General features: G+C 49.2%; 20 protein-coding genes and 1 rRNA gene. 20 read left to right on the plus strand and 1 reads right to left on the minus strand.

The genetic code is table 11. The annotated features are described in order from the left end of the window. The 19 genes from WG8_RS27570 to WG8_RS00370 all read left to right on the plus strand — a co-directional run. The coding region (locus tag WG8_RS27570) for an anthranilate synthase component I family protein (protein WP_007428047.1) at positions 1-538 on the plus strand (538 nt) is incomplete at its 5' end. A gap of 5 nt (positions 539-543) precedes the next feature. Further along, the gene (pabA, locus tag WG8_RS00280) at positions 544-1,119 is read left to right on the plus strand and encodes an aminodeoxychorismate/anthranilate synthase component II (RefSeq protein ID WP_007428048.1); all 576 of its coding nucleotides are present in this window, start codon (positions 544-546) and stop codon (positions 1,117-1,119) included. A gap of 3 nt (positions 1,120-1,122) precedes the next feature. After that, the gene (locus WG8_RS00285; protein WP_007428049.1) at positions 1,123-2,019 is read left to right on the plus strand and encodes an aminotransferase class IV; all 897 of its coding nucleotides are present in this window, start codon (positions 1,123-1,125) and stop codon (positions 2,017-2,019) included. Further along, entirely contained in the window at positions 2,016-2,882 is an 867-nt protein-coding gene (gene folP / locus WG8_RS00290; RefSeq protein ID WP_007428050.1) for a dihydropteroate synthase, read from the plus strand. The genes WG8_RS00285 and folP overlap by 4 nt, the downstream gene beginning before the upstream one ends. A gap of 410 nt (positions 2,883-3,292) precedes the next feature. Next, entirely contained in the window at positions 3,293-3,655 is a 363-nt protein-coding gene (gene folB / locus WG8_RS00295; protein WP_007428051.1) for a dihydroneopterin aldolase, read from the plus strand. Positions 3,656-3,663: 8 nt separating this feature from the next. Further along, a complete protein-coding gene (gene folK, locus WG8_RS00300; RefSeq protein WP_007428052.1) occupies positions 3,664-4,221 on the plus strand; it encodes a 2-amino-4-hydroxy-6-hydroxymethyldihydropteridine diphosphokinase in 558 nt (185 codons plus the stop codon). Further along, a complete protein-coding gene (locus WG8_RS00305) occupies positions 4,164-4,364 on the plus strand; it encodes a helix-turn-helix domain-containing protein (protein WP_179031160.1) in 201 nt (66 codons plus the stop codon). The genes folK and WG8_RS00305 overlap by 58 nt, the downstream gene beginning before the upstream one ends. A gap of 46 nt (positions 4,365-4,410) precedes the next feature. Next, positions 4,411-5,439, plus strand: coding sequence for a tRNA dihydrouridine synthase DusB (gene dusB / locus WG8_RS00310; protein WP_007428054.1), 1,029 nt, complete (start codon positions 4,411-4,413; stop codon positions 5,437-5,439). 214 nt (positions 5,440-5,653) lie between these two features. Then, positions 5,654-6,130, plus strand: a complete 477-nt coding sequence (greA, locus tag WG8_RS00315; RefSeq protein ID WP_007428055.1) for a transcription elongation factor GreA — start codon at positions 5,654-5,656, stop codon at positions 6,128-6,130. Between the two features lie 110 nt (positions 6,131-6,240). Then, entirely contained in the window at positions 6,241-7,761 is a 1,521-nt protein-coding gene (gene lysS / locus WG8_RS00320; protein WP_007428056.1) for a lysine--tRNA ligase, read from the plus strand. Positions 7,762-7,856: 95 nt separating this feature from the next. Continuing rightward, positions 7,857-9,194 (plus strand): TrkH family potassium uptake protein, encoded by a 1,338-nt coding sequence (locus WG8_RS00325; protein WP_007428057.1) that lies wholly within the window; start codon positions 7,857-7,859, stop codon positions 9,192-9,194. A 287-nt stretch (positions 9,195-9,481) separates the two neighbouring features. Continuing rightward, complete coding sequence (locus WG8_RS00330) at positions 9,482-10,009, plus strand: hypothetical protein (protein ID WP_007428058.1); 528 nt, start codon at positions 9,482-9,484, stop codon at positions 10,007-10,009. A 549-nt stretch (positions 10,010-10,558) separates the two neighbouring features. Further along, positions 10,559-11,329 carry an enoyl-ACP reductase FabI gene (gene fabI / locus WG8_RS00340; RefSeq protein WP_007428059.1) on the plus strand — a complete coding sequence of 257 codons (771 nt, stop codon included), beginning with the start codon at positions 10,559-10,561 and terminating at the stop codon, positions 11,327-11,329. Positions 11,330-11,341: 12 nt separating this feature from the next. After that, a complete protein-coding gene (locus WG8_RS00345) occupies positions 11,342-12,802 on the plus strand; it encodes a class I adenylate-forming enzyme family protein (protein ID WP_007428060.1) in 1,461 nt (486 codons plus the stop codon). A 57-nt stretch (positions 12,803-12,859) separates the two neighbouring features. Further along, on the plus strand, positions 12,860-14,083 hold the full coding sequence (locus WG8_RS00350) for an aldehyde dehydrogenase family protein (RefSeq protein WP_007428061.1): 1,224 nt from the start codon (positions 12,860-12,862) through the stop codon (positions 14,081-14,083). Further along, positions 14,080-15,780, plus strand: a complete 1,701-nt coding sequence (locus WG8_RS00355; RefSeq protein WP_007428062.1) for a thiamine pyrophosphate-binding protein — start codon at positions 14,080-14,082, stop codon at positions 15,778-15,780. The genes WG8_RS00350 and WG8_RS00355 overlap by 4 nt, the downstream gene beginning before the upstream one ends. A 23-nt stretch (positions 15,781-15,803) precedes the next feature. Beyond that, positions 15,804-17,045, plus strand: a complete 1,242-nt coding sequence (gene fabF / locus WG8_RS00360) for a beta-ketoacyl-ACP synthase II (RefSeq protein ID WP_007428063.1) — start codon at positions 15,804-15,806, stop codon at positions 17,043-17,045. 4 nt (positions 17,046-17,049) lie between these two features. Continuing rightward, positions 17,050-17,457: a 3-hydroxyacyl-ACP dehydratase FabZ family protein gene (locus WG8_RS00365; protein ID WP_007428064.1), complete on the plus strand. Its 408-nt coding sequence runs from the start codon at positions 17,050-17,052 to the stop codon at positions 17,455-17,457. Between the two features lie 89 nt (positions 17,458-17,546). Further along, positions 17,547-40,385: a non-ribosomal peptide synthase/polyketide synthase gene (locus WG8_RS00370; RefSeq protein WP_007428065.1), complete on the plus strand. Its 22,839-nt coding sequence runs from the start codon at positions 17,547-17,549 to the stop codon at positions 40,383-40,385. Positions 40,386-40,493: 108 nt separating this feature from the next. Here WG8_RS00370 and WG8_RS00375 read toward each other — a convergent pair whose 3' ends face one another. Next, positions 40,494-41,528 carry an alpha/beta fold hydrolase gene (locus tag WG8_RS00375; protein ID WP_007428066.1) on the minus strand — a complete coding sequence of 345 codons (1,035 nt, stop codon included), beginning with the start codon at positions 41,526-41,528 and terminating at the stop codon, positions 40,494-40,496. A gap of 532 nt (positions 41,529-42,060) precedes the next feature. Between WG8_RS00375 and WG8_RS00380 the strand changes: the two genes are divergently transcribed. Then, positions 42,061-42,250 (plus strand): 16S ribosomal RNA (locus tag WG8_RS00380); the annotation flags it as partial.

The raw sequence follows: 42,250 nt of genomic DNA on the forward strand, positions 1-42,250 counted from the left end.
TGCCGAATTGTTGTCGAGTGAAAAAGAACGTGCCGAGCACATTATGCTCGTTGATTTGGAACGTAACGATATCGGACGGATTGCCGAATATGGCTCGGTACATGTACCTGAGCTGCTGACTGTCGAATATTATTCGCATGTGATGCACCTGGTTTCTCAGGTTGAAGGCAAATTAGCCCCCGGTCGTACGGCCATAGATGTGATTGCCGCTACCTTCCCGGGCGGGACCATTACCGGAGCACCCAAGGTGCGCACGATGGAAATCATTGAAGAATTAGAGCCTGTCCGTCGAGGTCCTTATACAGGATCGCTTGGATGGATTGACTATAACGGGAATATGGAATTAAATATTATAATAAGAACGCTAGCTGTCAAAGGCAGCACTGCCTATTTACAGACAGGCGCGGGTATTGTTATTGATTCAGACCCGTACAGGGAATATCGGGAATGTCGGAACAAGGCCAGAGCTGTCATGAAGGCGGTACAATGTGGTGAAGAAGAAGCTGCTTTGAACAAGAGCGGTATCCTAGGAGGGTGAGTCGTATGATTTTGGTGATTGATAATTATGATTCGTTTACGTACAATCTTGTTCAATATTTGGGTGAGCTTGGCGAAGAAGTAACCGTAAAGCGGAATGATGAGATTGATGTGAAAGGCATAGAAGAGCTGGCACCAGAGCATATTTTGATCTCGCCGGGTCCATGCACACCGAACGAGGCGGGAATATCATTGGATGTGATCCGTCATTTTAAAGGTCGTATCCCGATTTTCGGCGTATGCCTCGGCCACCAGGCCATCGGACAGGCTTTTGGCGGTAAGGTGATCCGGGCTGAACGGCTCATGCACGGTAAAACATCACCAATTCTCCATCACAATAATTCGGTATTCGAAGGCTTGCCATCACCGTTCACAGCGACCCGGTATCATTCGCTGCTGGTGGAGCGCGAGAGCCTGCCTGAATGTCTAGAAATTACCGCTGAAACCGCAGAAGGTGAAATTATGGGTTTGCGGCATAAAGAATTCGCCGTAGAAGGAGTCCAGTTCCATCCCGAATCCATTATTACCGACTACGGGCATCAATTGTTGCGCAATTTCCTAAAACGTAAGGTAGGCGTCTGATTCATGAAATATATCGGAGTCAACGGCGTCCTCACGGAAGCCGCAAAAGCCGTGATTCACGTAAGTGATCACGGCTTTTTATACGGGATGGGCTTGTTTGAAACGTTTCGCACCTACAAAGGTGTTCCATTTTTACTGGATCGGCACCTGCATAGACTGGCGGAAGGCTGCCGCATGCTCGGCATTCCTTTTCAACCGGACGAGGAGCGGCTTACGAGACAAATCCAGGGTCTGATGGTGGCAAATGGACTGGACGAAGCCTATATCCGCTACACCGTATCGGCGGGTGAAGAGGTGCTAGGCTTGCCATCCGGTGACTACACGCGGCCCAACCATATTTTGTTCGCCAAGCCATTGCCTTCTGCAAATACACAGGTCGGGGGATCGGCCCCCCCATCGGCGCTTCAACTGCTGCGAACCCCGAGAAACACACCAGAGGGTGAGATTCGTTTAAAATCACTCCATTATATGAACAATATTCTTGCAAAACGTGAGCTTCAGCAGTACGCCGCAGCCGTCCAGTATAAGGCCGAAGGCATGATGCTTGCAGCCAATGGTTTTCTGGCAGAGGGGATGGTCAGCAACCTGTTTTTTGTGCGACATGGTACGCTGTATACGCCGGACCTGTCTACAGGCATTCTGCCAGGCATTACACGCGAGCTTATTTTGGAGCTGGCAGAAGCACAAGGCATTCCCTATGAGCAAGGGCTGTACCGTTGGGATGAGCTGCAGCAGGCTGATGAAATTTTTATGACCAACTCGATACAAGAAATACGGCCTGTCCATCTGCTGCTGGAGCCGGACGGAACGATGCACCACGTACCGGATTCCTTGGCACAGAGCGGGTCCATAACAGGCTTGCTGTTGCGCGATTATAGACAGAAAGCAGGGATCAAGTGAACATACCAACTCTTTATCAACGCAGCTATCGCATGGGGGATGCTGAGCTTACGCTCGGACAAGCCACACAGATCATGGGTATACTGAACGTGACTCCGGATTCATTTTCCGATGGGGGAAAGTATCATAGTCCGGAGCTGGCTGTTTCACATGCCTTAAAGCTGGTGGAGGATGGAGCCGATGTGATTGACATTGGCGGAGAATCTACACGCCCGGGTCACGAACCAGTAGATGTGGAAGAGGAGCTGGCCCGGGTCATTCCGGTCATCCAGGCAATCCACCGCACCGCACCGCACATTCCGTTGTCTGTGGATACTTACAAAGCCGAGGTCGCCCGGCAGGCACTTGAAGCGGGGGCCCATATCATTAATGATGTGTGGGGGTTTAAGGCAGACCCCGACATGGCGCGTGTCGCTGCAGAGTTCGATTGTCCAGTCATTTTGATGCATAATCGTCGTGATCGCAACTATAGCGATTTGGTATCCGATATGCTGGCTGATTTAAAAGAAAGCATCAGCTTGGCACTGGATGCAGGTGTACGCGAGGAACAGATCATCTTGGACCCAGGCATCGGCTTTGCCAAGGATTACGATGAAAATATTCATGCCATGACTTCTCTCGACGCATTGAGTCAGCTAGGCTTTCCGCTATTGTTGGCTACGTCGCGCAAAAGATTTATCCGTACAGCACTCGATTTGCCTGTAGATGATGTGGTGGAGGGTACAGCGGCTACGGTTGCCTTTGGCATTGCTCAAGGGTGCCAGATGGTGCGTGTACACGATGTGGCGCAAATCAAGCGCACGGTACGTATGTGTGATGCGATGGTGTACGGGTCTAAAAATCCACTGAATTATGGTGGGTAAAGCCCGCTTCATGAATGATTTGATCCTGCGATCGCTGTTGCAACGGGATTCTTTGGATTATTAAACCATGTAGAGGTAAGAATCCCGTTGCAAAGGCGAGCGCTCCGCTTCTCCGGATTCAAATCCTTCATTACGCTACTACCAGCATAAAGTCACTGTATTTTCAGAAAATAATTTATTATATATAAGTTAAACTCGAAAAATGCACATTAAAACGGAGTAGGCGGAATGGTGCTGTACAAGCGAAGCGGTCGCTTTTGTCCCCGGATTTCCACCTTGATAGGCTTTATTCAAGAAATCCGGGGGCGGTGGCGATGGGAAGCACCATCCGACTGCGCAGTGGCACGATATGAAACTTTTAAGTTGAGCTTATATAGAAAAAATCAAATAAAAGCAGGGGGCTATCCACGATGGATAAAATGGTCTTGCATCGCATGGAGTATTACGGGTATCACGGCGTTTTTCCCGAGGAACGTAAGCTGGGACAGCGTTTCTACATTGATTTGGAATTGGAGCTTGATCTGCGTGAGGCGGGCGAGCAGGACGCATTGGACAAAACGGTAAATTACGCTGAGGTACATTACACCGTTAAAGATATTGTAGAAAAGGAATCTTACCAATTGATTGAAGCTTTGGGCGAACGTATTGCATCTTCTCTACTGGACACTTATACTAGTGTAAATGCACTGACTGTCAAAGTCACAAAGCCGCATCCGCCGTTTGATATTCATTTTGAGGGCGTGACGGTTGAGCTTTATCGCGCAAGAAAGTAGGAACGTACATGAACGCACATTCGACCTCTGAGGCATCAGAGGCTTATATTGCTTTAGGGGCTAATTTGGGGGAGCGTGAGCATACCCTGTATGAAGCTATCACGGCGCTGGACGAACATCCGGGTATACGGGTGCTGCGTTGCTCCAGCCTGTACGAGACAGAACCTGTCGGGTATCTGGATCAGCCTTCTTTTTTGAATATGGCGCCAGCCGTAGCTACAACACTTGCGCCTGAGGAGCTTCTGGCTTTTATGCTGGAGGTGGAAAGTCGTCTGGGTAGAGTAAGGCATATTCCTAACGGTCCGCGTACGATTGATCTGGACTTGTTATGGATGGAAGCCGCACAGCTGGTTACACCGGATTTGGAACTTCCTCATCCCCGCATGTTGGAGCGTGCTTTTGTGCTTGTGCCATTGGCTGACATCGTTCCGAACCAAGATCCATCCGGTCTGTACAGTATCGTGCATACTGCATTGAATTCATTGGGTGGAAAGGATGGCATACAGTTTTGGAAAACATGCAGCTGGCGCAACGGCTCCGCGCCTTCCGAAAGCTTAAAGGATTGACACAGCAGGAGTTGGCTAAACGAACCGGCATATCCTTGGCCGTATTGGGTGCTGTGGAGCGAGGCAATCGTTCGTTGGAGCCTGACATGTTGAGCATTATTGCCCAAACGCTAGAAATTGAAGTCCGGGAACTGACGGAATAACGATAAGTGTACGATATATATAGAAGGCATAAAGGAGTGAACAGGTATGTTGAAAATCGGCGGTATTGAAATGAAAAACCAAGTTGTGCTGGCTCCGATGGCGGGCGTGTGCAACCCTGCCTTTCGCCTGATTGCCAAGGAATTCGGTACAGGTCTGGTATGTGCAGAAATGGTTAGTGATAAGGCGATTATTCACGGGAATAAACGTACGCGCGAGATGCTGTTTGTGGATGAGCGTGAGAAGCCGCTTAGCCTGCAAATTTTCGGGGGAGACCGTGAGTCCTTGGTGGAGGCGGCGAAGGTCGTAGATCAGGAGACGAACGCGGATATTATTGACATTAATATGGGCTGCCCGGTTCCCAAGGTGACCAAATGTGATGCAGGTGCTCGTTGGCTGCTTGATCCAAATAAGATTTATGAAATGGTATCTGCTGTAGTGGAGTCCGTAAGCAAGCCGGTGACGGTGAAAATGCGCATCGGTTGGGATAGCGAGCATATTTATGCCGTAGAGAACGCCCGCGCCGTAGAACGGGCTGGAGGTCAGGCCGTCAGCGTACATGGCCGCACACGGGAGCAGCTGTATACGGGGCATGCGAACTGGGATATTATAAAAGAGGTTAAAGAAGCAGTTTCTATCCCTGTAATTGGGAATGGCGACGTGGCATCACCGGAAGATGCCCGCCGCATGCTGGATTTGACCAATTGTGATGGCGTGATGATCGGACGCGGCGCTCTGGGTAACCCGTGGATGCTGTACCGTACGATTGAATATTTGCAAACAGGTAAGCTTTTGCCTGATCCATCACCGGAAGAAAAAATCCGTATTGCCATTCTGCATATGGACCGTCTGGTGTCACTGAAAGGTGAAGCCGTGGCCGTCCGCGAAATGCGCAAGCATCTGGCGTGGTACCTTAAAGGACTAAAAGGCTCTGCGCGCATTAAAGACGTCATTATGGAAGAAACCAAACGTGATGATATGGTGCGTATTTTGGATCAATTTGTATCTCAATTGCACATGGTAGAAAACGATGAGCCTTCTGCCGGCGCTGCTTCTCCTGCCGCTGTTGCGCAATAATGAAGTCGTTTCTCCCTTTGTGAACGATTGACTTTTCCAATTGCTTGCCCTATAATCGTTCAGTATAAAATCTTGATGTATGCTACTAATCGTATGCAGCTTTTAAGACAACAGCAGGAAATGTTCTCATTCCCTCAGAGTGGCATATGATGTTTTGAAAGCGTGCATTCCGATGCACTTTTAAACTTTTCCCATGACAGGAGAATCGGTTAAGATGAGCGATAAAGAAGTCATTCTGACACAGGAAGGCCTTAGAAAGCTCGAAGATGAGCTTGAGAACTTAAAGTCTGTCAAACGCCGCGAAGTGGCGGAACGGATTAAGGTAGCCATCGGATACGGGGATATCAGTGAGAACTCCGAGTATGAGGATGCAAAGAACGAGCAGGCTTTTATTGAAGGCCGTATCATTACACTGGAAAAAATGCTACGCAATGCCCGCATTATCAATAGTGATGAAATTGACACCGATGTTGTGGGAGTAGGCGCAACTGTAACCGTTGAAGATTTGGAATTTGGAGATATAACAGAATATGCGATCGTCGGTTCCGCTGAATCGGATCCGCTTCAGAACAAAATTTCCAATGAAAGTCCGGTTGGCAAGGCAATTCTTGGCAAGAAAAAAGGAACTGTTGTGGATGTAACCGTTCCAGCAGGTGTTATTCAATATAAAATTGTGGATATCAAGAAATAAGAAACGGACCTTGGAATTAAATGCAAAAGCTTCCACAAGGAAGCTTTTTTTCTCTACACCCGGACGGACCCCGGCCCGTTTACTCATAATGAAGGAGCTGATTTAGCACCATGTCGGATGAAACTACGAATCAGGAATCACAGGAAAATCGCGAGGAATTAAGTGAATTGTTGCAAATTCGCCGCGCCAAATTGGACGAGCTTCGCTCATTGGGCATTGATCCCTTTGGACGTAAATACATACGCACGGCTGAAGCGGGCGTACTGCTAAGCAAGTATGACAGTCTGACCAAGGAAGAGCTGGAAGAAAAGAATCTTGAAGTTAGCATTGCAGGCCGTATCATGGCCAAACGGGTGATGGGTAAAGCCAGCTTTGCTCATATACAGGATCTCAGCGGACGTATTCAAATTTATGTTCGTCAAGACAGTGTACCAGAAGAGCAGTATAAAGCATTCAGTATTTTGGATCTGGGCGATATTGTCGGTATTAAGGGTGTGCTGTTCAAAACCAAAACGGGAGAAACTACGATCAAGGCGCTGGATATTGTGGTCTTGTCCAAGTCCCTGTATCCATTACCGGAAAAATATCATGGTCTGAAGGATGTTGAGCTGCGATACCGTCAGCGTTATGTTGATCTGGTTATGAACCCGGAAGTACAAAAAACATTTATTACGCGGTCTCGCATTATTCAATCCATGCGCCGTTATTTGGACTCGCTCGGTTATTTGGAAGTTGAGACTCCCACGTTGCATTCCATTGCCGGCGGGGCGGCGGCGAAGCCATTTATTACGCACCATAATGCATTGGACATGCAGCTTTATATGCGTATTGCCATTGAGCTTCATCTGAAACGACTGATTGTCGGCGGAATGGAGAAAGTATATGAGATCGGACGCGTATACCGTAATGAAGGTGTTTCCACACGCCACAACCCTGAGTTTACAATGATTGAGCTGTATGAAGCGTATGCCGACTACAAGGATATCATGCAATTAACGGAAAACATGGTCGCTCATATTGCGCAGGAAGTGCTTGGCACACAACACATTCAGTATCAAGGTCATGAAGTGGATTTGACACCGCAATGGCGCAGAGTGTCGATGGTGGATGCTGTTAAAGAAGTAACAGGCGTGGATTTTGGAGCACACCTGAGTAATGAAGAAGCTCATCGCCTTGCGAAGGAGCATAACGTAAAGGTAGAGCCGCATATGACCTTTGGCCATATCCTGAACGCTTTCTTTGAAGAATTCGTAGAAGAAACGCTCATTCAGCCGACCTTTATTACAGGTCATCCGGTTGAAATCTCGCCGCTGGCGAAGAGAAATGAGCAAGATCCGCGCTTTACGGATCGTTTTGAGCTGTTCGTGGTAGCTCGTGAGCATGCAAATGCATTCACCGAGCTGAATGACCCGATTGACCAACGCCAGCGTTTTGAAGCACAATTGCTGGAACGTGAGCATGGCAATGATGAGGCTCATGAAATGGATGATGATTTTATCCGTGCATTGGAATATGGTATGCCGCCGACAGGCGGGCTGGGTATCGGCATCGACCGTTTGGTTATGTTGCTGACAGATGCGCCGTCCATTCGCGACGTGCTGCTTTTCCCGCATATGCGTAACGTACAGTAGAATAACATAACATTATGAATATAGAGGATCAGCCGGGCTTCTTTCCCGTGTCTTGTTCCTCTTTTTCATAAGAATGGATGGAGAGAGTATTTCTAATGAAACGCAGCGTCAAGCTTGCCCGGTTTGCATCGCCTCCTTTTATATTGGTCATCGGATATTTGCTGATTATTGCATTAGGCACTTTGCTGCTGATGCTTCCTATTTCCAATCATAGTGGACATGCTCCGCATTGGATTGATTCGCTGTTTACGTCTGTTTCGGCTGCTTGTGTTACCGGATTGGTCGTGGTGGACGTGAATTCAACCTATACGATGTTTGGAGAAACCGTCATTATGGTGCTGATGCAGTTGGGTGGGCTGGGTTTTATGACCCTGGCGACCTTGTTTGCATTGTTGCTGGGGCGACGATTGTCGCTGAAGGATCGGCTGCTGCTAAAGGAAGCGATTAATGCCGACAGCATGGAAGGAATTGTGCGCATTATTCGCAAGGTGCTGATCTTCTCTTTTACCATTGAGGCGATAGCTGCCATAGTTATGGCTTTGCGGTGGATGAGGGAGATGCCTGTCGGACAAGCGATATACTACGGAATATTCCACTCGGTATCTCTTTTTAATAACGGGGGCTTTGATTTGTTTGGGAGCAGCTTCCAACAGTATGCTGGAGATTTTGTATTCAATATGATTGCATCTGTGCTTGTCATTTCAGGGGGATTGGGTTTCCTTGTACTGAGTGATCTGTTCGATTTTCGCCGCACCCGGAGACTGAGTCTTCATTCCAAAATGGTGCTAAGTGTGTCGGGTGCGCTTATTGTGATCGGAGCACTTGTTATATTCATTTTTGAGTTTACCAATGCTCGTACCCTGGGCTCGTTGAATTGGGAGGGGAAATTGTACGCTTCTGTCTTTCAATCCGTATCTACACGATCCTCAGGAACAAGCACAGTAGATATCAGTGGCTTGAGGCAGGCCAGTCAGTTCTTTATCATGCTGCTGATGATTATCGGAGCTTCGCCGGGCTCTACGGGGGGCGGAATCAAAACAACCACATTCCTACTGATGATTGGTGCATTGTTGGCCGTCATGCGAGGTCAGAAGGAAATTGTGTTCTTCCGCCATAGGGTTCCCAACGATATCATGATGCGGGCGCTGACCATTATTATACTGGCGCTTTTTATATTCTCGATTGTCGTTATGCTGCTCTTAATGACAGAGGATGCACCTTTTCTCTCCCTCGCATTCGAAGCAGCTTCCGCCATCGGAACGGTAGGGTTGTCCGTAGGAGTGACGCCGGGACTGTCTGACGCAGGCAAGCTGATCATTTGTGTGACCATGTTTATTGGTCGAATTGGTCCTCTCACGATTGCTTATGCTCTTCGTCCACGTTCGACCAAGACGCTGTACCGTCGTCCCGAAGGGCATATCGTAATTGGATAGCTTAATAGCAAGAAAAGATGCATCCGTGCTGATTGGCACGGGTGCATCTTTTTTTTTCATTAACATCATCTATTGTGCAGCATATCATGAAAAGTGTCCTACTTGAGCATAAGAGACAACAACGGCCTGAACAGATAGATTTTTGCAGAAAAATGGCTATTTGTTTCCTTTTATGTAATTATAGACAAGATACTAGGAATATTATGTATAATATTGTATGATAGTGGGCGTGAAAGGGGGGTAGCTGAGGGGAATACCAACTTCTAATTTGAAAGGAATCATCTATTATGTATTTATTTATTATTAGTGCTGAAGTTTTATTCTGGGTGTTTGTTGTTGCAGGGCTGATCGCAAGATATATGTTCGGCTTAAAGAAATTAGGCGGTCTTTTTTTACTGTGTACTCCTATTATTGATATCCTGTTACTGATAGCGGTGTTCATCACGGTGAACAGCGGTATGGAGATCACGACTGCTACTGGCCTGGCGGCCTGCTATCTTGGCATTACGGTAGCGTTTGGTCACAGGATGATTAAATGGGCGGATTTGCGGTTCTCACATTGGTTCGGCAAGGGGCCGAAGCCCGAACGCAAGTATGGCGCTGCTCATGCCAAAGAAGAAATCACGGGTTGGTTGCTTCACCTCCTGGGCTGGGCCATCGGCAACGCTTTGCTGTTCGCCATCATTGTGTATGTAGATGATCCACAGCGCACGGCTTCCTTGGAGGGTATTATGAGCACATGGGCAATCGTTCTGGTCATCGACTTTATTGTCTCCTTTAGCTATGTCCTGGCTCCAAGGAAAAAGAAGGCATAGGCTCAGAAGCAATAAGCTTCACAATTGGATGAAATAAGACAGGTCACTCAGGATGTTCAAATCGGGAGGGGCGATGATGGCAAAAAATGAAGTTGTCACTTCCGGTAGTTTGATGAGTTCGCCTTGCCTTGACAGTCACCTCATTTTTGTCTTCCACCTTTGTACTCGCATATAGATTCCTTCCGATTTGAACATCAACAAACAGAATCAGCACAGTTTTCATAAGCTGACAGACAGCATGGATTATGTGCTCTCCAGACCTTTTTAAGTAGGACCACAAGCCGACTGTTCTGGTCAAGGCTTGGGGTTTGTTTAGTCTTTTGGATGCGAATGGGGGGGCGTGGTCATAGCCAAATTCATTCACAAAATAGAATTCTCCAACTTTCATGAAGTTTCGATGAATTGTTCTATTTGCCTAAAAGGTTGCTTGTTTAACTTTGGCAACTAATATGATAATGATCCAGGAAAGATTACATATGTCTATAAATGTAGACATACCAAATTAAATTGTTCTTATGTAGAAAAATGTAAAAAAGAAAGGTGGTTTCTGTGGCAGCACTGCTGAGTGGTAAGAACATTTTGATTATGGGCGTGGCTAATAACAGGAGTATTGCCTGGGGGACAGCCCAATCTTTAGCTGCTGAAGGAGCAAGGCTCATTTTTACTTACGAAAATGAGAGGGTTGCAGATCGGGTGCAAAAGCTCGTTGCAACGATTCCGGGGTCCATGATCTGTCCCTGTAATGTACAAAGCGATGAAGAATTGGATGCACTGGCGGATTTTCTAAAGGAGAAAGTAGGCGTCCTGCATGGTTATTTTCACAGTGTTGCCTACGCTAAGGCTGAGGATTTGGATGGCCTGTTCGTCGACACTTCTCGCGAGGGATTCGCCATTGCTCAAGAAATCAGTGCCTACTCTCTGGCTGCTGTTTCCCGACGAATTTACCCACTGATGACAGAGGGTGGAAGTATCGTCAGCATGACGTATATTGGCGCAGAACGAGCGATCAAGAATTACAACGTTATGGGTGTGGCAAAGGCTTCACTGGAAGCCAGCATGCGCTATCTGTCGAACGATCTGGGTACTTATGGCATTCGTGTCAATGCGATTTCAGCAGGTCCCATACGGACTTTGGCCGCTTATGGGATTAAGGATTTTAGCACGATGCTAAAGCATATTGAAGAGACGACACCCCTGCGCAAGACGGTCGATACGTCCGAGGTTGGAGATACCGCGTTATTCCTATTTTCCCATTTATCGAGAGGCATTACGGGAGAAGTTATCCATGTTGATGCAGGATACCATATTACGGGGATGTAAGGAGGGAACGCTGTGCTTGTTACGCATACGGATTGCCGAATTATCTCACCTGAAGGGATTATGACAAGGGAGCGTCTGGAGCGAGACGTTACGATCTTCTCCCGGATGTTGGCTCTCCGAGGAGTTCCTGAAGAAGGCAGAGTGATTCTGAAAGCGGCCAATTCTTATTATTTTGTTGTGTCTCTGTTCTCCCTGTGCAACATTGCTGTTTCGGTGACTGTAGTGGACGAGCAGACTGTACTTGATGAAATAGCTCAAATTTACGACGAAGCAGGTGCCTGCTGCATCCTGACCGATTGCGATCCAGGACTTTCTCATGCATCTGTTATTTTGATTCAAGATCTAATCCAAGAAGAAGCAGTACACCCACATTGGGTTGGAGAACCGGAGATCCATGGCATCGACTTTAACAGGTGGTGCGAGAGATCGGATGCCCTCATTTTGTATTCTTCAGGTACGACGGGAAAACCCAAGGGCATCGTGAAAGCTGGATCAGCCTTCATGGACAATATCAGGCATTCCATACACGCCATGAACTACCTACCGTCTGACCATATGCTCCCTGTTGTACCGTTTTCTCACTTCTATGGTATTTCACTTATATTCTCCTGGTGGTTGACTTCATGTTCTCTCATCATCTGCAATCATAAAAACCTCTGGAGCGTCATTGCAAGTATTACGAAAGACCGGGCGACGGTCGTAGACGCTAACCCCTCTGCTTTTTACACCTTGTTGCGTATGTTAAACCGAAAACCCGAACAACTGGAAATGGTCAAGGAATCTCCAGTGCGCATGTGGTGCGTAGGCGGTTCCCCACTTACTCAAGACCTCGAAGAGAAATTTAACAATATATTTGGACAGCCTCTGCTGAATGGTTACGGCCTTTCTGAACTAGGCAACGTTACACTAGGGACGCTGGAATGTCCGAAGGGTTGCGGCAAACCGTTGCCTGGTGTAAACCTGAAAATACTGGATACTGCTGGCAACCAGCAGGCGGACGGCAACGTAGGCGAAGTGTGGATACACAGTGCCGGATGCATGGAAGGTTACCTGAATCGTCCAGACCTGACGAAGTCCGTTCTACAAGACGGCTGGTTCAAGACGGGCGATCTGGGCTATCTGGATGACGAAATGCTGTATGTCATTGGCCGCAACGGCAAGACGGTCAACCGGATGGGCTATATGGTATCTCCAGTCTATATCGAGGACCGGATGGGTTCGCTAGGTTACCGATCCTGCGTGATCACCTTGGAAGACGAGGCTAAAGGAACGCTGCTTATTGCATTCATCGAAGGCGAATCCCCACAGTCCTTGTCTATACTCCGCAAAGAGATGAATCGGGTACTTCCTTCATACATGTTTCCCGATCTTTTGCTTCCGCTCGCCCATTTTCCTTTAAATCGCAATGGAAAAGTAGATCGGCTGGAGATGGAGCGCATTGCCCTGGAGAAAGTTGCTTCTCGCAAAGTGTAAGTGTTGAAGAAACAAAATATTTACCAAAAATCGCATAAAGGAAAGGGAGAATGCATCATGAGTATGAATCCGGAACTAGCAAAAAACACGCTTTTTTTGGAAAGGCATGAAGCAATTCTGAAGTGCCTCAATTATTTGATTGAGAATCGGCAGGAAGTAATGGACATTCTCACGCAATTTTCATCTTATCGGGCCGCCAATGCAGAAATTGATTCTACGATCCTCACGCTCCAAGGTGCTTTGCAGGAAGTGCAGACCTATCAGCCGAGCTGGCAGCATTCTATGGCTGTGTTTATGCCTTCCAACGTTATTTTGTACTCCTATGCATTATACCTCTTGATTCCGTCCCTGTACGTTGAGCAAATAGACTTTCGTCCTTCCTCTCACGTAAACGAGTACGTCAGCATGCTGCACGAAAAGCTCCAGGCTGTACATGGATTACCCATCTATATTCGTAAGGTCAGCCAGAGAGTTTTCATGGAAAATTCGGTTATGCCGGCTGATATTGTGGTGTTCACCGGGAGCTATGTCAATGCGGAGAAGATCAAAAAACAAATCCGAAAAGACCAGCTCTACATCTTCTATGGACAAGGCATCAACCCTTTCGTCATCGGACCCGATGCCGATCTGGAACTGGCGGTTACCGATGTGATCCGAATGAGACTGTTCAACTCTGGACAGGACTGCCTGGGGCCCGACATCATTCTGGTACACCAAGATGTGACGGAAAATTTCAAAAACCTGCTGATTATGCGGCTTGACCAACTTGTGTTTGGAGCCAACGATGATCCGAATGCGAACTATTCCCCTATTTTCTATAAAGACGCGCTGAACTCTGTTTCTGAATATTTTAATACGAACGATAAGTTTATTATTTACGGCGGCGGCATTGATTTCCGTACGAAAAAGATGGAGCCAACGGTTGTATATAGCGAATTAGATCAGGATTTGGAGATTATTGAGTATTTTTCACCGGTCTTCAATGTGGTTAGCTACCGGGATGACGAGCAACTGATCAAGCGTATTTCATCCAGTTATTTCAGTGAACGTGCGATGGGCTGCAGCTTGTACGGATCTAATCACCTGGCGGACGTACTTCGAAAGAAGCACACGCTGACTATTAATCAGACGCTTGAGGATGTGGACCAGGGCAATAAGCCATTTGGCGGCTACGGCACGATGTCGAATTATATTTTTCACGATTTTAAGCTTGTCTCAAAGCCCATTTTGATCTCCGAAATTGTTGCAGAATACTTGTCGGAAAAGAGGAGTTTGGTATGACTGCGAGCTTATTCCCCTGGGATGCCATCATTGACTACTTAAAATCGGCCGGTGTTCGTCATCTCTTTGGATTACCTAGTGATGATCTCAAAATTGTATCGTCACTCCCTTCGTCCGGGATGGATTTCATTTTGTGCAAAGATCAGCGTAATGCTGTGTTCATGGCAGCAGGCTATGCGCTCACAACCAACCAGATGTCTGTATGTGTTGTGGGTAAAGGGCCTGCGCTCAGTAATACACTTACGGGGCTGCTGGAAGCGAAGAACCTTGGTGCTCCGCTTTTGCTTTTGGCGCTTGGCACCGGAGGAGACAAGCTGGGTACCCGGTCCTTTCAGGAAGCCGATCAAATCTCACTCGTGAAGCCGCTCGTCAAATGGGCTTACCGTGTCGAGCATGTGGATCGGCTTGTATGGGCGATGGAGCGGGCAGCTTTCTTGGCCATCAATGGAGCCCCAGGTCCTGTCTATATTGAACTGCCCGAAAATCTGATGGACCAGCCTGTGCCGACAGGGCTTCCGTTTGCCCCACCAGAAAAACTTACGTGCTCTCCGTCTCTTCGGGAGCTGGATGCGGCATGGAAGATTATAAAGACGGCGCGCAGGCCCCTCATTCTAGTCGGAGGCGGAATGAAGTCAGGGACAAGCGATGTCATCGAACGGTTCGCTAACCAACATGGAGCGGCCTTGTTCGCAACCGCCTCGGGACGGAGCGTAGTGGATGAAGATCACGAACTCTTCTGTGGTGTCGCTGGACTCTACACGGATATCAACTTGAGGCAAATCTGGGAGAAATCTGATGTAGTGATCACGCTGGGCAGCCGATTGGAAGAAACGGCTACGTTCGAGTGGGATATTCTGCTGCAGGATACGCCTTTAATTCAAGTCAATGTAGAGCTAGAGGATTTTGCACACGAATACAGGGGTGTCAAAGTGCTTGGGGATGGATATGCCGCAGTGGAGCAATGGCATGATCGGCTAGGGCAGAAGCCTGATGGAGAATGGCTTGAAATGATCAAGAGCTGTAAAGAGAAGGCTTTTTCTCAACGGGCCATTTATCTGGAAAAGTTGAAAAAGGCTCCTGGAATCCACGTGCCAGAGCTGTTGGAAATGATTCAGACGGAGTTCCCTGAAAACCTGGTGCTTCTTCAAGAGAATGGATTGCAGGATATGTGGTCCTACTTTTATCCATATTTTCGCTTTACGTACGGTTCTCTTTCGATTGTTCCCAGTGATCAAACGAGTCTTGGATTCGGTGCGGCCGCTGCCCTGGGAGCAAGTGTGGCAACAGAATTTCCAGTAGTGGCCCTTGTGGGCGACGGTGCGTTCAATCTCTTCTGTTCGGATTTTATGACGGCGGTAGAGTATCAAATACCGTTAATCTATCTCGTCCTCAATAACGGCGGCTATGGTTGGTTGCAGAATCAGATGAATTATAAGCAACTCTCAGGGCAGTCCCTTCCATTTGTTTCTGAGGCGGCCAAGACAGGAATTCAAATTCCCCGGTATGAGTTTGTCGAGAGTCTGGCAATCCGGAGCAAGGGGGAGGCCCGGGAACAGCTTCAGCTTGCTTGGCAAAAGTATCAGGAGAACAAGCTTGTGATCGTCGAGGTATATGCTGACCTTGCGGATGTGCATGAAAAAATCAGTCATGTGTATGGCGACTTTCCTCTCTACGAGCAGCAGGCTTCCAAGAATTAATTTCAGCGAAGGACGTGGGTACAGTGAGAAGACGTGTTGTAGTGACAGGACAGGGAGTCGTAACGCCGGTCGGGCATAATCTTGCAGATTTCTGGAATTCACTGTTGGAAGGGAAGAGCGGCATCGGACCTGTCACTTCTTTTGATACAGCAGACATTCCGACAAAGATTGGTGCACAGGTCATGGGCTTTGATCCGTTGCAATATATGAGCAAGAAGGAAGCTAATAAAGTCGCACAGTTTACTCAGTTTGCCTTGGCGGCTGCCCGGCAGGCAGTCGAACAATCGAAATTAGTGATTGACGAGCGGAATGCAGGTCGCGTGGGTGTTATTGTCGGTTCTGGAGCAGGCGGTCTCGACGTCATAGAGGAGAACTATGGAAAATTAACAAAGCTTGGTCCCAAAAGGGTTTCTCCTTATTTTGTTTCCTCCATGATGATCAATTCAGCGCCTGGTGAAATATCCATTGCGATCGGAGCCAAGGGACCTTCATTTGCTGTGGTTACGGCTTGCGCCACAGGAAGTAATGCCATTGGCGAAGCATTGCGTACGATCCAGTACGGCACGGCTGATGTCGTGGTCGCTGGAGGAGCAGAAGCTAATTTTAGTCAGCTTGATTTGGCATCTTTTGCGAATATCCATGCTCTTTCCAGACGCAACGAAGAGCCGCAGAAGGCCAGTCGTCCGTTTGATGTGGACCGTGACGGATTCGTCATCGGCGGAGGAGCTGGTGTCTTGGTGCTGGAGGAACTGGAGCATGCCTTGAATCGCGGGGCTACCATTTTGGCAGAAGTTGCAGGTTACGGATGCACAACCGATGCGTATCATATCACGGCTCCAGATCCCTCGGGCTCCGGCCCGGCAGAAGCGATCAGCATCGCACTGCAGGATGGTGGCTTGACACCGCAGGAAATCGACTATATCAATGCCCATGGTACGAGTACGCCATTTAATGATCGTATGGAGATTAACGCTATTCAAAAAGTATTCGGAGAGCATGCTCCCCGTTTGGCGATATCGTCTATTAAATCCATGACAGGCCATTTAATGGGCGGTGCAGGGGCAGTCGAATTAATCGCGACTGTACAGAGCATGATCCACAGCAAAGTACCACCGACACTCAATTGCGACAACCCGGAAGCCCCTGAATTGAATTTTGTGCCGCATGTATATCAGGAACGTGAAGTCCGTGCGGCAATTAGCAACTCCTTTGGTTTCGGAGGGCACAACGTCTGTCTTGCCGTTCGCAAGTGGGAAGGGGTATAAGCCTGTGAGCGAAGAGCTAATCCATATCCCGGATGTGCTTCCGCACAGGTACCCATTTCTTCTGCTGGATGGCGTGACCGGGTACGAAACGTCGCAATGGGCAAAGGGGTACAAGTTTGTTACCTGGAGTGAATGGTTTATTACAGAGGCGAATCCATACATGCCTCCTATGCTAATCGTAGAGTCGCTCGCACAATTGGCGGCATTTGCTGCGATTGACAAAAAAGGTATTTCATATCTGACCAACCTCAATGGAGTTCGATTCCACAGCTTGGCGAAGCCAGGGGACCGAATTGATCTCTATTTTGAAGTAATCAAGCGTCGGCGGGGATATATACTTGGCAGCGGTCGCGCTTCTGTAGGCGAGCGTTTGATAGCTGAGGCGGAAGAAATTGTTTCACTTGATCAATGATCGGAAAGAGCGCAGTTAATCTGTCTTTTGTGTCCTCCTGACTGCCTTGCAGCGGGAGGATTTCACATCACGAAATAGGAGTGAACGAGATGAATGACATGCAGTTATATGATTTGACAAATGCGCAAAAACGTATATGGTATACCGAATTACTTTATCCAGATACGTCAGTGTCACAGCTTTCCGGTACAGCCAAGATGAAGGGCCGTATCCATATCGCCGCCTTCATGCAGTCCATTAACTTGATTATCAAACAGTATGACGCGTTCCGAATTCGTATCACCTCAGTGGATGGAGTGCCCCAGCAGTATGTCGTTCCTTATGAAGAGAGACAGTTGGAATACCTGGATCTTACCCATTATGAAAATATATCTGAGGTAGAAACCTTACTAGAGCAGCACAAAAGGAAACCCTTGCCACTGCTGGATTCTGAACTATTCCAGTTTTTGGTTGTAAAGATTAGCGAGGAAGAGTATTGGATTAATATCAAGATGCACCATATTATTTCTGACGGGATTTCTATGGTGATCTACGGCAATCAGTTGACAGATTTTTACACGCAAATCATTCAAGGAAATGAACCAACGCTGAATGACGATTGCTCTTATATTCAATATATTGCAGAAGAGAACGCATATGAGCTTTCTGATAGATACCAAAAGGACAAGGCATACTGGCTGGATAAATTTTCAGATTTGCCTGAGCTTACGGGTTGGAAATCCTATAATCCGTTATCTCTAAGCACCCAAGCCGTTCGGGAGCATTTTACTGTGCCAGAGGTGCTATATCATGAGCTGCAGGCATTTTGCCAGCAGAACAGGATTTCCCTGTTTCAGTTCTTCATGGGTGTGATGTATATCTACATACACAAAGTGACGAATCAGCCGGATGTAGTGATTGGTACTTCGTTCGCTAACCGTGGGAACAAAAAAGAGAAGCAAAAGATCGGCATGTTCGTTAGTACGGCTGCAGCCAGAACATATGTCGAAAAAGATATGGATGTGCTGAGCTTCCTGCAGGAAGTAGCCAGGGATCAAATGTCAATCCTGCGGCATCAGAAATATCCATACAATCAGTTAATCCAGGATCTAAGAGAAATGCATGGCAACAAGGATATTCAGCGGCTTTTTGGCGTCTCCATGGAATACCGGCTGATCAATTGGGTTGATTTGGAAGATGTGCGCATTTTGACGGATTATGATTTCTGCGGCGACGAAGTGAATGATTTCGTGCTTCATATCGTGGAGATTCTGGATGAAGGCGAGCTGGTACTGGATGTCGATTACCGGGCAAAGCTGTTTGAACGCAGTGAAGTAACGGACATGGTTTCCCAGTTGCTTACGATCGCCGAGCAGATCATTCATACACCGCAGCTTTCCATCGCAGAGGTAACCCTGCTGGGAGAAGCGGACGAGCAATCCATTTTGGCTCTCTCGGAAGGGATTGTAGCTGATTATCCGCGTGAAAAGACAATTCATGGCTTATTCGAGGAACAAGCCGAGCGCACGCCAGATCATGTTGCCGTTCAGATGGGCGAGCAGCGCATTACATACCGAGCTCTCAATGAGCAGGCTAACCAGCTTGCGAGATATTTGCGCTCTGAGGGAGTGGGAGCAGATACGCTCGTAGGGATCATGGCCGACCGTTCCTTGGAGATGATCGTCGGCATTATGGCCATTTTGAAAGCAGGAGGTGCCTATGTACCGATTGATCCCGATTATCCTGAGGAACGTATCCATTACATGCTGAAGGATTCGGGAGTCCAGCTGTTGCTCACCCAAAGCCATCTGTGGGAGTGCACCACTTTTGACGGAAAGCATGTGAATCTGGACGAAGCTGCATCGTATCAAGGAGACGCTTCAAATCTGGAGAGCATTTCGGGTTCGAGTAATCTGGCCTATGTTATCTACACGTCGGGCACAACCGGCAAGCCGAAGGGAACGCTGATTGAGCATAAAAATGTAGTTCGGCTGCTCTTTAACGATCAAAATTTATTTGATTTCAGCGCTCAGGATACGTGGACGCTGTTCCATTCGTTCTGCTTCGATTTCTCTGTTTGGGAGATGTATGGAGCCCTTCTCTACGGAGGAAGATTGGTGATTGTTCCGTCTCTCACCGCCAAGAGCCCGGCAGCGTTCCTGGAGTTGTTGAAAGACAATAAAGTCACCATTCTGAATCAGACGCCGACGTACTTTTATCAGGTGATACAGGAAGAATTAGCTCACTCTTCGACAGAGCTGAGCCTTAGAAAAATCATTTTTGGTGGAGAGGCCTTAAGCCCATCTCTTCTGAGAAACTGGCGGGCTAAGTATCCTGTTGTACAGCTGATTAATATGTACGGAATTACGGAAACAACGGTGCATGTCACCTACAAGGAAATCACGGAACATGAGATTGAAGCGGGGAAAAGCAATATTGGCGGCACGATTCCGACACTGAGTGCTTACATTTTCGATGAGCAAAGACGCCTGCAGCCTGTCGGGGTTCCGGGGGAGCTATACATCGCGGGTGACGGTCTGGCCCGAGGGTATTTGAACCGTCCAGAATTGACGGCCGAGAAATTCGTAGAACATCCGTTTCGGGCGGGAGAGCGGATGTACCGTACTGGAGATCTGGCCCGTTGGCTGCCTGATGGTAATATCGAATATTTGGGACGGATTGACCATCAGGTCAAAATTCGCGGCTACCGAATTGAGCTTGGCGAGGTGGAAGCCCAAATTCTCAAGGCTCCGAGTGTACGGGAAACGATTATCCTTGCACGGGACGACGAACAGGGACAAAAATTGCTGTGCGCCTACTACGTAGCCTCCACCGACCTTTCGCCGAGCGAATTGAGGTCTCAGCTGGCTGTGGAACTGCCAGCTTATATGATTCCTTCTTATTTTGTCCGGCTGGAGCAAATGCCGCTTACGCCAAATGGCAAGCTGGATCGCCGCGCGCTGCCAGCTCCAGAGGGCAGTGTACAATCCAGCGAGGATTATTTGGCTCCGAGAACTGCTGCGGAAGTGCAGCTGGCGCTAATCTGGCAGGATATTCTGGGAGTTGCCCGCGTGGGTATCAGAGATAATTTCTTTGAAATAGGTGGTCACTCTTTGCGGGCGACACTGCTCGTTTCGCGGATTCAGAAAGAGCTGGGATGCAGCATTTCACTGCGTGAAATTTTTCAGTCGCCTACGGTCGAGTCCCTGGCGCGACTGATGAAAGAACGCATTCCAACCGTGTATGAATCCATTCCACAGGCGGAGGAAAGCGAAGCTTACCCTGTGTCCTCAGCGCAGAAGCGGTTATATGTGCTGAGACAAATGGACGGGGGAGAACTCAGCTACAATATGCCTGGAGCATTCACAGTGGATGGGCCATTGGATCGCGTTCGTCTGGAATCTGCGTTCCAGATGCTGATCCAGCGTCACGAATCCCTGAGAACCGGTTTCTATATGAAGGATGGAGAGCTTGTTCAGCGTGTGCATAGGGAAGTCCCGTTCACGTTGGACTACACAGAGGCTTCAGGGGAGGATACGGATACGCTCATACGCAGCTTTATCCGTGCCTTTGATCTCAGCCAGGCCCCGTTACTGCGTGTTGGCTTGGTGAAGCTGCAAGAGGAACGTCATTTGTTGCTGTTTGATATGCATCACATCATTTCAGATGGGGTTTCTATTCAAATACTGGTGGAAGAACTCACTTCATTGTATCAAGGGGAACAGCTGCCAGAGCTGTACATCCAATACAAGGACTTTGCTGTGTGGCAACAGGAACAGTCAGAGACCCAATGGCAAGAGCATGAAGCGTACTGGCTGCAGACCTTTGAAGGGGAGCTTCCGGTACTTGATTTACCTACAGACTTCCAAAGACCTTCTGTTCGAAGCTTCGAGGGTAGCCGAATTGATTTTACATTGGATGAGTCCGGCAATAAGGCATTACAAGAACTTGCATCCCGTACAGGTACTACGCTGTATATGGTATTGCTGGCTGCTTATTCGGTGCTGCTGCACAAATATACGGGGCAGGAGGACATCATCGTAGGATCTCCAGTGGCCGGAAGACCACAGGCTGAGCTTGAAGGTGTCATTGGGATGTTTGTCAATACACTGGGTATGCGCAGTTACCCGGCGGGAGATAAGACGTTTGATGAGTATCTCCTCGAAATCAAGGAAACGGCGCTCAAGGCGTTCGAGCATCAGGACTATCCTTTGGAAAAGCTGATTGAGAAGCTGGGTGTAGGACGTGATGTCAGCCGCAATCCGCTCTTTGATACCCTGTTGGTATTGCAGAATACGGAGCAGGCAGAACAGGACATGGGCGGGCTGCGCTTTACTTCTTACCCGTTGGAGACCGTCACAGCCAAATTTGACCTGTCCCTGAATGTGGAGGAGCAGGGGGAAGAGCTAGCTTTTGGTTTGGAGTATAGCACGGCTTTGTATCGGCGGGAGAGTGTGGAGCGACTTGCTATGCACTTGCTTCGGGTTCTGCATGCGGTTGCTGCCAATCCCCGGTTGAAGCTGGCAGAGATTGAGATGATCACACCGGAGGAGAAGGTACAGATCATTGAAGAATTTAACGCGACATCGGCTCCTTACCCAAGTGATAAGACTATTCACGAGCTGTTCGCGGAACAAGTAAAGCGTACACCGGAGCAGACGGCGCTTGTATTCGGCGATGTTCGGCTAACCTACCTCGAATTGGAAGAGAAGGCGGGACGACTGGCCCAGACGCTGCGTCGGTTGGGAACGTTGAGGGAGCAGCCAGTGGCCGTGATGGGCGGACGAAGCATCGAGATGGTCATTGGTATGCTCGCGGTGCTTCAGGCCGGTGGAGCCTATGTGCCTATTGATCCCGACTACCCGGAAGATCGGGTTCGATATATGCTCGATGATTCCGATGCCAAGCTAATGCTGGTACAAAAGGGCGAGTATGGAAATATAGACTACGGTATTCCGATGGTCGACCTCAGTAGTGAAGAGGCTTATGCAGCTGAGCCTGCCCGGCCGGAGACTGCCCAGGGATCGCATGGGCTTGCTTATGTCATCTATACATCGGGTACGACGGGTAGACCGAAGGGCGTTATGGTTGAACACCGGAACGTGGTCCGTCTGGTCAAAGAGACCAGCTATGTGGAGCTGAATGAATCCACACGAATTTTGCAGACAGGAGCCGTGGCCTTTGATGCTTCCACTTTCGAAATATGGGGAGTGCTGCTTAACGGCGGACAGCTCTATTTCGTGGAGAACGACGACATCCTGATTGCTGACAGGCTCAAAGCTGCCATTGCCTCGTACGGAATTACAACGCTGTGGCTCACTTCACCGCTTTTCAATCAGCTTTCATTGCAGGATGAGTACCTGTTCAGAGGGTTAAAAACATTGCTCGTCGGCGGTGACGTGCTGTCTATATCTCATATGAACCGTGTGATCGAGGCCAATCCTGATCTTGTTCCTATCAATTGCTATGGTCCGACAGAGAATACGACCTTCTCCACCACCTACAAGATTCCGGGTCGCGCTGAAGGGGTAGTGCCGATTGGTCGCCCGATTAGCAACTCGACCGCTTATGTAGTCAATGGATCGCTTCAATTACAACCCATTGGTGCTTGGGGCGAACTGATTGTCGGCGGTGAAGGTATAGCGCGCGGATATCTCAATCGGCCTGATCTCACGGCAGAAAAATTTGTCCCTAGCCCTGTGAAGGACGGAGAACCATGCTACCGAACTGGCGATCTGGTACGCTGGCTTCCGGATGGGAATCTGGAATTTAAAGGAAGAATTGATGAGCAGGTCAAAATACGCGGTTACCGCATCGAACTCACCGAAATCGAGGCTCAACTGGCCAAGGTGGAGTCGGTCATCGACGCCGTAGTGGTCGTTCGCGCGGATGAGCTTGGAGAGAAGCAGCTTTGCGCTTATTATGTGGCGGATCGTATGCTCACGGCTGGAGATGTGCGTCTTGCATTATCGCAGGTACTACCGAGTTATATGATCCCGTCCTATTTTATGCAGCTGGATCGTATGCCGCTAACATCGAACGGAAAAGTGGACCGCAGGTCTCTGCCGGCTCCTCAAGTGGGTGCGCATACGGGGCGGAAGTATACGGCTCCCCGTACACCGGCCGAAGAAGCCTTGGCGTCTGTCTGGCAAGGGGTGCTGGGTGCCGAACAGGTGGGTATCCATGACAATTTCTTTGAATTGGGAGGAGACTCCATTAAGGCGATTCAGGTTTCGTCACGGCTACTGCAGGCTGGCTATCGGTTGGAGATGAAGGAGTTATTTAAATCCCCAACGATTGCCGAGCTGAGTACGCAAATACAAACGGCTGTGCATATGGCTGAACAGGGAACTGTGCGTGGAGCGGCTTGCTTGACTCCGGTCCAGCAGTGGTTCTTTGGACGGCAGCAGGCAGAGCTCCATCACTTCAATCAAGCGGTCATGTTATATCGTGAACAGGGATTTGAGGAAAAGGCCTTGCACCGTGTCCTGACAAAACTTGTGGAGCATCATGACGCTCTCCGGATGGTTTTCCGTCAGACAAAGCATGGCTACGAGGCTTGGAATCGTGGTCTTGAAGAAGGAGAACTGTATAGCCTGCTTACCGTTGATTTACGGAATGAATCGAATCCGGCTGCAGCCATCACAGCACTCTCGGACGATATTCAGCGCAGCATCAATCTGGCAGAAGGTCCGCTGCTGAAGCTAGGACTGTTCCATTGTCAGGATGGAGACCATCTTCTGATCGTGATCCACCATTTGGTGGTGGACGGAGTATCCTGGCGGATTTTGTTTGAGGATATCGCAGCGGGCTATGAACAGGTGACTCAAGGACAAGAGCTGACATTCCCGCAGAAGACGGACTCCTTCCGTGACTGGGGTGATGCTCTTTCCCGTTATTCGGAAAGCCCGGAAATTGAAGCCCATCGGGCGTATTGGAGAGAGCTGGAGGACCAGCAACTCGAACAGCTGCCGAAGGATGAGATTGTAGAAAGCCTTCTTTTGCAGGATAGCGAAGTGGTAACAGCACAATGGACTGTAGAAGAAACCGACCAACTGTTGAGAAAAGCCCACCGTGCTTACCAAACGGAGACGAATGATCTGCTATTGGCCGCTCTGGGCATGGCGGTATCCAAGTGGTCTGGCATTGGGAAGATTGCTGTGAATCTCGAAGGTCACGGTCGTGAACCGATTATACCGAATATCGACATTACCCGTACCGTGGGCTGGTTTACGAGCCAGTATCCGGTGGTTTTAGACCTGGACGATGGCCCGGAAGTGGCAGCCTTGATCAAGTCTGTGAAAGAAGGGCTGCGCCGAATTCCGCACAAAGGCATCGGGTACGGGTTGCTTAGAACGATGGCGAGTCAGGTGGATACCGACAGCTTCAGCTTGCAGCCTGAGATTTCTTTTAACTATCTGGGGCAATTTGATCAGGATTTGCAAGGAAGCTCGTTGCAGATTTCTCCTTATTCGACCGGAAGCGCCCAAAGCTTGTTGGGGGAACCAGCCTATACGCTGGATATCAATGGCATGGTGACGGACGGAGCCCTGACTCTGACGATTACCTATAACGGAAAACAGTATAAGTTATCTACGATGGAACAGCTCGCTGGATATATTGAAGAAAGCTTGCGAGAGCTTCTCCAGCATTGCGTAACCCAGGAAAGAACCGTATTGACACCAAGCGACGTGCTTGCGAAGGGTCTAAGCATTGCCGATTTGGAGGAGCTTTCTAAGCAGACCAGCCACATAGGCGATATTGAGAATGTATACAGTTTGACGCCGATGCAGAAGGGCATGCTGTTTCATGATATGTTTGAGCCGCATACAGGTGCTTATTTTGAGCAGGCTGCCTTTGACTTTAAGGGGAGCTTTGACCCGGCCGCGTTTGGACACAGTCTGGATGCAGTAGTGGAGCGTCATGCCATCCTGCGCACGAACTTTTATAGCGGATGGGGCAGTGAGCCTTTACAGGTTGTATTTCGGCACAGAGGCGCCAAATTGGTGTATGAAGACCTGCGGGAGATGGACGCAACGCAGCGCGAAGCTTATTTGAAGACATTTGCTGCAAAGGACAAGGCCCAGGGCTTCAACCTGGCTGAAGATGAGCTTCTCCGTGTTTCGATTTTGTGCACAGGTGAAGATAGCTTCCGTCTCATATGGAGCTTTCATCACATCGTCATGGATGGATGGTGTGTTCCATTAATTACGCAGGAGGTGTTTGAACATTATTTTGCCCTCCTGGAAGGAAGAGAGCCTCAGCTGGCGGAGGTTCAGCCGTACAGTCGATACATTGAATGGCTGGAACAGCAGGATGAAGAAGCTGCGACTAACTATTGGAGCCGCTATCTGGCTGGTTATGACCAGCAGACGCTTTTACCTCAAGTCGGGGAAGCAAGTAAAGCGGAAGGGTATGTGTCAGAGAAGCTGAATTACACCCTCGGCAGGGAATTGACCGGACGCCTGGAAAAGGTAGCCAGAGATGCTCATGTCACGATGAATATTTTGCTGCAGTCCATCTGGGGCATTGCGCTTCAACGTTATAACGGTAGCCGAGATGTCGTATACGGAAGCGTAGTATCAGGCAGACCAGCCGAAATTCCGGGCATTGATCGGATGATTGGTTTGTTCATCAATACGATTCCTGTTCGTGTGAAGACGGAAGAAAATCTTCCCTTCATAGTCCTGATGAAGCGGCAGCAGGAGCAATATATGGCTTCTCATATGTATGACACCTACCCGCTGTTTGAGATCCAGGCTCAGACGGACCAGAAGCAGGATTTAATCTCACATATTATGGTATTTGAGAACTATCCTGTCGAGGAGGAGGTAGAGCGTCTGGGTAGTAGCGAAGCTGCCTTTGAGATTGAGGATGCGGAGCTTCTTGAGCAAACGAATTACGATTTTAATTTAATTATCCTGCCGGGTGAAGAGATGAGATTGCTATTCCAGTACAATACGCTCGTCTATGACTCATCCAATATTGAGCGAATCAGAGGACATCTGGTTCACCTTATGGAGCAGATTGTAGGAAATCCTGGAATATCCGTCGATGCTCTGGAGTTGATAACGCCGCAAGAGAGGGACCACATTCTAACCGTATCGAAAGATACCGTAGTCCCATATGAGCGTTATGCCGAGCTTCATTCACCAGCACAGGCAGCCTCCATTGGCGGACCTAATGCTAGCCCAAGTGTATATATTGTGGATGATCATTTCAGGCTGCTGCCTGTCGGCGTTGCTGGCGAGCTATGCATCGCAGGTGTTGAATTCGCGCAGGAGCATGATAACCATCCTGAGTTAACAGATGAGAAGTTTGTGGAAAGTCCATTTTCTCCAGGGGAGCGCATGTATCGTACGGGTGACTTGGCTCGTTGGTTGCCGGATGGCACGATCCAGCATTTGGGCCGAGTTGACCATCAGGTCAAAATCCGTGGCTACCGGGTCGAGCTGAGCGAGGTAGAAGCACAAATGCTCAAGGTGCAATCCGTTCAGGATGCTGTAGCCATGGCTGTGGAAGGTGATGATGGCCACAAGGATCTATTCGCTTACTTCGTAGCAGACCAGACGATTGAAATAAGTGAGTTGCGTGCGGTTCTATCTGAGCTGTTACCGGTGTATATGATTCCCTCCCACTTCGTACAATTGGACAATCCGCTGTTAACGCCAAGCGGAAAAATAGATCGAAAAGCATTGCAGGGAGAGCACGGATGGGCAGTTGCTTCATCTGCAGCTCCGAAGACACCTGTCGAAATCCAATTAGCTGGAATTTGGCAAGAAGTGTTGGGTGTAGAGAACGCGGGTGTGAAGGATAACTTCTTCCATTTTGGAGGTCACTCCCTGCGTGCAGCCCTGCTAGTCTCACGAATTCGCAAGGAAATGAACCGCGAGATAAGTTTGAGAGAGGTGTTCCAGTCCCCTACAATCGAAGGATTGGCTCATGCCATTGAGGGCTATACACCGCTCGATTTTGAAGAAATTCCTACGGCTGGACTGCGTGAGCACTACCCATTGTCCTCAGCCCAAAAACGACTGTTTATTCTAAGTCAGCTGGAAGGCGGAGAGCTGAGCTACAATATGCCGGGTATCCTTACGGTCGAGGGACCCTTGGATCGGGAAAGGCTGGAGCAGGCATTCCGTAGTCTGATCCATCGTCATGGTTCTTTACGTACCCGTTTTGTGACTGTTAACGGCGAACCCGTACAGCAGATCCTGACGGATGTTCCGTTTACTGTGGAATATGCGGAATTGAGCGAGGAAGAGGCAGAAGCTTCCCTTCAGCAATTTGTCCGGCCTTTTGATCTTGGCGAGGCTCCATTACTGCGGGTCGGCCTCATTCGGATTGCGAATGAACGCCATTTACTGTTGTTTGACATGCATCATATTGTCTCTGATGGTGTTTCTATGAACATTCTCATAGAAGAGTTTCTCCGCTTCTATCAAGAGGAGTACGTATTGCCAGCGCTACAGATTCAGTACACAGATTATGCAGTATGGCAGCAGGACCAACTCGAAAGCGAACGTCTCCAAGCCCAGGAAGCTTATTGGCTGGACGCATTCCGCGGAAGCTTGCCAGTGCTGGATTTGCCAGGAGATGAAGTCCGTCCTGCGGTGCGAAGCTTTGCGGGGGATCGGATCGACTTCCATATTGATTCTTCTCTGAACGGTTCACTCCAGGAGCTGGCTACCCGGACGGGTTCAACGCTGTTCATGGTACTGCTGGCTGCTTATACAGCGCTCTTGCACAAGTATACAGGTCAGGAAGATGTCATTGTCGGCTCACCTGTGGCGGGAAGATCCCATGCGACACTCGAAGGCCTCATCGGCATGTTCGTCGGCACACTGGCACTGCGTACTTATCCAGAAGGGGAGAAGACCTTTGAGGCTTATTTGCAGGAAGTGAAGGAAACAGCGCTGCGGGCCTATGAAAACCAGGATTATCCGTTCGAGGAGTTGGTGGAAAAGCTGGAGCTTCAGCGTGACCTGAGCCGCAATCCGCTATTTGATACCATGTTTGTTCTGCAAAATATCGAGCAGGGAGAACAAGAAATAGAGGGATTGCGCTTCACTCCTTACGATAATGTACATCCTGCTGCCAAGTTTGACCTTACGCTGACCGTGAGTGAAGCGGAAGGAGCGTTGAACTGCACGCTTGAGTACGCGACTGCGATCTACAAGCGAGAGACTGCTGAACGGATGGCAGGCCACTTTGTACAGCTGATTCAGGAAGCGACTGCCAATCCGGCAATGCCGTTGTCGTCCTTTGATATCGTGACACCTCAGGAAAAATTCAAGCTGATGCAGGAGTCGGCCGAAGCCAGAGCAGATTACCCTCGTGACAAGACGATTCATGCGCTGTTCGAGGAACAGGCTGCCCGTACTCCAGACGCAGTGGCAGTTGTTTGTGAAAATGCAGCCCTGTCTTACAGCGAGCTGAACGAACGGGCCAACGGACTTGCCAGAACGCTCCGCGAGCGTGGCCTGCAACCGGACGGTTTGGCTGGAATCATGGTGGATCGATCCCTTGAGATGGCCGTCGGGATCTTGGCCATTTTGAAGGCGGGCGGAGCTTATGTCCCTGTAGACCCTGAATATCCGGAGGACCGCATACGCTTTATGCTTGAGGATTCAGGAGCCAAACTGCTGCTGACACAAACGCATCTGGAGAAACATGTCTCCTTCGCCGGGGACATCGTAAATCTGGACGAGGCGGCTTCCTACAAGGAGGATGCCTCCAACCTGGAGCCTGCGGCCGGACCGGAGCATCTTGCCTACGTCATCTACACATCGGGTACGACGGGCAAGCCCAAGGGAACGCTGATCGAGCACAAAAATGTAGTTCGCCTGCTCTTTAATGATAAAAATTTGTTTGATTTCGGTCCTCAGGATACGTGGACACTGTTCCATTCATTCTGCTTTGACTTCTCCGTATGGGAGATGTACGGGGCATTGCTGAACGGAGGACGTCTGGTCATCGTTCCATCGCTCACAGCGAAGAGTCCGAATCAGTTCCTGCAATTGCTGAAAGACCAGAAGGTGACTGTTTTGAACCAGACGCCAACATACTTCTACCAGTTACTGCAGGAAGAGCTTGGTCATCACGCGGCAGAGCTGAGCCTCCGCATGATTATTTTCGGAGGAGAGTCCTTAAGCCCGGCCTTGCTCAAGGACTGGAGAGCGAAGTACCCGCAAGTGCAGCTCATCAACATGTACGGCATTACCGAAACGACTGTACATGTAACCTACAAGGAAATTACAGAGCTGGAAATTGAACAGGGCCGCAGCAATATCGGCACCACGATTCCGACGCTGCGTGCGTACATTCTGGATGAACAGCGCCGTCCACAGCCGATTGGCATTCCGGGTGAATTGTACGTGGCGGGCGAAGGTCTGGCGCGCGGCTACCTGAACCGACCGGAATTGACGGAAGAGAAGTTTGTCGCTCATCCGTTTGCAGCGGGCGAGCGTATGTACCGCTCGGGTGACTTGGCACGCTGGCTGCCGGATGGCAGCATGGAGTATTTGGGACGGATTGATCATCAGGTTAAAATCCGGGGCTACCGCATCGAGCTGGGCGAGGTGGAAGCGAAGCTGCTCCATGCTCCGTCAGTAAGAGAGGCGGTTGTGCTCGCCCGGGAGGATGGAAGTGGACAGAAGGTGCTTGTCGCCTATTTCACTGCCGACCAGATGCTTACAGTAGGTGATTTGAGAAAAGCCTTGGCTGCAGAGCTGCCGGCTTATATGATTCCGTCTTATTTCATGCAATTGGGGCAGATGCCATTGACACCAAATGGAAAGCTGGATCGCAAAGCGCTTCCGGCTCCAGAAGCCAATGTGCAGACCGGAGCGGTCTATGAGCCGCCAAGGACGAAGGCTGAGGAAGCTTTGGCGTCCGTATGGCAAGGTGTGCTGGGAGCGCAGCAGGTCGGCATCCATGATCATTTCTTCGATCTGGGCGGGGATTCCATCAAAGCGATCCAGGTATCCTCGAGATTGTTCCAGGCCGGATATAAGCTAGAGATGAAGGATCTCTTCAAATATCCGACAATTGCCGAGCTGAGCCCGTATCTTCAGGCAGCCGGACGCACAGCGGAACAGGGAGAAATCAAAGGTGCAGCGGAGCTGATGCCAATTCAGCGCTGGTTCTTTGAACGCCATACAGCGGAGCCGCATCATTACAATCATGCGGTCATGCTCTATCGGAAAGATGGCTTTGATGAGGCCGCACTCCGGTTGACGATGACCCAAATTGCTACCCACCATGATGCGCTGCGTATGGTCTTCCGGCCTACAGAAACCGGGTATACAGCCTGGAATCGGGGAATTGACGAAGGCGAGCTTTACACATTGGACATCTTCGATGTGCGACAGGCTGCCGACCAGACAGCTGCCGTTCAAGCCAAAGCAGATGCCATCCAGGCAAGCTTCCATTTGGAGGATGGCCCACTGTTTAAGCTAGGCCTGTTCCATTGTGAAGATGGCGACCATTTGTTAATTGTCATTCATCACCTCTTGGTAGATGGTGTATCCTGGCGCATCCTGTTCGAGGACATCGCGGCGGGATACGAGCAGGCGTTGAATGGACAAGCAATCGTTCTTCCACAAAAGACCGATTCGTATCTTGTATGGTCTGAGCAAGCGGCGAAGTATGCAGCAGGGCCTGCTCTGGACAAGGAGCGTGCATACTGGAAGCAGATCGAGGAGACGATTTCAGCTCCATTGCCGAAGGATAAGGATCAGGCGCCGGGTACTATTCGGGATAATGAGTCCGTAACAGTAACATGGTCTGCTGAAGAAACAGACCTGCTGCTGCGACAAGCGAACCGCGCGTATTATACGGAGACGAATGATTTGCTCCTGACTGCTCTGGGGGCAGCAATTCAGCGCTGGACAGGCATGGAACAGATTTTGGTCAATCTTGAAGGGCATGGACGGGAAATGATCATACCCGAACTGGATATTACCCGTACCGTGGGCTGGTTTACAACCCAGTATCCGGTTCTGCTGAGCGTCCAAAACGGGCAGGAAGTATCTGTGCGAATCAAGCGTATCAAAGAGAATTTGCGCCAGGTTCCGCACAAAGGAATCGGCTACGGACTTCTGAAGTATATGGCACCAGAGAAAAGGTTCGGGTTTGGCGTAGAGCCGGAGATTTCCTTCAACTATCTTGGACAGTTTGATCAGGATTTGGAGGGTAATGCCCTTAGCCTATCCACACATTCAGTCGGTAAGTCGCTCGGCGATCACACACCACAGCAATATGCTCTGGATGTGAATGGCATGATAGCTGAAGGTCAGCTATCACTGACGATTACGTACAGCAGCAGGCAGTATCGCAAGGAAACGGTGAATCATTTTGCTGGATTATTACAGTCAAGTCTCAGCGAGGTCATCCGGCATTGTGTGGCTCAGGAGCGCTCACAGCTTACACCAAGTGATGTTCTGTTCCCGGGATTAACACTGGAGCAGCTAGATCAACTCACAGCGCAGACGGCCCACATTGGAGAGATTGAGGATGTGTACAAGCTGACGCCAATGCAGAAGGGGATGCTGTTTCACAGCCTGATGGAGCCGGATTCCTCTTCATACTTTGAGCAGGCTACGTTCGAGCTGCGAGGCAGCTTCGATGTAGATGCCTTCTTCGAGAGCTTCCAGGCTTTGGCACAGAGACATGCCATACTGCGTACCGGCTTTTACAACAACATCGGTGATTTACCGCTGCAAGTTGTCTTTAAGCAACGGCCAATCCCTCTGCAACACGTAGATTTGCGTGCCGCAACGTTGCAGGAGCAAGAAGCCCAGATCAAGGCTTACACTGCTGAGGATATGGCTAAAGGATTCAGCTTGTCGGAAGATCCGCTGATGCGAGTGACCGTTTTGCAAACGGATCAAAGCTCCCTGGTGCTATGGAGCTTCCATCATATTGTTATGGATGGCTGGTGCATCCCGATTATTACACAGGAGCTGTTCGATTATTATTCTGCCCTGCGACAGCAAGTACAGCCTGTGTTGCCGCCAGCTCAGCCGTATAGCCGTTATATTGAGTGGCTGGATGCACAGGATGATGAAGAAGCTTTGACGTATTGGAGCCAATACCTCGAAGACTATGACGGGAATACCGTATTGCCGGAAGGCAAAACGAAATCCCAGGCCAAAGAAGCGGGCTACGTTCTGAATGAGCATGTTCTCCATTTGGGTGCATCCTTGACCCGTAAAATGGATGTTGTCGCGAAGCGCAATCATGTGACTGTCAACACACTCATGCAGACAGCCTGGGGACTGATTCTCCAACATTACAATGCAAGCTCGGATGTGGTTTTCGGTGGCGTTGTATCGGGTAGACCGGCTGAGATTGCAGGTATCGAAAATATGGTGGGTCTGTTCATTAACACAGTACCTATCCGTGTACAGTCATCCAAGGACGAAGCCTTTGTCGAGGTCATGAAACGCACACAGGCACAATCGCTGGCAGGCCGTGCATACGACACCTATCCACTGTACGAGATTCAGGGGAAAACGGCCCAGAAGCAGGATCTGATTTCTCATATTATGATCTTTGAAAATTATCCGCTCGACGAACAGGTGGAACAGTCCGGCAATCAAAATGAAGACAATCTCGAAGTCGCGAACTTTACCATGTTTGAACAAACCAACTACGACTTTAACCTGGTTGTGATTCCAGGCGAGGATATCAAGGTCTGCATTCGTTACAACGCTGTGGTTTATGAGCAGGACAGCATTGCGCGAATCGGAGGGCATTTGTTGCAAATGCTTGATCAGGTAGCTACTCGTCCGCAAGCGATCATACAGGAACTGGAGATTGTAACATCTGAGGAACGAACGAAACTGCTTGACTGGGGCGGCAAGGCCCATACCTATCCAAGTGATCAGGGGCTTCATACCTTGTTTGAAGAACAGGTTGTCCGTACGCCGGATAAGATTGCGGCAGTAAGCGGCGACATCCAGATCACGTATCGGGAGTTGAACGAGCAGGCGAACAAACTGGCCTCGACCTTGATAGCCCAGGGACTGCGGAGTGAACAAGTAGTGGGTCTGTTGGCGGATCGGTCTGTGGAGCTGCTTGTCGCCATCATGGGTGTGCTCAAAGCGGGCGGAGCCTACGTACCTATTGATCCTGAATATCCACAGGAACGGATTCAGTATATTCTGAAGGATTCCGGTGCCGAGATTCTGCTCACACAGAGCCACCTGACAGAGTTGGCTTCCTTTGAGGGAACGGTTATGGAACTGGATTCCCCGCACATCTACGGGAACGTAACGGATAACCCTAATCTGCCTGTAAGAGGAAACGATCTGGTGTATTTGATCTATACCTCCGGCACAACAGGAAATCCGAAGGGAACCATGATTAACCACAAAGGGATCGTGAACTACATCTGGTGGGCCAATAAGGTCTATTGTGCTGGCAAACCAACGGATTTCCCGCTCTACTCATCCATTTCGTTTGACCTGACGCTCACGTCTATTTTCACTCCATTAATTAACGGAGGATTAGTACGGATTTATGATGGTATAGATAAAGCGGAGGTTGTACAGCATATTTTGCGCGAAAATGCGGTGGATATTCTCAAGCTGACGCCGACTCATCTCAGTCTGATCAAGGATATGACCATTCCGGCGGAAAGCCGCATTCAACAGCTCATTGTAGGCGGAGAGAATTTAACCACGCATTTGTCAAAAACCATCACCGATCTCTTTGGTGGCAACATCAAAATCTACAATGAATACGGTCCAACCGAAACGGTCGTCGGCTGCATGATTCACCTGTACGATCCTGTGAAGGATACACGTGAATCCGTACCTATTGGATTGCCGGCAGACAATATATATATCCATATCCTGGATGACCAGCTTTGTCTCGTACCGTTAGGCGTGGAGGGCGAAATGTACATCGCCGGGGACGGGGTAGCCCGTGGATACCTGAATCGTCCTGAACTTACCGCAGAAAAATTCATTAGAGACCCGTTCGCTGCGGAAGGAAATATGTATCGAACCGGGGATCTGGCTCGTCGCCTTCCTAATGGAGACATTGAATACATTGGACGTATTGACCATCAAGTTAAAATACGGGGCTACCGTATTGAGCTTGGTGAGATTGAGGCCAAGCTGCTGGATATTCCACTTGTCGAGGAGGCTCTCGTAGTTGCGTGGGCAGATGCTCATGGGCAGAAATCGCTGTGTGCTTACTTCGTAGCTGATCGTGAAATGTCTGTTAGCGAGCTAAGAAACGAACTGTCTGCCGGACTGCCTGCATATATGATTCCGTCTTATTTCGTCCAACTGGACGCGATGCCTTTGACACCGAATGGCAAGCTGGACCGTAAGGCGCTGCCTGAACCGAGCTCAAGTGTGAAGGCGGGTGCTGCCTTTACTGCTCCGCAGACAGATGTGGAGAACATTTTGGCTTCGATTTGGCAAGGTGTGCTCGGCGTGCCGCTTGTCGGCATTCATGACAATTTCTTTGAGCTTGGAGGCGACTCGATCAAATCCATTCAAGTATCTTCAAGGCTTCTCCAAGCAGGCTATAAGCTTGAGATGAAGGATTTGTTCAGCTATCCGACAGTTGCGGAGCTGGCCCAGCGCGTTAGCGCAGTCAGCCGAATTGCAGATCAGGGCGAGGTACACGGAGCGGTGAGATTGGGACCTGCCCAGCGCAGATTTTTCGACGAGCAGTCGACGGACCTGCACCATTTTAATCAGTCGGTCATGTTGTACCGTCAGGAAGGCTTCAATACCGATGCGCTCGCCGAGGTTATTCGGAAAATAGCAGAACATCATGATGCGCTGCGCTTGGTGTTCAGCCAAGGAGAGCATGGACTTGAAGCTTGGAACCGCGGCTTAAGTGAGGGTGAGCTCTATAGCCTCCAGATCCATGATCTGCAGGATGAAACAGACCCGGCTTCGGCCATAGAAGCTGGTGCGGAAGCCATTCAGCGCAGCATCTCTCTAGAGGATGGACCTCTCTTTAGACTGGGTCTGTTCCGCTGTACGGACGGCGAACATCTGTTGATCGTTATTCATCATCTGGCTGTTGATGGCGTATCCTGGCGCATTCTCTTTGAGGACCTGCAGGAAGGCTACGAGCAGGCCGCACGCGGCGAAGCGGTCAAGCTGCCGCAGAAGACAGATTCATACCGTGCATGGGTTGATGGAATCACACAATATGCGAACGGTCCGGCGGCTCAGCAAGAGCGCAGCTATTGGGCAGAAGTTGAAGGAGATGGTTTCGCTCTTCTTCCAAAAGACAAGGTAGACGACGCTCTTCTCATCAAAGACAGCAAGACTGTGACGGTGAGCTGGTCACCAGAAGAGACAGAGCAGTTCCTGAAAGAAGCGAACCGCACTTACAACACGGAAGTGAACGATCTGCTCCTGACGGCCCTTGGTATGGCTGTTCACGAGTGGACGGGAATCGAGCGTGTAGGCATCCTTCTGGAAGGGCATGGACGGGAGCCTGTTGTACCGGAACTGGATATTACTCGCACAATAGGCTGGTTTACAAGTCTATACCCTGTCGCCCTTGACATGGGAGGCGAACTGGAGATCGGCGCCAGAATCAAGCGCGTCAAGGAAGGATTGCGTCGTATTCCTAACAAAGGTGTCGGATATGGTATTTTGAAATATCTGGGCGACACATCTGATGCTTCCCTCTTCACGGCAGAACCGGAGATTATCTTCAACTACCTGGGGCAGTTCGATCAGGATCTCGCAGGGGGCACGATGGAGGTATCATCCTACTCGACAGGGCCTGAAGTCAGTGAACAGATGGTGCAGCATCAGTCATTGAACATTAATGGACTGATTGCCGAAGGACAGCTTCAACTTTCGGTCAGCTATAACCGTCAGCAGTTCCACGCGGAGTCGGTAGAAAAGTTTGTCGGCATCTTGAAGAACCATCTCAGCGAAGTCATTGGGCATTGTGTACGCAAGGAAAGAACGGAGCTTACACCAAGCGATGTACTTCTCCGAGATATCAGCTTGGAGGAAATCGAGGAGTTGGAAGAACACACACGGCATATCGGCAGTATTGAAAATATGTATAAATTGACACCGATGCAAAAGGGAATGTTGTTCCACAGCTTGCTGGAGCCTCATTCGGAAGTCTACTTTGAGCAGGCCAAATTTGAAATTCAGGGAGCATTCTATCCTGAGGATTTCAAACGCAGCTTAAAGCATCTGATGAAACGGCATGCCATTTTGAGAACGAATTTCCATGCTGGATGGGGTGATTTCCCTATACAGATTGTGTTCAAAGAAAGAGCATGTGACTTCGTATACGAGGACCTGCACGAGCTGGAATCCGGTGAAATTGAAGCGCGTCTTGCAGCTTATATTGCTCAGGACAAAGCAAGAGGCTTCGATCTTGCTAATGAAGCATTGCTGCGTGTTGCGATTCTCCGGACAGCAGAAGAGGCTTATCATTTGCTGTGGAGCTCTCATCACATCATTTTGGATGGCTGGTGTATGCCGCTTGTGCTTCAGGAAGTGTTTGAAACGTACGGGGCTTTGCGTGAGCAGAGAGAGCCTGAACTTCCTGCCGCTGTATCGTACAGCCAGTATATTCAATGGCTGGAGGAGCAAGGTGAGGAAGAGGCATCCTCTTACTGGAGAGGATATCTGGAAGGATACGATCAGCAGACGAAGCTGCCGCAGGCGACAACACAGCTATCGGCAAAAGCAGAAGCCTACGTATCGGAGAAGCTTGAATTCACGTTGGATACGGAACTGACCGAGCGGCTGGAACAAGTGGCCAAGCAGCACCGAGTGACGATGAATACGCTGATGCAAGCAGCCTGGGGAATCGTGTTGCAGCGCTATAATAGAAGCCAGGATGTCGTTTTCGGAAGTGTAGTATCGGGAAGACCTGCCGAGATTCCGGGTATCGAAAGCATGATCGGTCTCTTCATTAATACGGTTCCGGTTCGGATACAGGCTGAAGGAAGCGATACGTTCTCCGATGTGATGAAAAGACAGCAAGAATTATATTTGGCAGGACATGCTTATGATTCCTATCCGTTATATGAGATTCAAGCACAGAGCGAACAAAAGCAAGATTTGATTTCTCATATTATGGTGTTCGAAAATTATCCGGTAGAAGAGCATCTGGAAGAGAAAATTGCCAGTGAAGAGGCTGAATACAAAATTACGGATGTTCAGATGTTTGAACAGACGAATTATGATTTTAACCTCATTGTGCTGCCGGGCCGTAGTCTGGAGTTCTTGTACCGTTACAATGCCCGCGTCTATGATCGTGAGAGCGTGGAATGGATTCAAGGGCACTTGACGAGAATTCTGACAAGCGTATCTGTTCAGCCTGCTATCCGTATTGATGAGCTGGAGCTGATCACGCCAGAAGAGAAATCGCAGATTATAGAGGTGTGGGGCGATACAGCAGCTCCTTATCCGCGTGAGAAGACCCTTCACCGTATATTTGAGGAAAAAGCGGAGCTCACACCGGATCGAACAGCCCTTATTTACGGTGAAACGGAGCTTACCTACGGAGAGCTGCATCAGCAGGCGAACCGTCTTGCACGTACGCTGCGTGCTCAAGGGGTCAAACCGGATCAACCAGTCGGCATCATGGTTGAGCGCTCGCTTGAGATGATCATTGGCATTCATGCCATTCTAAAAGCTGGCGGGGCCTATGTACCGATTGATCCGGAGTTCCCGGAAGATCGTATTCGCCACATGCTGGAGGATTCAGGGGCGAAGCTTCTGCTGACGAAAAATCATCTCAAAGATCGTTTTCCGTTCACCGGCACGCTCTTGGCACTTGATGATCCGCAGGCGTATCATGCTGATAGCTCCAATCTGGAGCCAATTGCGGGGCCGGAGCATCTGGCGTATATCATTTACACGTCAGGTTCGACCGGCAAGCCGAAAGGTGTAATGATTGAGCATCGCTCTGCCGTTCATACGCTGAGCCAACTGGAAGCTGAATATCCGATGTTGGAAGGCGACCGATTCCTGCTCAAAACGACATTCACTTTTGACTTCTCCGTACCGGAGCTGTTCTGCTGGTTCTTTGGGCAGGGAACTCTCGTGATCCTGCCGCAGGGCGCGGACAAAGACCCGGTGGCACTGCTGGAGGCCGTGAATACAAACCGTATCACGCATCTCAATCTGGTACCGTCAATGCTCAGTGTTCTCGTTCAATACTTGAAAGAAAGCGGCACCCAGGGATTCCTTACGCTGAAATATCTGTTTGCCTGCGGTGAGACGCTGCCTGTCAAACTTGTGGAAGAGTACTATAAAGTATCTCCATACGCAGTACTGGAAAACATTTATGGTCCTACCGAAGCGGCTGTATATGCAACGCGATATACAACGAGCCCTGAGACTGCTGCTCTAACGCATGTACCTATCGGTAAACCGTACGCTAACGTCCAAGTATGGATGATGGACAGCGCTTCTCAGGTATCACCTGTAGGTGTGCCAGGAGAGCTCTGCATTGCAGGCGAAGGGGTAGCGCGAGGGTACTTCAATCAGCCGGACCTGACGGCAGAGAAGTTCATTCCTCACCCGTACAAGCCGGGAGCACGGATTTACCGAACAGGCGATTTGGCACGATGGCTGCCAGACGGGAATATTGAGTATTTGGGGCGGATCGATCACCAGGTAAAAATTCGGGGTTACCGCATTGAACTGGGAGAAGTGGAAGCACAAATTCTTAAAGTGCCGTCTGTGCAGGAAGCGGTCGTCCTTGCACTGGCTGACGCCACTGGAAGCACTCAGCTTTGCGCATACTTTGTGGCCGAGGAGGGAGTAGCAGCGGGCGTGTTACGTGAGGCACTGGCCAGCGAGCTGCCAAGCTACATGATTCCGACTGCTTTCGTACAGTTAGCGCAAATGCCGCTGAACCCGAACGGCAAATTGGATCGCAAAGCGCTGCCGGCACCGGAATCACTCCTGCGGAGCACAGCGGAGTATATCCCGCCGCGCACACCGACAGAAGTAGAACTGGCGCAGATTTGGACCGAGGTACTCGGCGTGCAGGAGATCGGAGTCAAGGATCATTTCTTCGAGCTTGGGGGCCATTCCCTGAAAGTGTTGGGATTGATCCAGAAAATCTCTTCCAGCATGGGCGTACAGCTTCCGCTCCAGCTCGTGTTCAATCTTCCGACTGTGGAGGAAATGGCACATGAAATATCCAAGCTTCGGTCAACAGCTGCTCCTGATGAAGAAGAAATGGAAATTATCCACTTCCCAGGGAAAGGAACGCTTAAAGTGTTTTGCTTCCCTCCTCGGGTCGGCTACTCTCTGGGGTACTATGAGATGGCCAGAGAGCTGGAAGGACATTGTGAAGTATACGGGTTCGAATTTATCGGCGATCATGTTCAAGGTCAAGATATGCTGGATCGATATGTGGATGCCATCACGGGTATTCAAGCAGAGGGCCCATATGTATTCCTGGGATACTCACTCGGAGGAAATCTCGCCTTCGAGGTGGCCAAAGCCATGGAAAGCCAAGGCCACCATGTCAGCGACCTCATAATGGTCGATGCTATGAGAAAGACATCCAAGGATGAATCGACACCGGAACAGCTTGAAGAGATTGTCGAGGTGGTACTGGACAGCATTGGGGACCAGTACAAATCATTCCTCGCCGATCCAGCCGACAGAGAGCGAGTCAAAGACAAAATGTTGATTTACTCCATCTACCGGAATGAGCTTATTAACGCAGGTGAAGTTCAGGCGAATATCCATGCCTTGGTTGCAGAGGACGATAGTATTGGTCCGGTGACATCATCAGATAAACTGCTATGGCAACAGGCGACACTTGGTCAATACGAAGAGTACGGAGTCATCGGTACGCACGACGTGCTGCTTGATTCCGGTTATGTTGGGGAAAATGCTAAAGTGCTGAGACACATACTTGGCAAGGTTGCAGAAGCCTCATCTAAAAACAAGCCTATTTTGTCCTAAGATCAATCAACGAGAATAGTATTGGGCAGCAAAGACGCCCGGGTTCCTTTATATAGGAGAAACCCGGGCGTCTTTTGTGTTTTGTATCGCCATAAACATATTAAGTCTCTAATCATCTGTCTTTGATTTAGCAAAGGTTGACCGCGGGTGACTGGTGTTGGAGATTAGTTCACGGATGACTTGAATGACCAGCTCGGGTTGATCATGGATAATCATATGGTCACTCTTCTTGGCAACAATAAATTTGCTGTTTGTAGAGATGTTGAGCATTTCACGCTGCCCCATCTGCCAGCTTTGTTCGATCTGATCATTTCCGTTCTTGCTAATACCGAACTGAGTCAAATCTTGCTGGATGCCCCGGGCAATCACACGCACAGGGAGGTTTCCCAAATGCTGCCCACGTATGGCATTTTCGGTTGTGTTCGCCAAATCCCCTTCCTCGGCAACAGATCGAAAGTATTTGGGGGAAGCAACAATATTCACAAACGATTTTCTATCCTGATGCTCGACACGACCAGTTAGCATAAAATTAGGGAACAGACGAAAAGCCCCTGACCTTTTTAGGAGAATGGATATTAACGGCGAGGGATTGACCTTAGGCCGTTCCTTGGCATAGATCTCCTGGGTCCGGCGAGCGTCATTCTCGGGCCTGGCATCCACCAGAATCATTCCTGCCACCTCATCGTCGTACGTTTGTGCGTACAATCTTGAGTACATCCCTCCGAGGGAATGACCTACAAGGATATAAGGAGCTTGGATGTCTGCATTCTTTAAGGCGACATGAAGCTCTCGAACGATATTTTCTCCGGTGCGTGGAGTAGCAGCCTCCTCGCTCCAGGCGTAGCCTGCCCGGTCATAGGATACAACAGTTGCGAATGTTGACAGCTTTTCGGGAATATCCCTCCAGGATAAGCTGCTTTCCCCACTCCCCGATTCAAGCAGTATTGTCGGAGAGCCGCTACCAAGTTTTCGAATATGAAGTTGATGGCTCCCGGCATCGACCATTTCCCCCGGAGGAGGATATTGCGATTTATCCTGTTTGGATGCAATCCACTCATACACAAATCCAGAGATAACGACAAGCAGTAAGCAAGAGATGACCCAAAACATAATTTTCGTCCAAGTTTGCCTTCGTTGCTTCATTAAAAGATCCACTCCTTTATACTATTAATTAATCAACAGCTAATGTCATATGAAACAAAAATCGTATTATCCATCTATTCTCTATTAAGAGAGTGGTCTTTATGGATGATTCTCTCATATCATTTTTTACCCATCCTTTCTTTGTCAAATCATCAATATTAAAGAAAAACCAGATATAGCACTTGAGCTGTAATGAGTAACGCGTTATTTTAGGGCGATAAAACAATTTAATAAAAAAGCTTGCATTTAAATATTCAGTATGGTATATTCTAATTCCGGCCAAGAAATACAATATTGCAAGTGAGTGTAAAAAAAGATTTGAAATAAAAGCTTGCAAAGTTGGTTCGGACATGATATGATATAAGAGTTGATGAGGCGATGAGCTAAGTCAACAAAAAAGAAATGTTTGATCTTTGAAAACTGAACAACGAGTGAGTACGGATTTTGCTTGCAAAATCCACAATGAGATATTTTATCTCGTCAGTTTCAAAATGAGCTAATCGCTCTTTCTATAACCAACTTCGGTTGGTCTTTATTGGAGAGTTTGATCCTGGCTCAGGACGAACGCTGGCGGCGTGCCTAATACATGCAAGTCGAGCGGGGTCATGTAGAAGCTTGCTTCTACATGACTTAGCGGCGGACGGGTGAGTAACACGTAGGCAACCTGCCCACAAAACAGGGATAACTACCGGAAACGGTAGCTAATACCCGATACATCCTTT

Source organism: Paenibacillus sp. Aloe-11 (assembly GCF_000245715.1).
Taxonomy (GTDB): Bacteria; Bacillota; Bacilli; order Paenibacillales; family Paenibacillaceae; genus Paenibacillus; species Paenibacillus kribbensis.

Coding starts and splice junctions, on each gene's coding strand:
- dusB (WP_007428054.1), top strand. CDS start 4,411: ATGTTGAAAATCGGCGGTATTGAAATGAAAAACCAAGTTGTGCTGGCT.
- WG8_RS00370 (WP_007428065.1), top strand. CDS start 17,547: ATGAATGACATGCAGTTATATGATTTGACAAATGCGCAAAAACGTATA.
- greA (WP_007428055.1), top strand. CDS start 5,654: ATGAGCGATAAAGAAGTCATTCTGACACAGGAAGGCCTTAGAAAGCTC.
- WG8_RS00330 (WP_007428058.1), top strand. CDS start 9,482: ATGTATTTATTTATTATTAGTGCTGAAGTTTTATTCTGGGTGTTTGTT.
- WG8_RS00350 (WP_007428061.1), top strand. CDS start 12,860: ATGAGTATGAATCCGGAACTAGCAAAAAACACGCTTTTTTTGGAAAGG.
- WG8_RS00325 (WP_007428057.1), top strand. CDS start 7,857: ATGAAACGCAGCGTCAAGCTTGCCCGGTTTGCATCGCCTCCTTTTATA.
- lysS (WP_007428056.1), top strand. CDS start 6,241: ATGTCGGATGAAACTACGAATCAGGAATCACAGGAAAATCGCGAGGAA.
- WG8_RS00285 (WP_007428049.1), top strand. CDS start 1,123: ATGAAATATATCGGAGTCAACGGCGTCCTCACGGAAGCCGCAAAAGCC.
- WG8_RS00375 (WP_007428066.1), bottom strand. CDS start 41,528: ATGAAGCAACGAAGGCAAACTTGGACGAAAATTATGTTTTGGGTCATC.
- folK (WP_007428052.1), top strand. CDS start 3,664: ATGAACGCACATTCGACCTCTGAGGCATCAGAGGCTTATATTGCTTTA.
- WG8_RS00355 (WP_007428062.1), top strand. CDS start 14,080: ATGACTGCGAGCTTATTCCCCTGGGATGCCATCATTGACTACTTAAAA.
- pabA (WP_007428048.1), top strand. CDS start 544: ATGATTTTGGTGATTGATAATTATGATTCGTTTACGTACAATCTTGTT.
- folB (WP_007428051.1), top strand. CDS start 3,293: ATGGATAAAATGGTCTTGCATCGCATGGAGTATTACGGGTATCACGGC.